55 protein-coding genes and 1 pseudogene are annotated in these 48,947 nt (G+C 67.6%); 29 read left to right on the top strand and 27 right to left on the bottom strand.

Annotated elements, in window-relative coordinates; genetic code table 11:
• From Q5Y72_RS16495 to Q5Y72_RS16525, 7 genes and pseudogenes are all read right to left on the bottom strand, one after another.
• Positions 1-524: IS110 family transposase (locus Q5Y72_RS16495; RefSeq protein ID WP_305964523.1), on the bottom strand; the 524-nt coding region annotated here is incomplete at its 3' end.
• Between the two features lie 191 nt (positions 525-715).
• Positions 716-963 (bottom strand): annotated as a pseudogene (locus Q5Y72_RS16500) (transposase); the annotation flags it as partial.
• Between the two features lie 61 nt (positions 964-1,024).
• Positions 1,025-1,546 (bottom strand): gluconokinase, encoded by a 522-nt coding sequence (locus tag Q5Y72_RS16505; RefSeq protein WP_305964524.1) that lies wholly within the window; start codon positions 1,544-1,546, stop codon positions 1,025-1,027.
• 72 nt (positions 1,547-1,618) lie between these two features.
• Positions 1,619-2,935 carry a TRAP transporter large permease gene (locus Q5Y72_RS16510; RefSeq protein ID WP_305964575.1) on the bottom strand — a complete coding sequence of 439 codons (1,317 nt, stop codon included), beginning with the start codon at positions 2,933-2,935 and terminating at the stop codon, positions 1,619-1,621.
• A gap of 9 nt (positions 2,936-2,944) precedes the next feature.
• The gene (locus tag Q5Y72_RS16515; RefSeq protein WP_305964525.1) at positions 2,945-3,517 is read right to left on the bottom strand and encodes a TRAP transporter small permease subunit; all 573 of its coding nucleotides are present in this window, start codon (positions 3,515-3,517) and stop codon (positions 2,945-2,947) included.
• Positions 3,518-3,581: 64 nt separating this feature from the next.
• Positions 3,582-4,589: a TRAP transporter substrate-binding protein gene (locus Q5Y72_RS16520; protein WP_305964526.1), complete on the bottom strand. Its 1,008-nt coding sequence runs from the start codon at positions 4,587-4,589 to the stop codon at positions 3,582-3,584.
• Between the two features lie 86 nt (positions 4,590-4,675).
• Positions 4,676-5,470: a GntR family transcriptional regulator gene (locus Q5Y72_RS16525; RefSeq protein WP_305964527.1), complete on the bottom strand. Its 795-nt coding sequence runs from the start codon at positions 5,468-5,470 to the stop codon at positions 4,676-4,678.
• A gap of 92 nt (positions 5,471-5,562) precedes the next feature.
• Here Q5Y72_RS16525 and Q5Y72_RS16530 point away from each other — a divergent pair, with 92 nt between their 5' ends.
• Together Q5Y72_RS16530 and Q5Y72_RS16535 are read left to right on the top strand one after the other, a co-directional pair.
• On the top strand, positions 5,563-6,768 hold the full coding sequence (locus Q5Y72_RS16530) for a mandelate racemase/muconate lactonizing enzyme family protein (protein WP_305964528.1): 1,206 nt from the start codon (positions 5,563-5,565) through the stop codon (positions 6,766-6,768).
• Positions 6,765-7,535, top strand: coding sequence for an SDR family oxidoreductase (locus Q5Y72_RS16535; protein WP_305964529.1), 771 nt, complete (start codon positions 6,765-6,767; stop codon positions 7,533-7,535). Before Q5Y72_RS16530 ends, Q5Y72_RS16535 begins: the two co-directional genes overlap by 4 nt.
• Before the next feature lie 18 nt (positions 7,536-7,553).
• Here Q5Y72_RS16535 and Q5Y72_RS16540 read toward each other — a convergent pair whose 3' ends face one another.
• The 8 genes from Q5Y72_RS16540 to Q5Y72_RS16575 form a co-directional block, all read right to left on the bottom strand.
• Positions 7,554-8,462 carry a sugar kinase gene (locus tag Q5Y72_RS16540; RefSeq protein ID WP_305964530.1) on the bottom strand — a complete coding sequence of 303 codons (909 nt, stop codon included), beginning with the start codon at positions 8,460-8,462 and terminating at the stop codon, positions 7,554-7,556.
• Positions 8,459-9,679, bottom strand: a complete 1,221-nt coding sequence (uxuA, locus tag Q5Y72_RS16545; protein ID WP_305964531.1) for a mannonate dehydratase — start codon at positions 9,677-9,679, stop codon at positions 8,459-8,461. Before uxuA ends, Q5Y72_RS16540 begins: the two co-directional genes overlap by 4 nt.
• 21 nt (positions 9,680-9,700) lie before the next feature.
• Positions 9,701-10,741: an L-idonate 5-dehydrogenase gene (locus Q5Y72_RS16550; RefSeq protein WP_305964532.1), complete on the bottom strand. Its 1,041-nt coding sequence runs from the start codon at positions 10,739-10,741 to the stop codon at positions 9,701-9,703.
• A 1-nt stretch (position 10,742) separates the two neighbouring features.
• Positions 10,743-12,020, bottom strand: a complete 1,278-nt coding sequence (locus Q5Y72_RS16555; RefSeq protein WP_305964533.1) for a TRAP transporter large permease — start codon at positions 12,018-12,020, stop codon at positions 10,743-10,745.
• Entirely contained in the window at positions 12,017-12,520 is a 504-nt protein-coding gene (locus Q5Y72_RS16560) for a TRAP transporter small permease (protein ID WP_305964534.1), read from the bottom strand. Before Q5Y72_RS16560 ends, Q5Y72_RS16555 begins: the two co-directional genes overlap by 4 nt.
• A gap of 77 nt (positions 12,521-12,597) precedes the next feature.
• Complete coding sequence (locus Q5Y72_RS16565) at positions 12,598-13,584, bottom strand: TRAP transporter substrate-binding protein (protein WP_305964535.1); 987 nt, start codon at positions 13,582-13,584, stop codon at positions 12,598-12,600.
• 23 nt (positions 13,585-13,607) lie between these two features.
• Entirely contained in the window at positions 13,608-14,288 is a 681-nt protein-coding gene (locus tag Q5Y72_RS16570) for a GntR family transcriptional regulator (protein ID WP_305964536.1), read from the bottom strand.
• Between the two features lie 340 nt (positions 14,289-14,628).
• On the bottom strand, positions 14,629-15,642 hold the full coding sequence (locus Q5Y72_RS16575; RefSeq protein WP_305964537.1) for a TerC family protein: 1,014 nt from the start codon (positions 15,640-15,642) through the stop codon (positions 14,629-14,631).
• Between the two features lie 335 nt (positions 15,643-15,977).
• Here Q5Y72_RS16575 and Q5Y72_RS19955 point away from each other — a divergent pair, with 335 nt between their 5' ends.
• Positions 15,978-16,283, top strand: a complete 306-nt coding sequence (locus tag Q5Y72_RS19955; protein WP_371930856.1) for an integrase core domain-containing protein — start codon at positions 15,978-15,980, stop codon at positions 16,281-16,283.
• Between the two features lie 217 nt (positions 16,284-16,500).
• On the opposite strand, the gene Q5Y72_RS16580 is transcribed toward Q5Y72_RS19955, so the two are convergent.
• The 4 genes from Q5Y72_RS16580 to Q5Y72_RS16590 form a co-directional block, all read right to left on the bottom strand.
• A complete protein-coding gene (locus Q5Y72_RS16580; protein WP_305964538.1) occupies positions 16,501-16,728 on the bottom strand; it encodes a hypothetical protein in 228 nt (75 codons plus the stop codon).
• The gene (locus tag Q5Y72_RS19960) at positions 16,629-17,621 is read right to left on the bottom strand and encodes an FAD/NAD(P)-binding protein (RefSeq protein WP_371930855.1); all 993 of its coding nucleotides are present in this window, start codon (positions 17,619-17,621) and stop codon (positions 16,629-16,631) included. The genes Q5Y72_RS16580 and Q5Y72_RS19960 overlap by 100 nt, the downstream gene beginning before the upstream one ends.
• A 25-nt stretch (positions 17,622-17,646) precedes the next feature.
• Complete coding sequence (locus tag Q5Y72_RS16585; RefSeq protein WP_305964539.1) at positions 17,647-18,414, bottom strand: RBBP9/YdeN family alpha/beta hydrolase; 768 nt, start codon at positions 18,412-18,414, stop codon at positions 17,647-17,649.
• A gap of 81 nt (positions 18,415-18,495) precedes the next feature.
• Positions 18,496-18,978 (bottom strand): Lrp/AsnC family transcriptional regulator, encoded by a 483-nt coding sequence (locus Q5Y72_RS16590; protein ID WP_305964540.1) that lies wholly within the window; start codon positions 18,976-18,978, stop codon positions 18,496-18,498.
• A 191-nt stretch (positions 18,979-19,169) separates the two neighbouring features.
• Between Q5Y72_RS16590 and Q5Y72_RS16595 the strand changes: the two genes are divergently transcribed.
• The 13 genes from Q5Y72_RS16595 (at position 19,170) to Q5Y72_RS16655 (ending at position 31,345) form a co-directional block, all read left to right on the top strand.
• Positions 19,170-19,622 (top strand): RrF2 family transcriptional regulator, encoded by a 453-nt coding sequence (locus tag Q5Y72_RS16595; RefSeq protein WP_305964541.1) that lies wholly within the window; start codon positions 19,170-19,172, stop codon positions 19,620-19,622.
• 256 nt (positions 19,623-19,878) lie between these two features.
• Positions 19,879-20,097, top strand: coding sequence for a hypothetical protein (locus Q5Y72_RS16600; protein WP_305964542.1), 219 nt, complete (start codon positions 19,879-19,881; stop codon positions 20,095-20,097).
• Positions 20,098-20,134: 37 nt separating this feature from the next.
• Positions 20,135-20,281, top strand: coding sequence for a hypothetical protein (locus Q5Y72_RS16605; RefSeq protein ID WP_305964543.1), 147 nt, complete (start codon positions 20,135-20,137; stop codon positions 20,279-20,281).
• 39 nt (positions 20,282-20,320) lie between these two features.
• Positions 20,321-21,298, top strand: a complete 978-nt coding sequence (locus Q5Y72_RS16610) for a sulfate ABC transporter substrate-binding protein (RefSeq protein ID WP_305964544.1) — start codon at positions 20,321-20,323, stop codon at positions 21,296-21,298.
• A 3-nt stretch (positions 21,299-21,301) separates the two neighbouring features.
• Positions 21,302-22,138 (top strand): sulfate ABC transporter permease subunit CysT, encoded by an 837-nt coding sequence (cysT, locus tag Q5Y72_RS16615; RefSeq protein WP_305964545.1) that lies wholly within the window; start codon positions 21,302-21,304, stop codon positions 22,136-22,138.
• Positions 22,131-23,018, top strand: coding sequence for a sulfate ABC transporter permease subunit CysW (cysW, locus tag Q5Y72_RS16620; RefSeq protein WP_305964546.1), 888 nt, complete (start codon positions 22,131-22,133; stop codon positions 23,016-23,018). The genes cysT and cysW overlap by 8 nt, the downstream gene beginning before the upstream one ends.
• Before the next feature lie 13 nt (positions 23,019-23,031).
• Positions 23,032-23,751 carry a sulfate/molybdate ABC transporter ATP-binding protein gene (locus Q5Y72_RS16625; protein ID WP_305964547.1) on the top strand — a complete coding sequence of 240 codons (720 nt, stop codon included), beginning with the start codon at positions 23,032-23,034 and terminating at the stop codon, positions 23,749-23,751.
• A 599-nt stretch (positions 23,752-24,350) separates the two neighbouring features.
• Positions 24,351-25,655: an amidohydrolase family protein gene (locus Q5Y72_RS16630; RefSeq protein WP_305964548.1), complete on the top strand. Its 1,305-nt coding sequence runs from the start codon at positions 24,351-24,353 to the stop codon at positions 25,653-25,655.
• 62 nt (positions 25,656-25,717) lie between these two features.
• Positions 25,718-26,710 carry a BMP family protein gene (locus tag Q5Y72_RS16635; RefSeq protein ID WP_305964549.1) on the top strand — a complete coding sequence of 331 codons (993 nt, stop codon included), beginning with the start codon at positions 25,718-25,720 and terminating at the stop codon, positions 26,708-26,710.
• A 62-nt stretch (positions 26,711-26,772) separates the two neighbouring features.
• Positions 26,773-27,867, top strand: a complete 1,095-nt coding sequence (locus Q5Y72_RS16640) for an ABC transporter permease (RefSeq protein WP_305964550.1) — start codon at positions 26,773-26,775, stop codon at positions 27,865-27,867.
• Positions 27,868-27,876: 9 nt separating this feature from the next.
• The gene (locus Q5Y72_RS16645; protein ID WP_305964551.1) at positions 27,877-28,809 is read left to right on the top strand and encodes an ABC transporter permease; all 933 of its coding nucleotides are present in this window, start codon (positions 27,877-27,879) and stop codon (positions 28,807-28,809) included.
• Between the two features lie 6 nt (positions 28,810-28,815).
• The gene (locus Q5Y72_RS16650; protein ID WP_305964552.1) at positions 28,816-30,384 is read left to right on the top strand and encodes an ABC transporter ATP-binding protein; all 1,569 of its coding nucleotides are present in this window, start codon (positions 28,816-28,818) and stop codon (positions 30,382-30,384) included.
• Positions 30,385-30,400: 16 nt separating this feature from the next.
• Entirely contained in the window at positions 30,401-31,345 is a 945-nt protein-coding gene (locus Q5Y72_RS16655; RefSeq protein ID WP_305964553.1) for a LysR family transcriptional regulator, read from the top strand.
• A gap of 7 nt (positions 31,346-31,352) precedes the next feature.
• On the opposite strand, the gene Q5Y72_RS16660 is transcribed toward Q5Y72_RS16655, so the two are convergent.
• The 3 genes from Q5Y72_RS16660 to Q5Y72_RS16670 all read right to left on the bottom strand — a co-directional run bounded on the left by Q5Y72_RS16660 (position 31,353) and on the right by Q5Y72_RS16670 (position 34,741).
• Complete coding sequence (locus tag Q5Y72_RS16660; protein WP_305964554.1) at positions 31,353-32,267, bottom strand: VaFE repeat-containing surface-anchored protein; 915 nt, start codon at positions 32,265-32,267, stop codon at positions 31,353-31,355.
• A 421-nt stretch (positions 32,268-32,688) separates the two neighbouring features.
• Entirely contained in the window at positions 32,689-32,838 is a 150-nt protein-coding gene (locus Q5Y72_RS16665; protein WP_305964555.1) for a hypothetical protein, read from the bottom strand.
• Between the two features lie 1,705 nt (positions 32,839-34,543).
• The gene (locus Q5Y72_RS16670; protein ID WP_305964556.1) at positions 34,544-34,741 is read right to left on the bottom strand and encodes a hypothetical protein; all 198 of its coding nucleotides are present in this window, start codon (positions 34,739-34,741) and stop codon (positions 34,544-34,546) included.
• 30 nt (positions 34,742-34,771) lie between these two features.
• Between Q5Y72_RS16670 and Q5Y72_RS16675 the strand changes: the two genes are divergently transcribed.
• From Q5Y72_RS16675 to Q5Y72_RS16690, 4 genes are all read left to right on the top strand, one after another.
• Positions 34,772-35,176, top strand: coding sequence for a hypothetical protein (locus tag Q5Y72_RS16675; protein WP_305964557.1), 405 nt, complete (start codon positions 34,772-34,774; stop codon positions 35,174-35,176).
• Between the two features lie 719 nt (positions 35,177-35,895).
• Entirely contained in the window at positions 35,896-36,384 is a 489-nt protein-coding gene (locus tag Q5Y72_RS16680; protein WP_305964558.1) for a TRAP transporter small permease, read from the top strand.
• A gap of 1 nt (position 36,385) precedes the next feature.
• Positions 36,386-37,666 (top strand): TRAP transporter large permease subunit, encoded by a 1,281-nt coding sequence (locus Q5Y72_RS16685; protein WP_305964559.1) that lies wholly within the window; start codon positions 36,386-36,388, stop codon positions 37,664-37,666.
• A 24-nt stretch (positions 37,667-37,690) separates the two neighbouring features.
• The gene (locus Q5Y72_RS16690; protein ID WP_305964560.1) at positions 37,691-38,662 is read left to right on the top strand and encodes a DctP family TRAP transporter solute-binding subunit; all 972 of its coding nucleotides are present in this window, start codon (positions 37,691-37,693) and stop codon (positions 38,660-38,662) included.
• On the opposite strand, the gene Q5Y72_RS16695 is transcribed toward Q5Y72_RS16690, so the two are convergent.
• The 5 genes from Q5Y72_RS16695 to Q5Y72_RS16715 all read right to left on the bottom strand — a co-directional run bounded on the left by Q5Y72_RS16695 (position 38,649) and on the right by Q5Y72_RS16715 (position 42,227).
• Positions 38,649-39,671, bottom strand: coding sequence for a LacI family DNA-binding transcriptional regulator (locus Q5Y72_RS16695; RefSeq protein ID WP_305964561.1), 1,023 nt, complete (start codon positions 39,669-39,671; stop codon positions 38,649-38,651). The genes Q5Y72_RS16690 and Q5Y72_RS16695 overlap by 14 nt on opposite strands.
• 84 nt (positions 39,672-39,755) lie before the next feature.
• Positions 39,756-40,094, bottom strand: a complete 339-nt coding sequence (locus tag Q5Y72_RS16700; protein WP_305964562.1) for a hypothetical protein — start codon at positions 40,092-40,094, stop codon at positions 39,756-39,758.
• Entirely contained in the window at positions 40,091-40,981 is an 891-nt protein-coding gene (locus Q5Y72_RS16705) for an NAD(P)-dependent oxidoreductase (RefSeq protein ID WP_305964563.1), read from the bottom strand. Before Q5Y72_RS16705 ends, Q5Y72_RS16700 begins: the two co-directional genes overlap by 4 nt.
• The gene (locus Q5Y72_RS16710; protein WP_305964564.1) at positions 40,978-41,475 is read right to left on the bottom strand and encodes a gluconokinase; all 498 of its coding nucleotides are present in this window, start codon (positions 41,473-41,475) and stop codon (positions 40,978-40,980) included. The genes Q5Y72_RS16705 and Q5Y72_RS16710 overlap by 4 nt, the downstream gene beginning before the upstream one ends.
• Positions 41,472-42,227: an SDR family oxidoreductase gene (locus Q5Y72_RS16715; RefSeq protein ID WP_305964565.1), complete on the bottom strand. Its 756-nt coding sequence runs from the start codon at positions 42,225-42,227 to the stop codon at positions 41,472-41,474. Before Q5Y72_RS16715 ends, Q5Y72_RS16710 begins: the two co-directional genes overlap by 4 nt.
• Here Q5Y72_RS16715 and Q5Y72_RS16720 point away from each other — a divergent pair.
• The 9 genes from Q5Y72_RS16720 to Q5Y72_RS16760 all read left to right on the top strand — a co-directional run bounded on the left by Q5Y72_RS16720 (position 42,219) and on the right by Q5Y72_RS16760 (position 48,782).
• Entirely contained in the window at positions 42,219-43,283 is a 1,065-nt protein-coding gene (locus tag Q5Y72_RS16720; RefSeq protein ID WP_305964566.1) for a 2-hydroxyacid dehydrogenase, read from the top strand. The two genes, Q5Y72_RS16715 and Q5Y72_RS16720, sit on opposite strands and share 9 nt — an antisense overlap.
• A complete protein-coding gene (locus tag Q5Y72_RS16725) occupies positions 43,283-44,311 on the top strand; it encodes an L-idonate 5-dehydrogenase (protein ID WP_305964567.1) in 1,029 nt (342 codons plus the stop codon). The genes Q5Y72_RS16720 and Q5Y72_RS16725 overlap by 1 nt, the downstream gene beginning before the upstream one ends.
• A gap of 205 nt (positions 44,312-44,516) precedes the next feature.
• Positions 44,517-45,035: a hypothetical protein gene (locus Q5Y72_RS16730; protein WP_305964568.1), complete on the top strand. Its 519-nt coding sequence runs from the start codon at positions 44,517-44,519 to the stop codon at positions 45,033-45,035.
• A 247-nt stretch (positions 45,036-45,282) separates the two neighbouring features.
• Positions 45,283-45,861 (top strand): phage virion morphogenesis protein, encoded by a 579-nt coding sequence (locus Q5Y72_RS16735; RefSeq protein ID WP_305964569.1) that lies wholly within the window; start codon positions 45,283-45,285, stop codon positions 45,859-45,861.
• Between the two features lie 426 nt (positions 45,862-46,287).
• Positions 46,288-46,614 carry a hypothetical protein gene (locus tag Q5Y72_RS16740; protein WP_305964570.1) on the top strand — a complete coding sequence of 109 codons (327 nt, stop codon included), beginning with the start codon at positions 46,288-46,290 and terminating at the stop codon, positions 46,612-46,614.
• Positions 46,615-46,635: 21 nt separating this feature from the next.
• Positions 46,636-46,974 carry a hypothetical protein gene (locus Q5Y72_RS16745; protein WP_305964571.1) on the top strand — a complete coding sequence of 113 codons (339 nt, stop codon included), beginning with the start codon at positions 46,636-46,638 and terminating at the stop codon, positions 46,972-46,974.
• Positions 46,975-46,988: 14 nt separating this feature from the next.
• Complete coding sequence (locus Q5Y72_RS16750) at positions 46,989-47,198, top strand: hypothetical protein (RefSeq protein ID WP_305964572.1); 210 nt, start codon at positions 46,989-46,991, stop codon at positions 47,196-47,198.
• 11 nt (positions 47,199-47,209) lie between these two features.
• A complete protein-coding gene (locus Q5Y72_RS16755) occupies positions 47,210-47,548 on the top strand; it encodes a capsid cement protein (RefSeq protein WP_305964573.1) in 339 nt (112 codons plus the stop codon).
• A 313-nt stretch (positions 47,549-47,861) separates the two neighbouring features.
• Positions 47,862-48,782, top strand: a complete 921-nt coding sequence (locus Q5Y72_RS16760) for a hypothetical protein (RefSeq protein WP_305964574.1) — start codon at positions 47,862-47,864, stop codon at positions 48,780-48,782.
• Positions 48,783-48,947 lie beyond the last annotated feature (165 nt).

Consider the following 48,947-nt stretch of genomic DNA (forward strand, 5'->3'; position numbering starts at 1 on the left):
GGGTTGTCTACCGTCAGCTCTCGGATGCGGTGCTCGAACCTGCCGCGGGAGATCGCGCCGACCTTCAGCCCGAAGTTCCGCAGCAGTCCACGCAATGACAGCTCCAGAGTGATAAAGCCCTGCTGCACGGCTTTGCGGGCACTGAGCAGAGCCCGCACTTCCTGCGCCGAGACGGATTTGCAATGGACGGGCCGGAACCAGCCGAGATGAAGCAGGCGCGCAATGCCCTCGGCATCCCGTCGGTCCGTTTTGATCGGCATCGCCTTCAGGGCACCCTTCACCTGCCGGGTCTCCATCAGCACCACACTCAGGCCCGCCTCGGTCATGCCACGATGCAGCCATTGCGACAGGGGGCCGGCTTCGAGACCGACGACCGCGATGGTGCCCTCCAAGTCCCCAATCCAGCGCGCCAGCGCCTCCGGCTCGCTGGCCGCCTGCGCCTCCCTCACGATCTTCCCATGCTCGCTGATGACGCAGGTCGCGGTCTTCTCCAGCGACACGTCCAGTCCGACAAACAGCTTCATTCCGCAGTCCTCCAGATGGATCCAATACGGGAATGGCGCCAGATTGCCCTCGGTTTGACAACGGTAACGGGCAGGTCGCAGCGCAGGCCCCGTTACGGCATCTCATTCTTGCCTCACAGCCAGACCATGACGGAAGCGGCGAGTGCGACGGCGGAGAGGAACAGCCTCGGGCACCTGTCGGCGCAGCGGCCTTCGGAGACCATCCCATCCATCATCCGGGCGAAGGTGCCCATGTCGCCCCACCGCTTCCAGCGGTTCTGCAGGCGCCTTGATGGCCCCTAGTCCTTGGGCGCTTCGCACCAACGCAACCCGTTGCGATTGATGAAGATCATGCCATTCAGCACAGGCGATCATCGCCGCCCGGCTTGCCGTGGCTCTTCGGAAAGAAGCGTTCAAGCCCCGCCATCTGTGCGTCCGTCAGCCAGAACAGGGTGCTCATCAGTCAGTCTCGTTGCGCAGGCTGAATCACACCAGATGTCCGAGATCAACGGGGCCTGACCCTAGTGGCGCAGTTGCGCCACCGCCTCGTGCAGCACCTCGGCCAGGCTGCGCGACATGTCCAGCGTGATCGCCGCCTCGTCGGCCTCGGGCGGTTGCAGCGTCTCGATCTGCGAATCCAGCAGCGCGCTGGGCATGAAATGCCGGCGCTGGCCCATCCGCGTGCGGATCAGGCCGGCGGGCGCCGTCAGGCTGACGATGCGCAGGGGACCGATGCCCTCGCGCAGGCTGTCGCGATAGCTGCGCTTGAGCGCCGAGCAGGAAAACACCACCGCCCGCCGCGACCGGGCCGCGCGCACAGCGGCAGCAAGCGCCGCCAGCCAGGGCGCCCGCATCGCGTCGGTCAGCGGCGTGCCCGCGGCCATCGCGGCCCGGTTCGCCGGCGGGTGATGGTCGTCTCCCTCGATGAAATCGGCCTCCAGCGCCACCGCCAGCGCCTCGGCAAAGGTCGATTTTCCCACCCCACTGGGGCCCATCACCATCACGCAGGGCCGCAGGGGCGGCGGATCGCCGTGCTGTTCCATGACCGGACTCCTTCCTTGCCCAAGCGAACGTAAGCCCACCGCGCGGCATCCTGCGTGCGACGGGCGGCGGTCTCAGCGTCCGGTGATGCCCGGAAAGGCGATCAGCAGTGCCAGCGCGACGATCTGCAACCCGATGAACGGCAGAAGCGAGCGGAAGATGATCCCCAGCGTGATGTCGGGCGGCGCCACCGATTTCAGGTAGAAGGCGGCCGGGCCGAAGGGCGGCGACAGGAAGCTGACCTGCATGTTCATGCAGAACACCACCCCGAACCAGACCGGGTCCATGCCCAGATCGACGATGATCGGCACGAAGATCGGCATGGTCAGCAGCGCGATGCCCACCCAGTCGAGAAAGGCGCCAAGGAAGAACAGGATCGCCATCATCACCAGCACGATCACCGTCGGATTGTCCGAGATGCCGGTGATCATCTCGGACACGAAATCGACGCCGCCCATGAGGTTGTAGACGCCGACAATGGCGGTCGCGCCGATGCCGATCCAGACGATCATGCCCACCGTCGCCAGCGTCTGCATCGCCGCGCCGCGCAGCAGGGCATAGCTGAATTCGCCCCGCAGGATGGTGGACAGCACCACCCCGCCGACGCCGATGGCAGAGGCCTCGGTGACCGAGGCGATGCCGCCATAGATCGAACCCAGCACCGCCGCCACCACGAAGATCGGCAGCGCCAGTCCCTTCAGCAGGCGCATCTTTTCCGCCCGCGATACCGGCGTCGGATCGACATCGGGCACCGCGCCCGGCGTCAGATAGGCCCGCGCCAGGATATAGGCGCAATAGAACCCGGCCAGCATCAGGCCGGGCAGGAACGAGGCAGTAAACAGTTCGCCGATCGAGACGTTTGCGGTGAGGCCATAGATGATCAGCACGATCGAGGGCGGGATCATCGTCCCCAGCGCGCCCCCCGCGCAGACCACGCCGATCGCGAGGCCGCGATCATAGCCCAGCCGCAGCATCTGCGGCAGCGCCAGCAGGCCCAGCAGCACGATCTCGCCGCCGATGATGCCCGACATCGCCGCCAGGATGACCGCCACGAAGACGGTCTGGATGGCGACGCTGCCCCTGATGCGGCCGGCGAACAGCTTCATCGCGTCGAACAGGTCGCGGGCGATGCCCGAGCGGTCGAGGATCGCCGCCATCAGCACGAACATCGGCACCGAAACGAAGACGAAGTTCATCACGAAGGAATAGACGCGGCTGGTGATCAGCGGGATCGACATCGGGCCGAACCACCCCAGCGCGAAGATCAGCGCGACCAGCAGCGTCACGAAGGCCAGCGGCATCCCGGTCAAGAGCAGCGCGATCAGCATGCCGAACATGACCGCCGTGCCCCATTCGATGCCCAGGGCCTGAAGGTTGAAGCCAAGATCCATCATCGGGCGTTATCCTCTCGCCCGGCGGGCATAATTCACGGCGAAGATCAGGAACTGCACGACCAGCAGCACCATGATGACAAAGATGAAGATCTTGATCAGCGCGGGTGTCGGCGGGCTCCAGGCGCTGCCGGTGGTTTCCAGCCGGATCTCGCCCGAGGGGGTCCAGACCGCGCGGGTGACCATGTGCCAGGCGGCATAGGCGAAAAACCCCGAGGCGACGGCGCAGCTGATCGAGATGACAATGTCGAAGATGCGGCGCAGACCCGGCGACAGCCAGTCATAGATCAGCACCACCCGGATATGGCTGTTGCGGCAGGTGCAATAGAGGCCGCCAAACGTGAAGGCCAGCCCGCACAGGAACACGGTCAGCTCGTGCGCCCAGATGGTCGGGCGGTTGAGGACGTAGCGCAGGAACACCTCGGACAGCAGCACGGCGGCCGAGACGACGATGCCGGCGGCAAAGACATAGGCAACGCGATCCACGATTCGCCCCATCGTCCCCGCCTCGGCGGGAATGGGGCCGACGCCTTCGCTGGTGGCGGCCAGGTCGATCTCGTCTGGGTGACGGTCTGCGGTCATGTGGTGGCTCCCCCCAAGAAATGATGGCCGCCCCGACGGGGCGGGACGGCCCTGGTCACGCTGCTTACAGCATGCCCTTCTCGCGCAGATAGGCGGTCAGCGTGTCGAAGACCTTCTGCGACATGGGCGACTGGGTGGCCAGCTTTTCCCATTCGGCCACGCCAAGCGCGCGGAACTTGGCGCGTTCCTCGTCGGACCAGTTGTGGACCGTGATGGCGGGATCGGCCTCGGCCTCGGCCAGCGCGGCCTCGTCGGCGGCACGGTTGCCGGCCAGCTGGGTCTGCTGGAACTCCTTCACCGTCTCTTCCATCAGCACCTTCATGTCGTCGGGCAGCGCGTCCCATTTGGCGCTGTTCATCGACACCTCGACCAGCGGCAACGAATGGAAGCCGGGATAGACCGGATGCGGCGCGACGCCGTTCAGACCCTGCTGCTGGTTTACCGAAAACACCGAATAATCAGCTGCATCGACGACACCCTTGTCAATCGAGGTGAACACCTCGGACGACGGCAGGTTGACCGGCGAGGCCCCGGCGGCGGCAAAGACGTTGGCAATCGGGCCTTCCGGCGTGCGCACCTTGACGCCCTGCAGGTCGGCCACGCCTTCCAGCGGCACCCGCGACACGAAGGCTTCCAGCCCCGGCGTCGAGACGCCGATGAAATGCAGGCCATAGCTGCCCAGCAGTTCCTGCATCAGTTCCTTGCCTCCGCCATTCTCGACGAAATCGATCATCTGCTCGGGCGCGGACCAGGCGCCGACCGGGTTCGAGATCAGGCCGAAGGCCGGGTCCTTGCCCGCCCAGTACGAGCTGTCGCAGATCTGCCCGTCCAGGATGCCCGCCGCCACCGCGTCCAGCGTCTCGTTGTATTCGACGACCGAGCCGACCGGCAGCAGTTCGATCTTGATCTTGCCGCCGGATTTCTCGGCCACCAGATCGGTCCAGCCCTTCTGGAACTCGAAATTGGGGTTCCCTGCCGGGTCCGACGACTGGAACTTGAAGGTGAAGTCCTGCGCGACGGCCGCGCCGGCCGTCAGGATCAGGGCCATCGTGGCCGCGTGGATCAGTCTCATTGGGGTCCTCCCTTGGACGTTCAGATTGAGTGACGGTTCTGGGCATCGCGCCGCGGCTGATGCGGCGATCGCGTGCCGGTCGCGGGCTACATCGCCCGCCCTCCCTGGCCTCCGTCCAGGCCGAAGCTCACATCAAGCAAGGCCGGATCGATATTCTGTTCAAGCCGGTCCAGCATCGTCAGGCCGAATTCCACCAGCCGGTCCGACATCTCGCGGGCCCGCGCCACGTCACCGGCCAGCACCGCCTGCATGATGGCGAGGTGATGGCCCACGGTCTCGTCCAGCCCCTGCTGGCCGCTGACCCGGGTGATGTCCAGAAACCCCGCCCGCCGGCCCAGCGCCTTCAGCGGCCGCAGGCAGCGGTCGAGGAAGCGTTCGCCCGCCGACTGGATCATGAACTTGTCGAAGGCTTTGTCCAGCATGTTGAATCGGTCAAGCGTGATGGTGGCCCGTTCGTCCTCCAGACGGCGCGTGATGTGATGCAGCCGGGCGCGTTCGTTGCCGGCCATCCGCGCGATGACCGCGCCGACCACAAAGCGGTCCATGTCGCGGCGCAGGTCGGCTAGCCGGCGTTCGCGCGCCAGATCGATCGGCGAGACCCGCAGCCCGTTGCGCGGCTGCACATCCAGCAGCGTCTCGGCCGCCAGCCGGCGCACCGCCTGATGCACGGGGGTGCGGCCAAGCCCGGTCAGTTCCTGAAGATCCTGCGTGCGCAGGGTCGCGCCCGGCTGCAGCCGCATCGAGATGAACAACTCCTCGATCCGCTCATAGGCGGCGCTGGTCAGGTCGCCCGAGACGGCCGCTGCCGCCGGATCGTCGGCCGACGCCGCGCCGGCCTCGGCGCCCCCTGTCGGCTGAGATGGTCCGGCCTCGGCCCGCATCGTGGTTCCCCCTCTTGATGTTTTCTGATATTTCACAGCATATCTCAAAAGTCAACGCGATTCGCGGGGGCTCGCCACAGGGAGGGTAGCACTTGAAGATCACCGCGATAGAGACCTTGCGCACCGAGGAATTCTCGAATGTGCTGTGGGTGCGGCTGCATACCGACGAAGGCAGCATCGGCCTGGGCGAGACCTTCTATGGCGCCGAGGCGGTCGAGGCGCATATCCACAACACCCTGGCCGTGCGGCTGCTGGGCAAGGATCCCACCCGCATCGAGGCGCTGAACCGCGCGATGGTCGATCTGCCGATGGCACAAAGCTCGACGGGCGTGGAATACCGCGCGGCCTCGGCGATCGATATCGCGCTGTGGGACCTGTTCGGCAAGATCACCGGCCAGCCGGTCCACAACCTGCTGGGCGGGCTGAACTGCGACCGGCTGCGCATCTACAACACCTGCGCGGGCTACGGCTATGTGCGCAGCAACAATATCCGCCCGGTGGACACCTGGAACATCGGCAGCGCCGAGGGTCCCTATGAGGACCTGAACGCCTTCATGTCGGACGCCGGCGCACTGGCCGAGAACCTGCTGGAAAGCGGCATCACGGCGATGAAGATCTGGCCCTTCGATCCGCCCGCGCAGGAAAACCGCGGCATGTCGATCTCGGCCGACCAGATGCGCAAGGCGCTGGACCCGTTCGAGAAGATCCGCAAGCGCGTGGGCGACGCGATGGACATCATGGTGGAATTCCATTCGCTGTGGAACCTGCCGACCGCCAAGCAGATCGCCCGCGCGGTCGAGCCCTACGCGCCTTTCTGGTATGAAGACCCGATCCGCATGAACAGCCCGCAGGCGCTGGAGGAATATGCCGCCGCGACCGATGTCTGGGTCTGCGCCAGCGAAACGCTGGGATCGCGTTTCCCCTACAAGGACATGCTGGACCGGGGCGCGCTGCATGTCGCAATGGTCGATCTGTGCTGGACCGGCGGGCTGACCGAGGGGCGCAAGATCGCGGCGCTGGCCGACACCTATCACCGCCCCTTCGCGCCGCATGACTGCACCGGACCGGTGGGCTTCGTGGCCGCCATCCACGCCTCGTTCAGCCAGCCGAACACGCTGATCCAGGAATCGGTGCGCGCCTTCTATGACGGCTGGTATCGCGAACTGGTCACCGAGATGCCTGTGATCCGCGACGGCCACGCGCTGCCGATGGAGGGTCCGGGCCTCGGCACCGACCTGCTGCCGGCGGTCTACGATCGCAGCGACCTGACCCTGCGCAGATCGGAGTGGACGGCATGACCGCCAGCAACCTGTTCGACCTGACCGGCCGCACGGCGCTGATCACCGGATCGACCCGCGGGCTTGGCCGGGCCATCGCCGAGGGCTTCGGCGCGGCCGGCGCGGCGCTGGTGATCAACGGCCGCGACCCCGACAAGACCGAAGCCGCCGCGGCCGAGATGCGCGAGGCCGGGCTGACCGTGCGCGCCGCATCCTTCGACGTGACAGACGAACAGGCGGTCGAGGCGGTGTTCCGCGACCTGGATGCCGAAGGGGTCCAGATCGACATTCTGGTGAACAATGCCGGCATCCAGCATCGCCAGCCGATGGTCGACCTGGCGCTGGCCGACTGGCAGCGGGTGATCGACACCAACCTGACCAGCGCCTTCCTGCTGGGGCGCGAGGCGGCGAAACGGATGATCCCGCGCGGGCGCGGCAAGATCGTGAACATCGGCTCGCTGACCAGCGAACTGGCCCGCGCGACGGTCATTCCCTACACCGTTGCCAAGGGCGGCATCCGGCTGCTGACCAAGGGCATGGCCGCCGAATGGACGCCGCACGGCATCCAGGCCAACGCCATCGGGCCGGGCTACATGCTGACCGAGATGAACGAGGCGCTGACCGCGAACCCCGACTTCGACGCCTGGGTCAAGGGCCGCACGCCGGCAGGCCGCTGGGGCCGCCCGGACGAGTTGGTGGGCACCGCGATCTACCTGGCCTCGGACGCCTCGAACTATGTCAGCGGGCAGTTGATCTTTGTCGATGGCGGGATGATCTCGGTGCTGTGACGCCGCCGGGCGGGGCGGTCAGACCGCCTCGCGCACCAGCGCGCCGCGATGGCGGATCACCTTGCGGCTGAGGTCATGGGCGCGGCGGATCGCATCCTCGATGCCCGCGCCCTGCACCCGGGCGGCAAGATAGCCGGCGTTGAAGCTGTCGCCGGCCGAGGTCGTGTCTACCGGCACCTCGCGCGGCAGGTCCTCGACGATTCCCTGCCCCTCGGCCCCGGCGAACCGCACCGCCGCGCCGCCGGCCTTCAGCACCACCTGCCCCGCGCCGCAGCGCAGATAGCGGTCCAGCGTCGCCTGGGGGTCGCGATCGCCGAAGAAGTCGCATTCGTCGTCGAAACTGGGCAGCACCAGATCGGCCTGCGCGGCGGCGTCCTCGACGCCCTGGCGCATGGTCGCCACATCGGGCCACAGCCGCGGCCGCAGGTTGGTGTCGAAGACGATCCGGGTGCCGCCCGCGCGCGCCTCGGCCAGCGCTGCCAGCAGCCGCGCGCGGCCATCTGGCGGCAGGATCGCCAGCGTGATCCCCGACAGATAGGCGATGCGCGCGCCCGACAGCGCCCCCGACAGCGCCGCCGGATCGTCGGCCAGCCGCCGCGCCGCTGACCGGTCGCGCCAATAGGCAAAGCTGCGCTCGCCATCCTTCAGCGAAATCGCGTAAAGCCCGATCTCGCGATCCGGGTCGCGGCCCACGAAACCGGTCTCGATCCCCTCGGCATCGAGGAAATCGACCATCTTCTGCGAGAACTCGCCGGTTCCCACGCGGCTGAGATAGCCGACGCGCCACGCATCTGGCAGCAGCCGGCGCAGATACCAGGCGGTGTTCAGCGTGTCGCCCGCCACGCCCACCTGCCACAGCCCCGGTTGCGCGGCCTGCGACAACTCGACCATCGCCTCGCCGATCGACAGGATCAGACCGCCGGTCATGCGACGCCCCCGGCGACGACCGGATGGCTCAGCGCGGCTTCGACCCCGCGCAACTCGGCCAGCCCCTTGAGGCGCCCGATGGCCGGATAGCCCGGCTGACCGCCGCGGCCGATGTCGTCAAGGATGTCCTGCCCGTGATCGGGGCGCATCGGGATCTGGTGATCGACGCGCCCGGCCGCACGGCGCCGCGCCTCCTCCTGCAACACGGCGGCGATCAGCGCGACCATGTCGGTCTGCCCGCCCAGATGTTCGTCCTCGAAGAACGATCCGCGCAGCGCATCGCTGTCGCGGCGGACATTGCGCAGATGCAGGAAATGCACCCGGTCGCCCAGACGGCGCATCATCCCCGGCAGGTCGTTGTCGGGCCGCGCCCCCAGCGAGCCCGAACACAGCGTGATGCCGTTCGCGGGCAGATCGACGGCGGCCATGCGTTCGGCGTAATCGGCCTCGGTCGACATGACGCGCGGCAGGCCCAGCAGGCCGAAGGGCGGATCGTCGGGGTGACAGCAGAGCCGCATCCCGATCTCTTGGGCGACCGGGGCGACCTGTTCGAGGAAGTCGTGAAAATGCCGGCGCAGCACCGCGTCGGTGACGGGCGCGTAGCTCTCCAGCAGGTCGCGCACGTCGTCCAGGCTGAAGCTTTCGGCCGCGCCCGGCAGACCGAACACCACATTGCCGGCCAGTTCCTCGCGCCGCGCATCGTCCATCGCGGCAAAGCGGCGGGCGGCCTCGTCGCGGATCTCGTCGGGGAAATCCTCTGCGGCGCCCTTGCGGGCCAGGATGTGGATGTCGAAGGCCGCGAAATCGGTGAAATCGAACCGCATGCAGGTGGCGCCGGTGGGCCGCCGCCAGGCCAGATCGGTGCGCGTCCAGTCAAGCACGGGCATGAAGTTGTAGCACAGCACGTCGATGCCTGCCGCCTTCAGGTTGCGCATCGAGGCGATCCAGTTCGCCACATGCGCCCGCCAGTCGCCGGTCTGGGTCTTGATCGCCTCGCTGACCGGCAGGCTTTCGACCACCTCCCATGCCAGTCCCGAGGCCGATCCGTCGCGCATCCGCGACAGGCCGTCCTGTCGCCGGGCGATCTCATCGGCGGTCCAGACCTCGCCGGTCGGGACATGATGCAGCGCCGTGACGACGCCCTGCACGCCCGCCTGCCGCATATCGTCAATCGAGACCCGATCCTTCGGGCCGAACCAGCGCCATGTCTGTCGCATCCTGTCCTCCTGTGGCGCGGCTCAGACCGCGAAATCCAGTTGCACCTTGACCGCCTGCGTGCGGTCGCCGGCCAGATCGAAGGCGCGCACGGCCTCGCGCGCCGGCAGGACCTGCGTGACCATCGGCGCAAGATCGATCTGGCCCGCGCCGATCATCCGCACCGCCTCGGCATATTCGGCGTCAAAACGATGTGTGCCGACGAGCCGCAATTCCTTGGACACGATCAGGTTCAGCGGCAGCGGCGTCGCGCCGCCGACGCCGATCTGCACCACCGTTCCCTGCGGCCGGGTGATCGCTATGGCCTGCGCGATGGCATGGGGATTGGCCGAACATTCCAGCACCACGTCGATGCACCCCTTGCCGGTGGCATAGGCGGCCAGCCCGTCGGGGTCGCTTGCGACATTCACCACCCGGTCGGCGCCAAGCCGTTCGGCGATGCCGAGGGTGAAGTCCTGCACATCGGTCACCACGATCTCGGCCGCGCCGCGCAGCCGGGCCAGCGCCGTGCAGATCGCGCCGATCGGCCCGGCGCCGGTGATCAGCACCCTCTGCCCCGCCAGCGACGGTGCCATCGACAGGGCATGCAGGCAGACGGCCAGCGGCTCTGCTCCGGCGGCCGCCTCGGCGCCGATGCCCTCGGGCAGAGGCAGGCATTGTGCGACGGGATGGGCAATGCGGCTGCGGAACAGCCCCTGCTCATGCGGCATCCGCATGGCCGAGCCGTTGAACCGCATGTTCAGGCAATGCCGTTCGCGGCCGGACACGCAGAATTCGCAGGTCCCGCAAGGCCGCGAGGGGCACAGCGCGACCAGTTGGCCCACACGCAGCCCCGAGCCCTCGGGTGCGGCCTCGACGATGCCGGCCGCCTCGTGGCCAAGGATGATCGGTTCGCGCACTCGGATCGGCCCGAAGCCCCCGGCATGGTAGTAATGCAGGTCCGACCCGCAGATGCCGCCCCGCTGGACCCGGATCAACGCGGTCTCGGGCGCGGGGTCGGGCGTGGTCAGTTCCTCGATGCGCAGATCGTGGGCGGCGTGCAGGCGGCAGGCGATGTCGGTCATGTCACTTGTCCATCAGCGAGGGAAGCCAGGTGCTGATCGCCGGGATATAGGACACCAGCAGCAGCACGAAGATGTTTGTCAGCAGATAGGGCACCAGCGCCCGGATCACCGGCGCCAAGGGCAGTCGCGCGATATTGGCGCAGACGAACATGCACACGCCCACCGGCGGCGTGGTCAGCCCGATCATCAGGTTCAGCACCGCGAAGACGGCGAAATGCAGCGGCTCGATCCCCACCCCCTGCGCCAGCGTCATCAGCGGCACGAACAGGATGATCAAGGCGGCGATGGTCTCCATGAACATGCCGACGACCAGCAGGATCACGTTGATCAGCAGGATGACCAGGATGCGGTTGTCGGTCACCGACAGGACCGCATCGGCGATCATCTGCGGGATGCGCTCGCTGACGAGGATCCAGCCGAAGACATTGGCGGTGCCGACCAGGGCAAGGATGCCCGCCGACGACACCGCGCTGTCGATCAGGATCGAGGGCACCCGCGACAGCGGCAGTTCGCGATAGACGAAGGCGCCCACGATGACGGCATAGATCGAGGCGACGACGGCGGTCTCGGTCGGCGTGACAAAGCCCGACAGCATCCCCCCGACGATCAGCCCGGTCATCGCCAGCGCCCAGAAGGCACCGAGGAAGGCCGATCCCAGCTCGCCCCAGCCCTGCCAGGCCTGACGTGGAAAATCGCGGCGCACGGCGATGATGTAGGTCGTGACCATCATCGCAAGGCCCAGCAGGATGCCGGGAATGGCACCGGCAATGAACATCTTGCCGACCGAGATCCCGGCCAGCGAGCCGACGATGATCATCGGCACGGAAGGCGGGATGATCGGCCCGACGGTCGATGATGCGGCCGTGACGGCGGCCGAGAAATCCGCAGGATAGCCCGCCTTCTTCATGCCGGGGATCATCATGCCGCCGATCGAGGCCGCATCCGCGACCGCCGTCCCGGAAATGCCGCCGAACAGCATCGAGGAGGCCACGTTGGTCTGCGCCAGCCCGCCCCTGATCCAGCCGACCATGGCCTGCGCGAAGCGGATGATCCGGCCGGTGATGCCGCCGCCATTCATCAGGTTGCCGGCCAGGATGAACCCCGGAATGCACAGCAGCACAAAGCTGTCCATGCCCGCATACATCTTCTGCGGAATCACCACCAGCGGCATGCCCATGTAAAGCAGGTAGGCCATCGACGACAGCCCCAGCGTGATCGCCACCGGCATGCCGATCACCAGTCCGGCGAGGAAGGTCAGTCCCAGGATCGCAAGGCTCATTTCGTCTCTCCCAGCAGGTTCTCGGGGCGGCCATCCGAGGCGCCGGTCAGCATCGCGATCAGCCGCGCCAGCGCGGCCAGGGCCAGCATGGCCAGCAAAAGAAGGACGCTGCCATGAACGTAATTCATCGGCACGGCCATCGCGGGCGAGGTCTGCATCGCCCCGATCGCGGTGAACCGCCACGCCGCGCCGATCAGCAGGGCGCAAAAGCCCAGCACCAGCGCCGCCGACAGCAGGCGCAGCCGCCAGGGCCAGGCACCGGGCATGCCCTCGCTGACCAGATCGACATTGACCAGATCGCCCGACAGCAGCGCCAGTCCGGTGCCGAAACCGGCCAGATACAGCAGCGCAAAACGGGTCAGTTCCTCGGTCCAGACGGGCGAGCTGCCGACAAAGCTGCGCCCGACGACCTGGATGGTGACGGCGCCGATCAGCACGGCAAAGGCGATGCCGGTGCCGGCACGAAGGAATGCGCGCAAGATGCGGATCGTGAAGGTCATGCGTCCTCCTCGGCACGAAGCCGGCGATGCGGGGGTCAGGTCCGGCCGCGCCAGCGCACGGCCGGAGATCCGGGCGATCAGCCCTGCGCGGCGAACAGCTGTTCGACCACCGGCCTGATCTCGGCGCTGACATTGGCCAGCACGGCATCGCGCGCCTTGGCCGCGAAGGCCGCCACATCGCTGTCCACGAAGGTCATGCCCTTGTCTTCAAGCGCCTTTGCCAGCCGATCCTCATCGGCCAGGAACAGCTCGCGCTCATGCGCCTGGGCGGCGGCGGCGGCCTCCATCACCGCCTGCTGGTCCTCGGCCGACAGCTTGCCCCAGCTCATCTCCGAGATGGTCAGGTAGATCCAGGACCGGACATGCTCGGTCTTGTTGACGAATTTCTGCACCTCGTTGAAATTCGCCGACTCGATCAGCGCCAGCGGATTTTCCTGCGCGTCGATGGTGCCGTTCTGCAGCGAGGTGAACACCTCGCTGAAGGCCATCGGCGTCGGCGCGGCGCCAAGCGCCTCCCAGGTCTTGACGAACAGCGGCACGTTCGGCACCCGCAGCTTCAGCCCGTTCAGGTCGTCGGGCGTGACGATCTCGCGGTTCGAGGTCAGGTTGCGCGGGCCGCGCGCGAAATAGGCGATCGGGCGGATCTGCGCCTTGGCGATGATCTCGGCCTCGACCTGCTTGCCGATCTCGCCCGAGGCGACCGCGTCCATCCCCTCCAGCGTCTGGTAGGCATAGGGAACGGCCAGCAGCGCGGCCATCGGCGCCCAGTTCTGCAGGCTTTCGCCGGTGATCGTCATGTCGGCGGTGCCCAGTTGCATGCCGTTGATCAGGTCGATTTCCTTGCCCAGGGATTCGTTCGGGAACACCTGCACCTCGACACGGCCATCGGTGCGCGCCGCGACCTCTTCGGCGAATTTCAGCGCGGCCTTGTGCCAGCTGTTCTGTTCATTGGCCAGATGGCCCAGCTTCAGGGTCACCTCGGCGGCGCGGGCGCGCAGCGCGGGCGTGGCCAGAACGGCGGCACCGGCAAGGACGCCAAAGTGGCGGCGGGTCAGGTTCATCATCTCTCTCCTCCTGATGAAACGGGTCATGTCGTGAAGAATTCGGGGTGACTGCGCGCGATCTCGGGCAGGTCGTTCAGCAATTCGCGCAGATGCCGCCGCATCGCCTGTTCGGCGGCGTCGGGGTTGCCCGCGCAGACCGCCTCGACGATTGCGCGATGCTGCTCGATCAGCTTCTGTTGGTCAAAAACCCTGACGGTGATATGGCGCAGGCGGTTCATCTGCGATTTCAACTCGTCGAGGACGGTCCAGACATGTTCCTGCCCCGCGGCCACGGCCAGCGCGCGGTGGAACAGGTCGTCCAGCTCGTCAAAGGCTTCGACATCCTGCCGGGCGCTGGCCTCGCGCTGTGCATCCAGCTGGCGGCGCAGCGTGGTGCACAGCGCCTCCGAGGGCGCAGCCGCGACCATGCGGATCAGGTCGCTTTCGACCGCCTCGCGGATCAACCGGGCCGACAGCACCGCCGAAAGCGAGATCGCGGCGATGTAGGTGCCGCGCTGAGGCCGGACCTCGGCAAGGCCATTCGCCGCCAGCCTGATGAAGGCTTCGCGCACGGGCTGCCGGCTGACACCGATCTGGGTCGAGACCTCGGATTCGCTGACCCGGGTGCCAGGCGCAAGTTCGCCTCGCAGGACGCGCATCCGCAGCCAGTCATAGACCTGCTGCGCGGTCGATGCCGCCATGATGATCTGCGGATTGCTGCGCATCGCCAGTCTCCTCCCGGTCGGTCAATACACCATTCTTCCATACTAGTAAATCGCAAACTGCCCAGAAGCGGGTGCCGAGGCCGCATGGGCCGGACATGGGTCGTGGCAGGTGCCTGTAGATCAGCATGTCAGGCCCGCTTGCTGCAAGCGCAGCCCGGGCCCTGAAGACCCCGATGCGGCGCGGCTTGTGGCCGGGCCGAGCGGCACCGTCTCGTGCCGGGACGGCCGGGCACGGGCGTCATGACGACCTTGCAGGATGGCAGCGACAAGCCTCTCGGCCACCTGCGTCATGCGCTGTGCCCGCTGGCCGACACCGTGGGGCACGCAGTTCGGGCGGCCCTCAGGGCCGGGCGCGGGTCGTCTTCACCCTCGGCTGTCCGCCATGCGAACGGGGTCCTGCGGTCTTCCACAGCGAGAACGCCACGCCCGCGCCAAGGATGGCAAAGGTGATGCCAAGCGACCATGCCGGCGGGAATTTCTCCCAACCCATTGCATCGGCGATGAATATCTTCGAGCCGATGAACACGAGCAGCACCGACAGCGCATATTTGAGATAGGCAAAGCGGTGCAGGATCGCGGCAAGCGCGAAATACAGCGCGCGCAGCCCGAGGATCGCGAAGATGTTCGAGGTGTAGACGATGTAGGGGTCGGTGGTGATGGTGAAGACCGCAGGCACCGAGTCGACCGCGAAGACGAGGTCCGCGATCTCGATCATGACCAGCGCGAGAAACAGCGGCGTGGCATGGCGCGTGATCCGCCCCGTCGCCGCACTGGGCTGCCTCACGAAGAAGGCGTGGCCGTGGATCCGCTCGGTCACATGCATCCGGCGCTTCAGGAACCGGACGAGGCCGTTCTCCTCGATCTTGTGTTCCTTGTCGGCCGTGAACAGCATCTTGATGCCGGTGAGGATCAGGAACACCGCGAAGATGTAGAGCACCCAGTGATACCGGTCCACGATCGTCGCACCCAGCCCGATCATGATGCCGCGCAGGAGGATCACCCCCAGGATGCCCCAGAACAGCACCCTGTGCTGGTATTCGCGCGGGATCGCGAAGAATCCGAAGATCAGCGCGATGACGAAGATGTTGTCCATCGCGAGGGTCTTTTCGACCACGAAGGCCGTGAGGTACTGGGCCGTGGCGGTCGCGTCCATCTGCCACCAGATGAAGCCCGCAAAGGACAGGCCCAGAAGGATGTACATGGCCGACATTCGCAGGCTTTCGGCGACGCCGATCTCGTGGTCGTCCTTGTGCAGGACGCCCAGGTCGAACGCCAGAAGCGCAAGCACGACCATGATGAACAGCAGCCACATCCAGAGCGGCTTGCCGAGAAAGAGCAGAAACAGGATTTCCAAGGTCGCGACCTCTCTCGCATGAATGGATCGGGTCGGGCCGGAAGGATGGCGGGAAGATCCGGGCGGGCACCGACATTGTCGATGCGGTCCGACATCACGCGGGGATTCGCGTCAGAGGGGCCCGGGCCGCGCTCGGCACGTTGTGCCGGGTCGGTGAACTTTCAAGCCCGGCGACGACAGAAAATCGGGTCTCGACGCCCCGTGGGCGACGGGGTGTGTCACCGCTGCCGCACGCGCCGTGACCGGGCGTCGCGGCGGTCGCTTCCCGCCTTTCGCACGGGCCGGCTCCTCGGGGACTGGCTTTTTTTCGTCATCTCAATTGCCTGACTTATGATATCGAGAGCTTCAACAGCCGCCTGCGGGACGATCTTTCGAACGGGACCGTGTTCCCGTCCCTGCGCCATCCCCGCGCCACGCTCGGCGCGTGGCGCACGGACGACAGAACCGAACGGCCTTACGCCCGGCGCGGCTGGCAGACGCCTGTCGCAGACCCCCAGACCTTCCCCCCGCAACGGGCCCGAGGCTGGGCATTCCGCAAAGTTCCGCGCCTGCCGCCGCCGCACAACATGCCGAAACCGGGACAAATCAGACCCGGAGCCTTGCTCAGGCTGGACAAGAGACGGGGCAACCTCCGCCACTGATCCGCCGCATGCCGGGACAGGCGCGCGGCATCGGTCGTTCACCCTTCGTATCGGGGCATTTCGAAGCGACAGGCGGGTTCGCGGGTCAGCTTTTTCGCCCGGTCCCGGGAATCGGGGATCGCGGTGATCTCCCAGAACGCGGCAGGGGACGCGGGCGCCATGGCGCGGATGCGCGGGTCTGGGCGACCTTGCGCGTCGATGACTGCGCAGTCGGGCGCTACGGAGGCCAAGGCGCAGCGGGGTCGATGCGCCCGCGCCCGCTGAAGATCGAGTCGGCAACCAGCGGCGTGGCATGGCTCTCGCAGTCGCGCCGAATGCCCCGACCGTCGATGATCCGCGATGTGGTCAGAGACAAGAGCCGGTCGGTGCCGCGCAGGCGCAAACGGGCACTGAGGATTGCGCCGTCGCGGGGGACGCCGGCACAGCTGCCGGCCTGCTGGCGCATTCGGCCTGTCTTCGGGGCCATGTCGATCCGGGCTGCGCTTTTTTTGGGGGGGCAGGCGGTGACGATGCGCCTCCCCCGCGGGGGCTGCGCGGCGCAGAAAGCGGGCGCGATCGGCTGGGGGCATGGCGCTGCAGAGGGCGGAAAGATGCGCCCGGATGCCGTCCCGGGCGTCGCGCCAGGTGCCCGCCTCCGCCACGGCGCAAGCAGCCAGCGCATCCACTACCGGATGGAGCTGAGCGGTGCGCCCGGAGGGACCTCGGCGCGACTGACCTGCAGCGGTGCTGCAGGCGCGTGGACGCGCGGAAGCTGGGCGCGGCGCGAGATGGCCACGATCTCGCCCCGATGACCCGGCGACAGGAGGCTGATGCGTTGATCGAGAATCGACGGGCCTGAGCCGATGATGACCACGCGTCAGGCCGGCGGGGGCGGAGGCAAATCGTCCCGGGCTCCATGGACCATACCTTCCGGGTCGGCTTCGGGCAGAGCGGGGCCATTGGCCAGAACCGCGACGGGCGCGGGGACGACGTGGCGTCGCCGAGATGCTCGGCGACCTCGCCGCGGGTTGTGGCCAGCCGCGTGCCGGTGGCGCACAGACAGCGCAGGCGGCCATCCGCGGACAGGGGTGTCAGCCGGTCGGTCATGCAGGCCGCGCAAGTCATGCGGCCGACAAAGCAGTCGCCGGTCGCATGATCACCGCGCGCCTCCAGCCAGCGCCGCAAATGGTCGGGATCTCCGGGAAGGGCGCGCATGTCGGCGAGCCGCCTGTTCGGCAGATGGCCGAAACCGCGGGTGGAGCAGGCCACGCCGCAGCCCGCCATGTGCCGCCCCTCGGGCACGGAAACGCGCAGGGCCGCGTGGGGCGCGGGCACCCCGGCGAGGATATCGATCTTCATGGCGGACTCGGTGAGCGGCTGAGGATCACCGCGCGCCGACCAACCCCGCGCCCCAGAGGATCAGATTGCCGGCGATTGCGACGAGAACCACGGGCGACAGGCTCCGGTCATCGTCGCAGGCGTGCGCGCGGCGCAGAGGCGTCTCGGCTTGATTATCGGACCGGGGAACCTCCACTCGGGATGTCTGAGGGTCAGGCCGGCCTCTGGCCGGGCAGCAGGGAAGGCCTGGGAGCCGCACCGAACGGGCGGCGCAGGACCGATCGGCGCGCGGTTTGCGACTGCAGGCAGTCGCGCAGTTCCTTGCCCCCGCCCGCCGGCCATAGCCCGAGGCGGCGGCGATGTGCCCGTCGTGGACGATGTCATGCAACCCCGCGCCCCACATCTGCGCGTCCTGACGGGCCCGGTCGAAAGGCATCCACGGGTCGTTGCGGCTGGCCACGACGATGGCGCGCATGTCGACACGCTGGCGGCGCAGCGTGCCAAAGCGGGGTGTCCGCTCGGCTGTCGTCGGATCCGCCGGCGCGACCGGCAGGGGGGCACGCATCCGCAGCCACGGCCGGCGGGCCAGCAGATGCGCGATGGTGACGCGGCCAGGTGAATGGCCCAGCAGGATCGTGTCGGGGTGCGCCATGATGTGAACAGCCAGAGCGGCCTTCCACACCGCGGGGAGCGGACGGGCGGTGTCGGCGATGGCCAGCAGCATTGCATTCGGGTCGGTGCGCGCCCACCAGTCCTGCCGGCGGGGCGCAGGCGAGCCGTCTAGGCCGGGGACGATCGGGCTCCTGGTCGTCACGCTCTCTTTCGATCCTCCAGAACACGACAGTCTTGTCGTGCATCGCGGTTCCAAAGCGGGCGCCCGAAGGAGAACCGAGTACTACCGGTCGCGTGTGTTCACAGGGTAGGCGGTCGTGTGGCGCAGCCGTTCCATCGCGAAATGCGAGGTGAGGTTCTTGATCGCCACGGCGTCGGTCAGCGCCTTGTAGAAGCGGTCATAGGCGGCCATGTCGGGCACCGCGACCCGCAGGAGATAATCGATGTCTCCGGCCATGCGCCAAGCCTCCATGACCTCGGGAAGGATGTCGATGGCCCGGGCAAAGTCCATGCGCCAATCTGCGCCATGATCGGGCGCCTCGATCCCGACGAAGACCGTCAGCCCGAAACCCAACATCGCCGGATCGGCCAGCGCCACCCGGCCGGTCAGAACGCCGTTGGCCTCCAGCTTCTGGATGCGCTTCCAGCAGGGGGTCTGAGACAGGCCGACCCTGTCTGCGATCTGCGTGATCGGAGTGGTGGCGTCAGCCATCAGCGCCGCGACGATCTTGCGGTCGATCAGGTCCAGGGGTGGATTCCGGCTCATCTGGCGATTCCTTTCGGGGCCAGCATGCCGCAATATTACATAAAATCTAGTGTTATTATCGTTATTACGGCGCGCGACTGCGTGCGGACAACAAAGCCGGGCAAAACCCCCGCCGCGTGGTCGTCTTTTCTTTTCGCAGCGTCTCAATCCCCTTATATCCGACGAACACCAGCGAGTCCGAGGGCACGGCCATGATCACGCAAAAGATGAAATACGCGCTGAAGGCCTTGCTGGTTTTGGGTGACGAGGCGCGCCGCGACCGCCCCGAGGCACTGACCATAGAGGTGATCGCCCGGCGGTCCGGCACCCCAAAGCGGTTCCTCGAGCAGATCCTGCTGGAGGTGCGCAATGCCGGCGTTGTGGCCTCGATCCGGGGGCGCTCGGGGGGGTATACCCTGATCAAGCGCCCCGAGGACGTGTCGATCTCCGAGTTGTTGCGGCTGATCGACGGGCCGATCGCGCCCTTGCCCTGCCTGTCCCGCCGTGCCTATCAGCGCTGCGAGGATTGCACCGACGAGGCCAGCTGCCGGTTGCGGCGCGTATTCTCGGAGGTGTTCTGGTCGTATCTGATCCTGATCGAATCGCTGAGCCTGGCTGACATGCTCGGGTCGAAGGCGGTCGCGTCCCAGGTCACCGGCACCTGATCGTGGCCGTGTCTCAAGACGTCTGACGGCCACGAATCCCTGATCTTGCAGGACCCGGCAGCTCTGGCCCGGACGGCGCCGCGCCTGTGCCTGCCGGACCCTGATGGACCCGTGCCTGCCGGGGCGATGGCGACAAGGAGAATGATCTTCTCTTCGGGCGACTAAATCAGCCGGTTCATTTCTCTTGCTAAACACGACTTTCCCTGTCGATATTAAGTTATTGAGACCCTCCATCGGCATCAGGGAAGGACGACCGATGAGCCCCAACCACAGCGGCACGATCTCTCCGCGGACCCGCCCACCACTCTGCGCCATCACCCTGATCGACCGGCGAACCGGCCGCCCGCACCGGGTAAACGGCGCGGCGCTCGTCCTGCTCAGCCGCGACCCCGACATGGCCGCCCTTGAATTGCTGGCCGGACGCGACACCCGGATCTGGGATGCCCGCATCCAGCCGCTGCCCCCCACCGACTGACCATCCCAGCCCACACCCCACCCGACAGGAGACCGCCATGTTCGCCACCATCAAGACCGGCTCTCACAGTAGCGCCCAGGGACTTCGCATCCTCCAGCATGCCGACGGGCGCGTCACCATCTCGACCGGGCGCGGCACGCTGACCGGCTTTCCGGTCGGCCACATGCTGCCCATGGGCGTCTGAAGGCCCGCTTTCCCTGATCGAACCGCTACGAGGCCCGCAATGTTTCTTCGTACCACCGCGCTTGCCCTGCTGACGCTGGCCCCCGCCGCACATGCGGAAAGCCTGCTGAATGTCAGCTACGACCCCACCCGCGAGTTGTATCGCGAGTTCAATGAGGCCTTTGCCGCCCATTGGCAGGCCCAAGGCAATGATGCTCCGACCATCGAGACCAGCCATGGCGGGTCGGGCGCGCAAGCGCGGTCGGTGATCGACGGGCTGAACGCGCAGGTGGTGACGCTGGCGCTGGCCTCCGACATCGACCAGATCGCGGCCAGCAGCGGCAAGTTGCCCGAGAACTGGCAGACCCTGCTGCCGCACAATTCCAGCCCCTACACGTCGACCATCGTGTTCCTGGTCCGCGACGGCAACCCCAAGGGTATCAGGGACTGGGGCGATCTGGTCGCCGCCGGGGTCGAGGTCATCACGCCCAACCCCAAGACATCGGGTGGGGCGCGCTGGAACTATCTGGCCGCCTGGGCCTGGGCCGAGGCAAATGATCGTGACCCGGCCGAGTTCGTCGGCCAGATTTTCGCCAACGTTCCGGTCCTGGACACCGGCGCGCGCGGCGCAACGACAACCTTTGCGCAGCGCGGCATCGGCGACGTGCTGCTGGCCTGGGAGAACGAGGCCTATCTGGCGCTGGCCGAACTCGGCGAGGATCAGTTCGACATCGTCGCCCCCAGCCTGTCGATCCTGGCCGAGCCGCCGGTCGCCCTGGTCGAGGGCAATATCGCCAACGAGGGCCAGCGCGCGCTGGCCAGCGCCTATCTGGACTTTCTCTACAGTCCGGAGGGTCAGGCCCTGGCCTTCAAGCACTATTATCGCGCATGGGACGCCAGCGCCGCCGACCCCGAGGACGTCGAACGCTTCCCTGAACTGGATCTGGTCAGCATCGACGATCTGGGCGGATGGGCGCAGCTGCAGCCGAAGCATTTCGGCGATGGCGGGATCTTTGACCAGATCTATGTCCCCCGCTGATCCATGCGCGCTCCCCTGATCCAGCGAACCCCCATGCCCGGTCTCGGCCTTTCGGCCGGGATCACCTTCGCCATGCTGACGCTGGTTGTTGCGCTGCCCATCGGCGCACTTCTGTGGCAGGGCGCCGAATTTGGCGCCTTCGGCATCTGGGCCACGATCAACCGCGACCGGGTCCGGGCGGCGCTGTGGCTGTCATTCCGGCTGTCCTTTCTGGCTGCCTGCTTCAATCTGGTGTTCGGGGTGATCCTGGCCTGGGTGCTGGTACGCTATCGCTTTCCGGGACGGCGCATCTTGGATGCGGCGGTCGACCTGCCCTTCGCGCTGCCCACCGCCGTCGCAGGAATCGCGCTGACCGCGCTTTATGCCCCGAACGGGGTGCTGGGCGGCCTGACCAGCCAGATCGGCTGGCAGGTGGCCTACACGCCATGGGGCATCTGGCTGGCCCTCGTCTTCGTGGGCCTGCCCTTCGTGACCCGCACCGTCCAGCCGGTGATCGATGAGATCGAGCCCGAGGTCGAAGAGGCTTCCGCCACCCTGGGTGCCTCGCGTTGGCACGCCCTGCGTCACGTGATCGCGCCGATGCTCATGCCCGCAGCCCTGACCGGCTTCGCGCTGTCGCTGGCTCGTGCCGTCGGCGAATACGGGTCGGTGATCTTCATCGCCGGCAACATCCCGTTGCGCACCGAAATCGCCCCCCTGCTGATCGTCATCCAACTGGAGGAATACAACTATGGCGCCGCCGGGGCCATTGGCCTCGCGATGCTGGCCATCAGTTTCACGATGCTGCTGACGATCAACCTCATCCAGATCTGGTCACGCCGGAGGATCGGTCATGTCTGACGTCACGCTGCCGACAGGCCCTGCCCGCAGGCCCGCGCGCTACCGGTCCGCCACCGCGGAACCGCCCGCCGCCCGGCTGACTCTGATCGCGGTCGCGGTTGGCGGGCTGGGGCTGCTGGTGGGCGCGCCTCTGCTCATCGTCTTCGCCGAGGCACTGGTCGGCGGATGGGCCGCAGCCGTCACCAGCCTGGCCAGCCGGGATGCGCAGTCGGCCATCCGGCTGACGCTGCTGATCACCGCCATCGCGGTTCCGATGAACGCGGTCTTCGGGATCGCGGCGGCCTGGTTCATCACCAAGTTCGACTTTCGCGGCAAGGCCTTCCTGATCACGCTGATCGACCTGCCCTTCAGCATCAGCCCGGTAGTGGCGGGCCTGTGCATCGTCTTGCTGTTCGGGGCCAATTCCGCCCTGGGCAGCTGGCTGGGGGGCAACGGCTACTCCATCGTCTTTGCAGTGCCCGGCATCGTGCTGGCCACCGTCTTCGTGACATTCCCGTTCGTGGCGCGCGAACTGATCCCCGTCATGATCGAACAGGGCCACGCCGAGGAAGAGGCCGCGCTGACCCTTGGGGCGTCCGGATGGCGAACCTTCCGCACCGTGACGCTGCCCAACATCCGGTGGGCGCTGCTTTACGGCACGCTGCTGTGCACTGCCCGCGCGATGGGCGAATTCGGCGCGGTCGCGGTCGTGTCTGGCAAGATCCGCGGCCAGACCGCGACCATGCCGATCACCATCGAGATGTTCTACAACGAGTACCTGTCGGTCGCCGCCTTTTCGATGGCGGCGTTGCTGACGGGGTTCGCACTTCTGACGCTGATGCTGAAGACCGCGCTGGAACTGCGCCATGCAGACGCGCTGTCGGCCACCCGCCGCCATTAGAGAGGGACACCCCATGCACATCCAGATCGACGAGATCGCCAAGGACTTCGGGACCACCACCGCGCTGCATCCGGTATCGCTGTCCATCCCCTCGGGGGCGCTGGTGGCGCTGCTGGGGCCATCCGGCTCGGGCAAGACCACGTTGCTGCGCATTCTCGGGGGGCTCGAGCTTCGGACCTCGGGGCGCGTGATGTTCAACGGCCAGGATGCGACCGGCCTGCTGGTGCAGGAACGTCGCGCGGGATTTGTCTTCCAATCCTATGCCCTGTTCCGCCACATGACCGTGTTCGAGAACATCGCCTATGGTCTTCGCGCCCGCCCGCGCGCCAACCGCCCGCCCAAGGCCGAGATCGAGCGCCGTGTCCTCAGGCTCCTCGACCTGATCCAGTTGCCCCAGATCGCCGCCCGTTACCCGACCCAGCTGTCGGGGGGCCAGCGTCAGCGGGTCGCCCTGGCCCGCGCGCTGGCGATCGAGCCGCGGATGCTGCTTCTGGACGAGCCCTTCGGCGCGCTGGACGCGAAAGTCCGAAAGGAGCTGTGTCAGGGCCTGCGGAACATCCACGACGAGACCGGCCTGACCACCGTCTTCGTGACCCACGATCAGGAGGAGGGGGTGGAACTGGCCGACCTGGTCGTCGTCATGTCGATGGGCCGAATCGAGCAGATCGGCAAACCCGCCGACATCCGTGCCCGGCCTGCAACGGCATTCGTCCGCGATTTCATCAGGGCGTAAGCGCGGGCGAGAGGCGGCCGCGCTGTCCGGGACCGGGTTCGGAACCGGCATCGACTGGCGATCATGTGCGGCCGGGCGCTTCGACACCTCAGCCGGTCCGAAAACCGCATGGACCCGGTCAGGTTCATGGCGGGTCAGACAGCCTCCTGCGGCCCGCCACAGCAGAGGCCCAGAGGCAGGATCTGCTGTCGGCCCGCCATGGCCCGGCCCATGGCACGCATGTTCCGGGGGCGTCGTCGGCCCAGAATCCGGAAGCCGACAGCGACCGCTGAGGCTCGGGGTCCGATAGAATTGGGCGAACGCGAGACCGACATCGCGCACGGCCATCCTCGCGACGCTGCAAGAGCGCGTACCATGCAACGCTCTGTCGGTCCCCAAGACCCGAGGAGGACGTCATGGCACGAGACCGGGGGGTGCGGACTGCGATTTGCGCCCCCCGGGAAGGGACAGGCGCGCGACACGGCCCAGCGGCGACCCAGCCGCAGGTCGGCGCTTCATTCATGAGCCATGCTTATGAATACTTTCGAATAATGAATTTGTGAAAACAAAGCTTCCGTTTCTATCCTCGTCAAGGACGGAGGCGCAGAGGAGGGATCGGGATGCTGCATGACGGGACGAAGGCGGGCCTGCATGGCAAGATCGAAGGGCGCGCAACGCTGCTGACGGGCGGCCGGGTGATCCGCGATCAGGGCGACGTCGCAGCTGCGGCCATCCTGATCGGTCCGGATGGCCGCATCCGCGACATCGGGCCGGATCTGTCGGGCGGACCGGCTGCGGATCGGGTCGACCTGAAGGGCCGGCTGATCTCGCCCGGCTTCGTTGACATGCACCAGCATCTCGACAAGACCAGCGTGCTGCGGTTCGCGCCGAACCCGTCGGGCACGCTGCAGGGCGCGCGCGAGGCGTTCGCCAGATACGCGCGGCAATCGGGGCCCGCGGACATTTCGCGGCGGGCTGGCCGGACGATGCGGCGCTGCCTGTCGCGGGGCACCACGGCGATCCGCAGCCACGTGAATGTCGACAAGGACGCGGGCTTCAACGGTATCGAGGCGCTGGCGCAACTGCGCGAGGACTGGCGCGACCGGATGACGCTGCAACTTGTGGCCTTCATGATGGCCCATCCGGGACAGGACTTCGACTGGCTCGACGCCAATGTCGACGCGGCGGTGGCGCTGGCCGATGTCGTCGGCGGGACCCCGGCGGTCAGCCACGATCCCGCCCGCTACATCGACACGCTTTTTGGCGCCGCCGCCCGCGCCGGCAAGGCGGTCGATCTGCACCTGGACGAGCACCTGAATCCGGCAGCGACGCATTTCGATACCGCGCTGGACTGCGTCGAACGCTACGGGATGCAGGGGCGCACGGTCTTCAGCCACGTGTCGGCCCTCAGTGCGATGCCCGGCGAGGACTTCCGGCGCATCATGGACCGGATGATCCGGCTGGAGGTCGGGGCCGTGACCCTGCCGGCCGCCAACCTGTATCTGCAGGGCCGCGATCACCCGATCCTGCCGCCGCGGGGACTGACCCGGGTGGCCGAGATGATGCGGGGCGGCGTGGCCATCGCCACCGCGTCGGACAACATCCAGGACCCCTTCGTGCCGACCGGCAGCGGCGACATGACCGAGATTGCACGCTGGACCTTGCTGGCCGGGCATCTGCTGGCCAACGAACTTCCGGCGACCCATGCGATGATAACCTCGGTCCCGGCGCGGCTGATGGGCCTGGGGCCGGATCACGGCCTGAAGGCCGGCGCCTGGGCCGATCTGGTCGTCACCGACTGCGCGGCCGTGGACACGCTGATCGCGGGCGGCGCGGACGACATGCAGGTTTGGTCGAGGGGCCGGCCGGTATCGCGGCTGTCCGTCGAACCGGCCGAGACGGAAATCACGGCGGCAGACGCCTGAGCGACGCCGGGCTCGATCCGGCCCCCATGACCGAGAACTGACACAATGGAAGGAGTTGCAGGATGGGACTTTGTGTAGGGGCGCGCGCCGTGCGCATCGGGGTCATGCCCCTGGCCATCGCGGGGCTGCTGGGCAGTGGGGCCGTAGCTTGGGCGGATCAGCTGAAGATGGGGCTGCTGGTCCCGGGCAGCGTGTCCGAAGAGGGGTGGAATCGCATTGGCTACAACGCGCTGAAGGGCGTCGAGGAACAGCTTGGCGCGGAGGTCAGCTATGTCGAGCTGCAACAGAACCCGGCCTCGTTCGCCAAGGCGTTCTACGATTATGCCAGCCAGGGCTATCAGGTGATCCTGGGCCACGGCTTCGAGTTCCAGGACGCGGCGCTGGAGGTGGCCGAGCAATACCCCGACACCTATTTCCTCATCTCGTCCAGCGACATCCATGAAGGCAACGTGATCGGGCTGAATACCGACACCAGCCAGCCCTTTTACCTGATGGGCGTCGTCGCCGCGAAGATGGGTCAGAAGGCCGGGCTGGTCGGCGGCATGGAGATCCCGCCGATCCAGCAGGCCTTCGAGGGCTTCAAGGCCGGCGCGCGCAGCGTCAACCCTGATTTTCCGATCAGCGAAGCCTATATCGGCAATTTCACCGACACAGCGGCCGCGAAGGAGGCCGCGCTGAGCATGATCGCACAGGGTGCCGACTTCGTGCAGCCGAACGCCTCTGGCGCGACTGTCGGGGGCTTTCAGGGCATCGCCGAATCGGGAAAGAATGTCGGCACGTTCAGCATCTTCAGTGACTTCACCGAAGTGGCCCCGGACAACATCCTCGGCCTCTACAAGGCCGACTATGCGCAGGGGGTGGTCGAGGTCGTGCGTTCGATCATGGACGGAAACCCGCCGCAGTCGAATGTGGCCTTCGGCTTGAAGGACGAAAAGGTGATGCAGTTCACCTTCCGCGACGACGGCCCGTCTTCGGTGCCCGAGGAGATCCGCACCGAAATCGCCCGGATCGCTGCCGAGATCGCGGCCGGCAATATCCGGACCATGTCGAACTGACGGGACGGCCGCCGCGGCCCCCGCTGCGGGCGATGCGGTGGCCGCAACAGGGGTTTACGCTTATGACACAGATCGATCAGCAGGGGCGCGGCGGGGCCGCGACCCCGCCGCCCCTGCGCATCCTCCGCAAGGCGGCGTCTGCCGGGCTCGCGATGATGCGCCCCGCCGCAGCCCTCGCTGTCGCGCTGTTCTGCGGCACCGTCCTGCTGGGCCTGAACGGCTTTGACGGCATCAGCGTGATGATCGGCATGGTCTTCGGCGTCTTCCAGGACATGCGGTCGGTGTCCGAGGTGCTGCTGAAGGCGGTGCCGCTGATCCTGATCGGCGCCGGGCTGTGCGTGGCGTTCCGCTGTCGGATGTGGAACATCGGAGCCGAAGGGCAGTTCTACGCGGGCGCAGTCGCGGCGACATTTGCGGGCGTCAGCGTCGAGGGCCTGACCGCCTGGCTCTATGTGCCCCTGATCACGCTCGCCGGGGCGTTGGGCGGCGCCTTCTGGGGCGGCATCGCGGGCTATCTGAAGGTCCGCTTCCAGGCCAGCGAGATCGTGACGACGATCATGCTGAACTACATCGCCCTTATTGCCACCAGCTATCTGGTGACCGGGCCCATGAAGGACGCCCAGGCCGCCTATCCGCAATCGGCGCGGCTGTTCCGCGAGGCGTGGATCCCGAACCTGATCCCCGGCACGCGCCTGCATGTCGGCATCCTTGTCGCGCTGGTCCTCGCGCTGGCGCTGTATGTGTTCCTGTATCGCTCCAGCGCCGGCTATGCGATGCGGGTGGTGGGCATCAACCCCTTCGCCGCCGCCTATGCCGGCATCAGGACGCGCGGCAACATGGTGGCAGCCATGTGCATCAGCGGCGGCATGGCGGGGCTTGCCGGCGCCTTCGAGGTCGCCGGCGTCACCCGTCGCCTCTATCAGAGCATCTCGCCCGGCTACGGCTTCGAGGGCATCGCCGTGGCGCTGCTGGCCGGCAACAACCCTCTGGGCGCGATCCTGTCGGGCGGCCTTTTCGCCGTGCTGCGGTCGGGGGCCGAGCTGATGCAGATCACCTCGCAGGTGCCGCAGGTCCTGGTGCTGGTGATCCAGGGCATCGTCATCCTGTCGGTCGTGGCCTTCGCCGCCATCCGCTGGCAGCCCTGGCGCAAGGGGTAGGAGGACATCATGCAGGACATCCTGACCCTGGGCTTTCTGGCCACGCTGCTGGCGACGGCCTGGCGGCTGGCCACGCCGCTGATCTTCGCGTCGATCGGCGAGGTCATCTCGGAACGCGCCGGCATCCTGAACATCGGCATCGAGGGCACGATGCTGATGGGGGCCTTCTGCGGCTTTGCCGCGACCTTCGCCAGCGGCAGCCTGATGCTGGGCCTTCTGGCCGGCATCGCGGCCGGCGTGGCGTCAGGACTGCTGTTCGCGCTGCTGACCGTCACGGTCAAGGCAAACCAGATCGTGGTCGGCGCCGCGATCAACCTTCTGGGGCTGGGGCTGACCTCGTTCCTGTTCCGCACCTACTACGTCTCGACCGGCCGCGGGGTCGAGATCGCGCCGCCCATCGACATCCCCTGGCTCAGCGACCTGCCGTTTTTCGGCGAGGCGCTGTTCCGCCAGAACCTGATCGTCTACAGCACCGTCATCGTCACGATCCTGGCGGCCCTTCTGCTGTATCGCACATCGTTCGGGCTGACCCTGCGGGCGGTGGGCGATCATCCCAAGGCGGTCGATGTCGCCGGCCGCAGCGTCGCCGCCTATCGCTATGCCGCGGTGCTGATGGGCAGCGGTCTTGCAGGGCTGGGCGGCGCGTTCCTCACTCTGGGACATTCGAACCAGTTCGTCGAGGGGATGACCTCGGGGCGGGGCTTCATCGCGCTGGCCGTGGTCGTCTTTGCGCGCTGGTCGCCGGTCGGGGCGTTCTTCGTCTCGATCCTCTTCGGGCTGTTCTACGCGCTGCAGTTGCAGCTGCAGGCCCAGCCCCTTCTGAACATCTCGTATCAGGTCTTTCAGGCCCTGCCCTACCTGATGACAATCATCGCCGTCTGCCTCGTCGGCGGCAAAAGCGCCGAGCCGCGCAGGCTGGGCGTCCCCTATGGCGAAAGGTAGCGCGGGATGACACGCCAGACCCTGCTGAGAATGGAGAACATCCACAAATCCTTCGGTCCCCTCATCGTCAGCGCCGGCGTCGACCTGACGATCGAGGAGGGCGAAATCCACGCGCTTCTGGGCGAAAACGGCGCCGGCAAGAGCGTCCTGATGAGCATCCTGTGCGGGATCCTCAGCCCGAATTCGGGACAGATCGTCTACAAGGGCAGGCCGCTGGCCCTGAAATCGCCGCGCGAGGCGATGCAACAGCGGATCGGCATGGTCCATCAGCACTTCATGCTGGTCCCCAACCTCACGGTGGCCGAGAACTATGTGCTGGGCCAGGGCTGGCCGCTGCGGGTGATCCGCGACATGGCGCAGGTTCACGCCCGGATCCGCGAACTCAGCGCGCGCTACGGGCTCGACGTGCGCCCCGACGCGGTAATCGAGGACCTGTCGGTGGGCGAGCAGCAGCGGGTCGAAATCCTCAAGGCGCTGTATCACGGCGTCGACCTGCTGATCCTGGACGAGCCGACCGCCGTGCTGACCCCGCAGGAGACCGGGCGCCTTCTGGATCTGATGCGCGGCCTGGTCCGCGACGGCAAGACGGTGATCTTCATCTCGCACAAGCTGGACGAGGTGATGCGGGCCAGCGACCGCATCAGCGTGATGCGCGATTGCCGGGTCGTGCATACGACGCGGGTCGAGGACACCTCGCCGCGCGAACTGGCGCGGCTGATGGTCGGGCGCGAGGTCCTGATGGACCTGCCCCGCACCCCGGCCGTCCCGGGACCCGTGGCGCTGGATGTCGAGGGGCTGTCCTGCAACAACGATCTGGGACTCCCTGCCCTGCGCAATGTCAGCCTTCAGGTCCGCAAAGGCGAGATCGTCGGGATCGCCGGGGTCTCGGGCAACGGCCAGACCGAACTGGCGCTGGCGCTGGCGGGGCTGCTGCCGGTCGCGTCGGGCCGGGTGCGGCTGGCGGGCGATGACATCACCGGGGCCAGCCCCGCCAGCATCAACGCGCGGTCCTTCGCGCATATTCCCGAGGATCGCCACAAGATGGGCATCCTGCTGCCAATGTCTCTGGCCGAGAACGCGATCCTGCACGGCTTTGGCAGACCGCCCTTCGCGCGCCGCGGGATGCTGAGCCGGGACGCCATCGCCACCCATGCCCGCCACCTGATCCGGCGCTTTCGTGTCAAGACACCGGACGAGGCCGAGCCGATCGGGAACCTGTCGGGCGGAAATCAGCAAAAGCTGGTGGTAGCGCGGGAACTGGCCCGCAACCCCGACTTCATCCTGGTCAGTCAGCTGACGCGCGGCATTGACATCGGCGCCATCGAGTTCATCCTTCAGGAAATGCTGAGCCAGCGCGATGCCGGCCGCGCCATCCTGCTGATCTCGACCGAACTTGAGGAGCTGTTTGCGATATGCGACCGCATCCTGGTCATGTTCCATGGCGAAATCCTGGGCGAACTGCCTCCCGACCGTTCCCGCATCGAGGAACTGGGCCTGATGATGGCCGGGCAGCGTCCCGTTTCGGACCCGCTGCGCCGGGATCCCGCGCCGGCGGGCCTGTCGGCCCCCGCCTGACGGGCAGCCCGGGCGCGTGAACATCACCCTTCGACAGATCCGCGCCTTTCTGGCCATCGCCGAGCTTGGCCGCTTCAATCTCGCGGCAAACAGGATGGGGTTGACCCAGTCGGCGGTCAGCATCCTGATCCGCGAACTGGAGGCCGAGTTGGGCGTGCGTCTGTTCGATCGCCACACGCGCATGGTCAGCCTGTCGGGCTTTGGCGAGGAGTTCCTGCCACAGGCCCGCAAGATCATCGAGGATCTGGACATCGCCGCACGCGGCATCCGCGACAGCGCCACACTGAAGCGCGGCCAGGTCACGGTGGCGGCCGCCATCGTTCTGGCGGCGACGAGCGTTCCACCACTGCTTGCGCGGTTCTCGGCACTGCACCCCGGAATCGCGGTTCACCTGCGCGACATGCCCGAGGAGCGCATCCGCGCGGCGCTGAAGCGCAATGAGGTCGATATCGCCATCGGCACGCTGCTGGACGAGGACCCCGAGATCCTGACGACGCCCGTGGCGCGCGACCGGCTGATGCTGATCTGCCGGACCGATCACCGCCTTGCCGCGAAGAAGCAGGTCCGCTGGATCGACCTCGCAGGCGAAAGGCTGATCGTTCTCGCGCCCGAAAATCCGCTGCGCGACATCGTCGAGCGGACGATGACAGGCGTGATACCCGGATTTCGTCCGGTTCACGAGGTTCGCTTCTCGACCACCGCGATCAGCATGATCTCGGCGGGGATGGGTATCGCGGTTCTGCCCGAGAACGCCCGGCAACTGGCGCCCGATGTCCGGGTCTGCGCCCTTGACCTGATCGGCCCGCAGGTCACGCGCCAGATCTCGATCATGCAGCACCGACGCCGCAGCCTGTCGCCGGCGGCCGAGCAGTTGCGGCGGATGATCCTGGCAGACGGTTATGCGCCGGCCTCAGCCGAGGCACCCGTCGCGACCGGGCAGGGGCCCCCGGGCCGGGGCTGAGGCAGCACTAGTGTTGATCGTCCATGCGGAACGGTTCTCCGACATCCACCCGCTTGTCCTCCACGTCGAGATTCGGGTCCGAAGCGATCATCACCGGGTTCGGCGCGTCGGGCAGGACGGTCAGCCGGCCGTCGGCCAGCAATTCGACCCGCGACTGGTGATACAGCCCGACCGACGGTATAAGCTGCTGGCCCTCAAGGCCCTCCGGCACACTGAAGGACATCGTGACGCTGCCGTTCTTGCTGTCGGGGACATGGTCGGGGATGCTGGCGAAGATCGCGGTGGACTGGCCGCTGGCGGTCAGCAATTCGCCCCACAGCGTGTAGTCATAGCCTTCGACGAGGTTCTCGTAGGCGACGGTCGCCTTGATCGTGCCGCCCTCGGCAGGCAGCGAATGGTCGCCATCCGCGCCGTCGACGGCGGTCACCGCGATGCGCTGCACGGCATGGACCTGCACCACCCGCTCGGGGCTTTCTGCGTCGGTCAAGGCGGCCAGCAAGATCGCACCGCGCCCGCGGGCCTCATCCACATCACCCGCATACAGCGTCAGCTGGCTGGCATAGTCGATGTTGAAGCGGGTGCGATTGGCCGGCACCGGCAATTCGAGCGACATCGTGCCCTCGGCCGCCTCGGCCGTGAAACCGGTGAACAGCGGCTCGCCGACCGCCTGCCCGGTCTGCACGTCGACAAGCTGCGCCCGCAGCGTATAGTGCTGCCCCGGAACCAGCCCGTCAAAGGTCACGTCGTCGCGCGCCACTCCGCCCGAGCGCGTGAAGAAGCGGTTGCCGTCCGCAGCATCGACCACCACGCCGGCAAGTCCGGCCCGCGCATCCGGCACCTGTGCCGAGGCAACCGGTGCGGTGACCACGGTGACCAGCGCCAGAAGAACGGCAGCCCTCGCCCGCGATGTAAGATGAGGCATATCCGCGTCCCTGCAATGTCGCGCGTCATCCTTCTGATATGAGACTCGCCGGCGCGGGGATCAACCCTGCGCGGCGCGATGCGCCAGAACCGGCCGGGATGGCACGGCGCTGCACGGAACCGAGGCATCGGCCGCGCCGGGATCAAAGGGTCCGGCCCCCCGGGCCCGGTCTTTCGCGCCCCCGGCGGCCGATTGGTGGCCGGATCGCTTCGCGGACTCTCGCCTATGCCGCAGCGACTCCACGCACGGCTACAAGCAACGCCTGTAGCGGCCGTCCGGCGCTGCGATGGGACCTACCCGAACCACCGGTTCGATCCTCTCGAGACAGCCTCGGGCATCGCCGCTTCCGACCGCGGTTCCTGCCACGGCGGGCGGGGCACCGCCATCAGAATGACGCTGGCACCGCGGGCAGGATCAGGGTTCACGCCCGACCCCTGATCGCGGACGGCAAGCGCAAGACGCCGACGACAGCGACAATGTTGCTGGACACCGGGACGGCGCAGCCCGCGGTCAGCGCCAACCAGGGCAGATCAGGGATCAGCCGCGCCGGGACCCGGATGGTGGAAAACATGCTCACGGCCAGACCGATGGTGACGGTCGAGGTCCAGCAGGCGTCGGCAATCGGCAGGTCGCCCCGCGACAGGATGCGGAGGCTTTTCAATGATCACCATGTCAGAAAATCGCCATGCCCCTTGTTGCGAGCCACAGGGGTCCTGTCCGTCAGGCAAGGCGATCGAGTGGTCACGTTTCGGACCCCACAGGCGCGCATCCGGCCGGGCGCCTCATGGACCCCCATCGCGGGGCAAACGACATGCGCAGGGCGGGCATTCGCCCTGACGGGGCCTGGCCTCTGACCGCATCAGCGGATCGCGCATGTCAACCATGACTGGAACGTCATTGCCATCCTTCATCAGAACTCGCCTGTGGCCCCAGGCGGGACCGGCCGCGCTGAGCTCGGCAACGATCCCCGCACGGCCGACCCATGCGGGCGCAGCTTCCGCGATGATCGGCGAGGCCACCGGGATCGTCGCAGGATCGATCAGGCCGGACAGCTGACGCTGCATGCTGGGCTCAATCGTGCCGGGCTTGGCAGAGGGGTCGCCCAGCTGGCGGATCGTGGCAGCATGGCATCCGCCGACGGCGGCCTTCCGGACCGGATTGACGCCGCTGGCGCGGACCGACCGGTTGGCGAAGTCGTCGACCGATGAGAGCCGCGCGCGCACGGGCCATGTGCGGGCACGCGAGACCACGCCCCGGGGGCCAGCGCCGACCTTTCCCGATAGGTAATGTCCCAAGGATTTCGCAGCCATCGGACCCTCAGCCAGGTGCAGGACGGTCAGCGGAAACATCGACAGCACAAGGGCCGTCCCGCCAGCGATCCACACGGTCAGCCCCATGAAGATGAGAACCGGTCCCAGCCACGAATCCGGGGCGGGGTTGGTGATTGCACCCAGGGCAACGGCGCCGAAGGTGATGCCAGGTTACGCAAGGGCCAGCTTGTGGGGCAGATGTTTCATGCCGCGCAACCCGGCCCGCGGTCCGTTTCGTCGGCGCCGGCTCCTCCGGTCGGTGGCGACGTGTGCCCAGCAGGGGAACCGCGATGGCGACAGCAGGCGCGCTGGGCGCGATCGTCGTCACCTTGGCAGCGGTGACGGTCGGGGCGGTCATGCCAGGTCCTTCGCGGAAAGGGTGGACGCGGTCAGGTGCACGCGCAGCAGGGTCGGAACATGCCGTTCGGGGCGCAGGACATCCGCCTGCAACAGCCGACGGGCCGGATCGCGGCCGATCAGTTCGGCCGGCTGGACGGGGTCGCTGCTGCCGTTCGACCTGATCCAGGCAAGGGATGGCGCGGTTCACGACCGCGCGGAAGTGGCCCACGTCGAACGACCCGTCTGCCCGAAACCGCAGCGGCGTGCAGAATATCAATACGTCGAGTGCGGCGACCGAAGCCACCGGCACTGCCGGCAGTTCCGCGAAAAGGAGGCGAAGCCCCACTCACTTGGTTGTCGATGCGCGGCAGACGCGCCCGCGGGCCGTGGTGATGGGCGTTGGCGGGTGGGGGCAGGTCGGAGATTGCGGCCGGTCTTGCGGAGCGATTGCATGACGATCTTCACAGGGCCTGGGGGCTGGCAAAGCCTGCGCAAAAAAGCTGACCAAATCGGCCAGCAGCGGGTCGGCATGATCGTCCTCGGGCACGAGATCCTGGGGCCCTCCTGCCGATCGGGAACCTGGCGATGCCATGGTCGGGTGTCTCTTTCAGGCGCCGCCGGGTGACGTCAAACCCCGGCACGCACCGCGAAATGACTGGCCCGCCCCGGATCGGGAGCGTCGAACAGCATCTCGATCCCCGGCCCCTCCGGCAAGGGAACGCGCTGCACCCCGCACACCGCCCAGTCACCGCGACAGCCGGCCGTCGCGATCCCGGTGGCGGCGCGCAACTCGGCCGGGTCCGGATCGCTGACCTCGTTGTGCAAGGGCATGGCAAGGTGCAGCAGGCTGCCCTGATGCGCCTGGAAGCCCCCGTGATGCAGCTTGGCGCAGGCTCGGCAGCCGTGCCCTCGCTGATCGGCAGCGGGCCCAGACCTGCACAGGCCAGCCAGCACGGACAGGTCAGCAGCGCGGCCGACACGATCTTCAGCGCCCGATGCAGTTGGGCATCGGGCCTGCGCGCCACGGCCAGCCAGCCCGCGGGCCGCAACAGCTGGCGGGCGGTTGCCGAGGGGGCCAGAGCCCGGCGCAGATCGCGCCGCAGCGCAGGGTCGCGCATCACGCGGGGCGGTGACCTGCGAATGCCGGGCCAGCTGCGCCTTGATCCCCGCGCGCGGCCCCTCGCTCAGCGGGTCATCGGCACAGGCGGGCGGATCCAGCTCGGAGATGTGCGGATCCTCCCTCAGCACCGCGTCCTCTGACAGGCTCAGGCGGCGGGGACGAGGCCGACGCCGCATCATCGGAACCGCGCAGCCGGCCCCGTCCCCCTCGCCGCGCGACATGCCCGGTTCCGGCCGCCCCCTTGGAATGGTTCCCGTTCCGGCATGGGACAGCCTCTCCACTGAGACCAGAGAACGGGCTTTGCGCTGGCCAAGATGCTCATGCCGCCATCCTGCGCGAGGGGGCAGATCTGGTCTTCCGCCCTGTCGCAGCGGTCGCGTCGGTCAGCCAGGTGCCGTTGCGGACGGTGACCGCGCGCCTGCGTGCCGAGGCCCCTGCCCTGACACGGCATCGCTATCTGGCCCCCGATCCGGCCGAAGTCCCGCGTCCGGGCCGCGGGGGCGGCCTCAGCGCGGCCGTGGTGCCCTCAGGGCCGGCCGCGCTGGACAGGTGGTTCGGCGCACGCCGCCCCGGCTTGGCCTCCGGCCGGCCCCAGAGCCTTGGCCCCCAGTCCGACCGATCATTCCGGCGGAACCGTCGTCGGGCGGCGCTCCGACCGCTAGGGCGGACATCGCCCGCATGTCGGCTGCGGGTGGCTCGCCCCCGGAACCTCGCCCGACGAGTTCTGGCCCCCTTCAATTTCGAAACGTTTTCCACCGCGACACCCGATGCACGCAAACGCGCCGCTTGACACAGGGTATGGTAACGTTATCATCCGGGCATCAAGAGGGCAATTTGCCCGAGGGGGAGGGAAGCATCGATGCGGAGAGCCATCGAAGTCCTGTGGCGTGCGATCGACGTCGTCATGGCAATCCTGCTGATCGGGATGATCGCGCTGGTGTTTCTGAACGTCGTGTTGCGCTACGGTTTCGCCAGCGGCTTGCGGACCACGATCGAGCTGTCGCGGCTGTGGTTCGTCTGGGTGGTCATGCTGGGCGCGGCGGTGGTGCTGCGGAGGGGCGAGCACCTGCAACTGTCCGAGTTTTCCGAGGCGCTGATGCCGCGCTTCGTGCCCGTCCTGCGCCGCATCTGTTGGGCAATCGTCCTCGTCGCCGTGCTGATGCTGTTCGTCGGCGCCTGGCGTCAGACGCTGGCGAACTGGAACAACATCTCGCAACTGACCGGGCTTCCGACCGGGCTGCTCTACCTGTCCGGCGTCGTCTCGGCCGCATTGATGGCTGCGGTAGCAGTCTTCCGGATCTTCGGCCCGGATCCCGGCCCGGCGAGCACCCATCACGAGGCGCACTGACATGACGCTTGTCATCTTCCTGGGGGTGCTGTTCGTCGGCATCCTCGCGGGCCTGCCCGTGGCCTTCGCGCTGCTGCTGTCGTCCATGGCCCTGATGGTTCACCTGAACCTCTTCAGCGCCGACATCCTGGCCCAATCCCTGATCAACGGTGTCGACAGCTTCCCGCTGCTGGCCGTGCCGTTCTTCCTGGTGGCCGGAGAGGTCATGTCGCGGGGCGGCCTGTCGACCCGGATCGTCGCGCTGGCCATGGCGCTGGTCGGCCATCGCCGCGGCGGCCTGGGCTATGTGGCGGTCCTGACGGCCGTGGTGCTCGCGGGTCTGTCGGGGTCGGCGGTGGCCGATGCCGCGGCGCTGGTGTCGATCCTTTATCCGATGATGCGCAAGGCCGGCTATCCCGAGGGGCGCAGCCTTGGCCTCCTGGCATCGGGCGGGATCATCGCGCCGATCATTCCGCCGTCGCTGCCGCTGATCCTTGTCGGCGTTGCCGGAAACATCTCGATCGCCAAGCTGTTTCTGGCGGGCATCGCCCCCGGCCTGATGATGGCGCTGGTCCTGATTACCATCTGGACCGTGATCATGCGCGGGGAAGAGATCGACGTTCTGCCCAGGGCAAGCGCGGCGGTGCGCTGGAAGGCGCTGCGCGAAGGGATCTGGGCGCTGCTGCTGCCCATCATCATCATCGGTGGCATCCGCTCGGGCGCCTTTACACCCACCGAGGCCGCCGTCGTCGCGGCCGTCTATGCCATCTTCATCTCGACCTTCATCTACCGCGAACTGACCTTCCGCATCTTCGTGGACATCCTGATCCAGGCCGGGCGGTCCACGGCGATGGTGATGTTCCTGGTCGGCGCCGCGATGGTCGCGGCCTGGCTCATCACGGTGGCGCAGCTGCCCCAGCAACTGGCCGCGATGTTGCAGCCGCTGATCGATAGCCCGCGCCTGCTGATGCTGGTCATCATGCTGCTGGTGCTATGCGTTGGCATGGTGATGGACCTGTCGCCGACGGTCCTGATCCTCGTGCCGCTGTTGATCCCGGTGGTGCGCATGGCCGGCATCGACGAGGTGTATTTCGGCCTGATGTTCATCCTGAACTGCTCGATCGGGCTGATAACGCCGCCGGTGGGCACGGTGCTGAACGTCGTGTGCGGGGTCGGCCGCGTGCCGATGAGCCAGGCGGTCCGCGGCGTCGGCCCCTTCATCGTCGGCTACATCGTCCTGCTGGTACTTTTCATCCTGTTTCCGCAACTGATCACCGCGCCGGCCCGGTTCATGGCCGGCTGACAAACGTCCAAGAGGGAGAACCAGATGACCACCTTTTTCCGTACCACCTGCCTTGCCGCGATCCTGTCCGTCACGGCACTGTCGGCCCAGGCCCAGACCGCGCTGCGGCTGGCGCACGCCGCGCCCGATACCGACCTGCAGCAGACGCTGGCGACCTTCTTCAAGGAACAGCTTGAAGAGCGCAGCGGCGGCGAGATCACCGTGACCATCTTCCCGCAGGGCCAGTTGGGCAACGACGCGGCGATGGTCGACGGGACGCGATCGGGCATCATCGACGTCGTCATGACCGGCCTGAACAACCTGACGGGTCTGGTGCCCGATGCAGGCGCGTTCGAGTTGCCCTTCATCTTCCCGACCCGCGCGGACGCCTATGCGGCGCTGGACGGCGAGGTGGGCCAGCAGATCGCCACGCAGTTCGAGGCGCACGGCCTGAAGATGCTGGGCTATCCCGAGAATGGCTATCGCAACATGACCAACAACCGCGGACCCATTGTCGAGCCCGCCGATGTCGCCGGACTCCAGATGCGGGTCAACAACTCCAAGGCACTCGGCGACATGTTCCAGCTCCTGGGAGCGACACCCCAGCAGATCCCGGTGGCCGAGCTTTACACGGCCCTGGAAACAGGCGTGGTGGATGCGCAGGATCACCCGATCGGCATCGTGCAATCCTTCAAGTTCGACGAGGTGCAGGAGTATCTGTCGCTGACCCAGCACGCCTATTCGGCCCTGGCGCTCGGGATGAACCTGAACAAGTTCAACGGACTGACCGAATACCAGCAGAAGATGATCACCGAGGTCGCGGCCGAGGCCGTCGCCATGCAGCGCGACCTGTCGCAAGAGCGCGAGGAGGAGATGCTGACCGATCTCGAGGGCAAGGGCATGAAGATCAACCGCGATGTGAATGCCAAGGCGTTCCAGGAAGCCGTTCGCCCGGTGTGGGACAGCTTCGTCCAGGAGAACGGCGATGCGGTGGTGAAGGCGATCACCGGCGAATGAGCCGCCCGTCCTGCCCGACCCCCAAGCTGCTGGCGCGTGCCTGCAGCTCGGGGGCGACCCGCAGGATTGTGGGCCCGGGCAACTCGTCGTCCAGCGCCTTGAGGATCAGATCGGCGGCCTCGTGCCCGATGCGAAGCGGGAAGGGATTGACCGTCGTCAGCGGCGGCACGCAGACCGCCGCGATCTCGTAGTCGCCGAACCCCGCGACGGCCACCTGGTCGGGAACCGCGATCCCCCGTCGCTGACATTCCGTCAGCGCCCCGAACGCCGACAGGTCGGACACGCAGACCACCGCATCCGTGTCGGGCATGCGTTCGAGCAGGTCGGCCATCGCCGCCGCCCCTTCGGCCATCGAGATCGGCGGCGGCCCGGCATCGATCAGGCGGGTGGCATCCAGGCCGTGCCGCCTGACCGCAGCGACGAAGCCCCGGCGCCGGTCGGTTCCGCGCGTGTCGCGCGCCGCGTCGCCGCCGATGAAGGCCATGCGGCGCCGGCCTATGGCGGCGAGGTGATCGACAAGCGTGCCCATCGCCGCGGCGTTGGAAAAGCCCACGACATGCCCGATGGGATGGGCGGGCAAATCCCACATCTCGATGACCGGGATCGCCGCCTTGTCCAGCATGACCCGCGCGCGGTCGGTGTGTGTCCCGCCTGTCACCACCATGGCCTCGGGCCGCCGCCGCAGCAGCTGCGCGATCAGCACCTCCTCGGCCTCGACGTCGTAATCGGTATAGCCCAGAAGGATCTGAAGCCCGCGCGCGCGCAGCCCGTCGGACAGGCCCCGCACGGTATCCGCGAAGTTGGCGTTGTTGATCGAGGGGATGATGACCGCGACGAAATCGGAGCGCTGCGAGCGCAGGGCCGATGCGGCGCTGTCGAAGACATAGCCCAGGTCGTCGGCTGCCTGCATGACCGCGGCCCGCGCCGTGGGGCTGACGAGACCGGCATTCTTGAACGCGCGGCTTACGGTCATCGGCGACACCCCGGCGGCGCGGGCAATGTCGATCATCGTGGGCGGGCGGCGGGTCACTGGACGGGCTTTCGCAGGGGCGTCATCGGTCCCGTCCACTTGGACAGGATCAAACGGGCCAGTTCAAGCCGTCAGATCGTGGTCATGGGCCGTGGTGACGTGGTGATGGATTCGCCCGTCGAAGAACTGCGCCAGCACCGCCTCGGTCGCGGCCTTTGCCCGGGCGCGGACCGGGCTGGCCAGCGCGGTCTCGACCGATGCCAGATCGGGATAGCTGATTGCCAGGATCATCGGGATCTCGGGCGCGCCCTCGTCGCGGACTTCGGCGAAGTTGACCCGAACGGCCAGTGCGCCGGGAAACGCCTGCCACTCGGGCAGGACCTGCGACAGGATCGCGGCACGGAAGGCCTCCTGCTGTCCGTCCCGGATGCGGCCCTCGAACAGGGCAAATCGGGTGATCATCGGCTGGCCTCCTTGGCAAGCGGGTTGGGGAAGAACTCCATCAGCGCCGCCTGATCCTGATCGCCCAGCCCACGGGCCGTCAGCAGCCGGTGGACCTCGGCGCAGACGACAGTCAGCGGCATCGGCGTGTGCGACAGGCGGGCCAGATCGCGCGCGCCGTCGAGGTCCTTGACCATGTTGTCGATGCGCCCGGTCGGGCGATAGTCCCGCCCGGCAAAGCGCGGCATGTATTCCTGCAGGATGGCACTGTCGGCCCGCCCCCCCGCCAGGGCCGCCGGAATGCGCTCGGCGGCGACACCGGCCGCCTCGGCCAGCGCCGTCGCCTCGGCCACCGCGAGGAAGTTCAGCCCGCACAGCACCTGATTGATCAGCTTCGTCGTCTGACCCGCACCCGCAGCGCCCATCCGCGTCTGATTGGCCGCGACCTGCGCAAGCACCCTTTGCGCCTCGGCCACATCGTCCTCGGCGCCGCCCTGCATCAGGGTCAGCTGACCGATCGCGGCCTTGGGCGCGCCACCCGACAGGGGGCTGTCCACCCAGCGCAGCCCGCGCTCGTGCGCCTCGCGTGCCAGTTCCTGCGTCGAGGCCGGATCGATCGAGGACATGTCGATGATCAGGGTGCCCGGCGCCGCGCCCGCGGCCACGCCATCCTCGCCGAACACGGCGGCACGCACGATGCGGGCAGAGTTCAGCGACAGGATCACGGCCGGCGCACCGGCTGCGGCCTCGGCCGCGCTGCCAGTGGCGGTCGCGCCGAGAGCCACCAGAGGCTGCATCTGCGCGGCGTTCCGGTCAAAGACGCGCAGGGCGGTGCCGGTCCGGGCCAGACGGGCGCCGATGGCGCCGCCCATGGCGCCCGCCCCGATCAGGGCAATGCTGTGGCTCATCTGTGATGTCCCTCTATGGTTGCGGCCGCGGCTCTCGCCAGCGCATCCAGCGGTTGCGTGATGTCGAGCGACACCGCTTCGTCGGCGGTCGGAGGCTCCAGCGTTGCAAGCTGGCTGTCCAGCAGGGCAGGCGGCATGTAATGCCCGGCGCGCGCGGCCATTCGCGCGGCTATGATGTCGCGCGGCCCGGTCAGGTGAAGGAATGTCACCGGCCCCCCGGCCCCCGCACGGAGCCGGTCGCGATAGGCGCGGCGCAGCGCCGAGCAGCCGACGATGACGGGCGCCCTCTGGGACAGCGTGGCCGCCACGCGGTCCAGCCATGGCCAGCGGTCGTCGTCCGTCAGCGGAATGCCCGCGGCCATCTTCGCCACGTTCGCTGTCGGATGCAGGTCGTCGCCGTCCAGATAAGGCACATGAAGCCGGTCGGACAGCGCCATGCCGAGGCTGGTCTTGCCGGTCCCGCATACCCCCATGATGACGACGCGAAGGGTCACAGCGATGCCGTGATCCCGCCGTCGACATAAAGCACATGTCCGTTGACAAAGCTCGATGCGTCCGAGGCGAGGAACACGCAGGCCCCGACCAGTTCCTCGACACGTCCCCAGCGCCCGGCCGGCGTGCGCCTTTCCAGCCATGCGGTGAAGTCCGGATCGGCCACGAGGGCCGCATTCAGCGGCGTGTCGAAATAGCCCGGTGCGATGGCGTTGCAGTTCAGGCCATGGCGCGCCCAGTCCGTCGCCATGCCCTTGGTGAGGTTGCCCACCGCCCCCTTCGTGGCCGTGTAGGGCGCGATCGAAGGCCGGGCGAGGGCGGTCTGCACGCTGGCGATGTTTATGATGCGCCCGGCCCCCCGGGCGATCATGTGCCGCGCCACCGCCTGGCCCACGTTGAAGACCGAGGCGATGTTCGTCTGCAACAGCCTCTGGAAGGCGTCTGCCGGAAAATCCTCCAGGGGCGACCGGAACTGCATCCCGGCGTTGTTGACGAGGATGTCGATAGCGCCCTGGGCCTGCTCGAACTCGTCGATCGCCCGCCGGGCCGCGGCATGATCGGTGACATCGAAGGGCAGCGTTGATGCGCCCTCGATCTCGCGCGCCGCCAGCGCCAGCCGATCCGCGTCCCGCCCGTTCAGCACGACCGCGGCACCGGCCTCCGCCAGACCCCGAGCCAGCGCCAGCCCGATGCCCTGGGACGAGCCGGTGACAAGGGCACGGTGCCCGCTCAGGTCGAAAAGGGCGTGGCTCATCTGATCCTCACTGCAACTGACGTCCATTGCCTCTCGACAGGGGCAGGTCATCCTGTTTATGGTATCGTTACCAAGCGGCTGTCAAGCCCAACCGTCGGAGGAATGATGACGCGCCCGCAGATCTTGCAGACTGGCCCTTATCCCGCGTGGGACCAGGAGCCGCTGGATGAACGGTTCACCATGCACCGCCTGTTCGAGGCACCCGACCGCGCCGCCTTTTTGGCGCAGCACGGTCCCGCCGTCCGTGGCATCGCCACGCGCGGCGAACTGGGCGCCGACGCGGCCATGATCGCGGCCTGCCCGCGGCTGGAGATCGTCAGTGTCTATGGCGTCGGCTTCGACGCGGTCGATCTCGAGGCCTGCCGGGCGCGAGGCATCCGCGTGACGAACACGCCCGACGTGCTGACGGGGGATGTCGCCGATCTGGGTGTCGCCATGATGCTGGCACAATCGCGCGGCATGATCGGGGCGGACCGCTGGGTTCGCGACGGATCCTGGGCCAGCAAGGGCCTTTACCCGTTGCAGCGCCGCGTCTGGGGCAAGCGGGTGGGCATCCTCGGCCTCGGCCGCATCGGCTACGAGGTGGCAAGGCGCCTCGAGGGCTTCGACATTCAGATCAGCTACGGCGCGCGGGCGCCGCACGACAAAGCCCACCCTGGCTGGCAGTTCGTGGCTGACCCAGTCAGCCTTGCCGCGCAGTCGGACATCCTCTTCGTAACGCTCGCAGCGTCCGCCGCAACCCGCCACATCATCAATCGCGAGGTCATCGAGAGCCTCGGACCCGAGGGTCTGCTGATCAACATCTCGCGCGCCTCGAACATCGACGAGGAGGCCCTGCTCGATGCGCTGAAGACCCGGCGCCTCGGCGCTGCGGCGCTGGACGTGTTCGAAGGCGAACCGGCGCTTGATCCGCGGTTTCTGGATCTCGACAACGTCCTGCTTCAGCCGCATCACGCCTCGGGCACCATGGAAACACGGCGGGCCATGGGCCAACTGCTGCGCGACAACCTGGCGGCGCATTTCGCCGGACAGCCCCTGCCGGCGGCGGTGCTGTGATGAAGGCGCTGGTCATCCACGCGGCGCAGGACCTTCGTCTGGAGGATCGACCCGATCCGCAACCCGGCCCGGGGCAGCTGTTGCTGCGGCTTGCGACCGGCGGGATCTGCGGGTCGGACCTGCACTACATGAACCACGGTGGGTTCGGTGCGGTCCGGCTGAAAGAGCCCATGATCCTCGGCCATGAGGTGTCGGCCCATGTCGAGGCCGTTGGCCCGGGCGTCACCGGCTTCACGCCCGGCCAGCTGGTCGCGGTTTCCCCGTCGCGGCCCTGTCGCACCTGCCGTTATTGCCATGCGGGCCTGCCGAACCACTGTCTGACAATGCGCTTCTACGGGTCGGCCATGCCGTTCCCGCATGTGCAGGGGGCCTTTCGCCAGCTGCTGGTTGCCGATGTCGGGCAATGCGTGGATGCCACCGGACTTGAACCCGGTCAGGCGGCCATGGCCGAGCCACTGGCAGTCGCGCTGCATGCGACCCTGCGCGCCGGCACCATGATGGGCGCGCGCGTGCTGGTGACCGGCTGCGGGCCGATCGGCCTTCTGTCGATCCTCGCCGCGCGCCGGGCCGGCGCGGTGCAGGTCGTGGCGGCGGATCTGTTCGACTACACCCTGAACCTTGCGCGGCGCATCGGTGCCGACACAACCGTGAACCTGAAGGACGATCCCGAGGGTCTTGCGGCCTACGGCGCCGACAAGGGGCATTTCGACGTGCTCTATGAATGCTCGGGGGCACAGCCCGCGCTTGTCGCCGGCATCGCCGCGATGCGTCCGCGCGGCACCGTCCTGCAACTTGGCCTCGGCGGCGACATGAGCCTGCCGATGATGATGCTGACGGCAAGGGAACTCGACCTGCGGGGCAGCTTCCGGTTTCACGCCGAATTTGCAACGGCGGTGTCCCTGATGCAGCAGGAGTTGATCAATGTCGCGCCCCTCATCAGCCATACCGTCGAACTTGAAGACGCGGTCTCGGGCTTCAAACTGGCATCGAACCGCAGCAATGCGATGAAGGTGCAGATCAGGTTCTAGCACCTGATGCGATCGAGCCCGGGGTCGCGCCGCGCCTCGCGTCGTTCGGCACGACCGTCCATTCCACAAAGGATGGGGTCGACGCAGGGATTGGTAGCGCGGCTCATGCCCGCCCAGGCCGCATGTCACGCGCCGGATCGCGGCCAGTCGCACAGTCATCGACGCGGCCGCCGACGCGGGAACCGCGGCGCGCGGCATCCTCCGGTTGGCGGCGCGCCGGACGCCCGATGCGCTCGCCGCGCTGATCGGCCCGGCCTCGGAACTTGCTCGCCTTCAGGGTCGCGAGGCGGCGTTCGGCGATCGCGACGACGTGCCGGCCTTTGCCAAACCGGACTTCACCTGTCTGGAGTTCCGCAGGCCGATCGATTTCCTGCTCCAGCAGCCCGGCAATCTCTGGGAGAAGCGCCTCGTCCCCTCGGCCCCGATCGAGGAGGCGGGCGGGCTGGTCCAGGAGGGCCGGCACGCGGTCGTCATCGACGAGCCCTCGCCGCTGGAGGATCTGGTCGCGGCCAAGCCAGATCCGGTCCGTCCGGATGTCGAGGAGCTGCTGATCGATCGCCGCTATGTCCGGATCGATCCGGATCTTGGCATTTATGCCGTGATGCAGATCGGGCGACGTTGGTGGGAGCCCGTGACGCTGTTCGTTCCAGATCGAGGCGGAAAACCAAACCTGGCGGCGTTGAACGCACGGCGAGGCGGCAAGCTGCTCTGGAAACGAAAATGACGGCCGGGGTGATCCGACCATCGCGCTGTCGACTTGTCAGGCTTCCATCACCGGGCCACGCCTTCCAGCAACATGAATATAGCATCGCAGCTCGCTTCTTTCAACGAACCTTGATGGCAAGCTGCTCTGGAAACGAAAATGACGGCCGGGGTGATCCGACCGCCATCACCGACGTGCCTACCAGGGCCATCACCACCACAGCACTTCGACGTGCATCAACATAAGCCGACGCAGAGGAATTTTCAACATGACCGGCATCAGCCTTCAGTTCGAGCTTCGCGACGAGGAGGCGCGCCGTCGCCTCCAGGAGATGCTGGACCGGATGGACAACCGCCGGCCGTTCCTCGAGGCCGTGGGCGACCGCCTGGTCCGGGCCGCCAGCGACAGCTTTCGCAACGAGCGCGCGCCTGACGGCACGCCCTGGACGCCGCTGGCGGCGCGCACCATCCAGAACCGCATCCGCAAGGGACAGGTGCCGCTGACGATCCTGCGCAGCAACACCCGCATCGGCTCGTCCCTGGCGGGCTCGATCAACCGCGTTGCCACCAATGACGAGGTGCGTGTCGGCTCTCCTGTCGCCTATGCCGCGATCCACCAGCTGGGCGGCACGATCCGGAAACCGGCCCGCCAGGCGAAGATCTATCGCCTGAAGGATGCGAACGGCACCGTCGGCCTGCGCTTCGTGAAGCGCGAGACGGCCAATCACGTCACGGATGTCACCATCCCGGCCCACAGCATCACCATCCCGGCACGACCCTTCCTGGGTGTTTCCGCCACCGACCGGGCCGCCATCATCGAGGACGCGGAGGACTGGCTGACCCGCTGAAATCCGACACCCCCGTTTTTTGCCCGCTGAGGCCCGTTTGGCCTCCGGCGGGCTCATCGCCACCTGCGAGCAGCCAGAGGCCTGTTAGCCCCCTGTCAGGATCGCTCTCCGGGCACATTCCGCCCCGCGCGAGGGTCGCCGCAATCAAATCCGTTGATCGGAGATGAAATCGGCTCCAAGATGGCCGCCGGGGAGACCCGCGCCCGGCCCGGACCTGTGTCCGGGCTTTTTCCGTTTTCCCGCCCGCCATGGCGGCCCGGACATCAACCCGGACCGACCATGACCGCCAAGCCCCTGACCGCACGCATCGAGGTTTTCCGCCCCGGCACCTTCAAGCCGATGCAGGGCGACCCGATCACCTAACCGGCGGCCGGCCTGCGCGCCATCGCCGACGCCTATGATCCCGACACCGCGCCGGCCCCGTTCGTGATCGGCCATCCCGACACCGACGCCCCGGCCTTCGGCTGGGTCGAGCCCTTCGACGACAACGCCAAGGCCGGACGCTTTTTCGCGGAGCTGGGCGACATCGAGCCGGCCTTCGCCGACCTGGTGAAGGCCGGGCGCTTCAAGAAGGTCTCGATGGCGTATTTCGCGCCGGGCCAGAGCCACAACCCGGTGCCCGGCACCTGCTACCCCAAGCACCTGGGCTTCCTCGGCGCCGCGGCGCCGGCTGTCAGCGGCCTGAAGAACGCCCGGTTCAGCGCCCCGGCCGACGCGGTCTTCACGGCCGCCTTCGGCGAACGCGGCTTCTAGGAAGCCGCCCCACTGCTGCGCATGCTGCGCGAGGTCTTCAGCGACAAGTTCGGCGCGGACGATGCCGACCGCTCGCTGCCCGCCTACAGCCTGGAATGGCTCGGCGAGACCGAACTCCAGCCGCAGGGCGGCCATCTCATCGGCCCGGCCTGCGCCGCGCGAGAGGCCGACCTGACCGCGCGCGAGCAGCAGATCGCTGATCGCGAGGCCCGGCTCGCCCATGACGCCAATGTCTCCTTCGCCGAGAGGCTGGCCTCCGAGGGCCGGCTCTTCCGGCGTCCAGGGAAAAGGTCGTCGCCATCCTGGACGCGCTGCCCGGCGAGGCTGCCGTCAGCTTTGCCGAAGGCGGCGACACGCTGACCGCCGCCGCCGCCTTGCGCGAGGTTCTCGAGGCGCAGCCCAAGGTCGTCGCGTTCGGCGAGCTGGCCCTGCCCGGGGAAGACACCGAGGGCCGCACCGCCGCCTTCTCCTCGGACGGCAAGGCCGTCGACGCAGCCGGCCTCGCCATCCACAGCAAGGCGCTGGCCTTTCAGCGCGCCCACCCCGGCACCGGCCACCTCGATGCCGTTCGCGCCGTGTCCTGAAGGAGGGCCAGATGCAGTATTTCCAGGACGTCCTGACGCTCACCGTCACGACCACCGGGCTTTTCGAGGCCTATGACCTGATCACGCCGGCCAGCGCGAAGGTCGCCGGGGCCGACGCGCCGGTCCTTGGCGTTGCCAAGCACCCGAACACCGTGATCGGCGATCTGGCGGGTGTCATGGCGCTCGGGGTGGCGCGGCTCCGCGCCGTCGGCGCGATCACCGTCGGCGCGAAGCTGGTCTCGGCCGCCGCAGGCGGTGTCCAGGTCGCGGGCGGCACCAACGCCAACGTCTTCGCGATCGCCCTGACCGATGCCGCCGATGGCGGCTTCGTCGACATCCTCATCCGCTAAGGAGGCCCATTCATGGCCCCCGTCAACACCCGCACCGCCGCCGTGATCGACCCGATCCTGTCGACCCGCGCCCGCGGCTATCGCAACAGCGAATTCATCGCCCACCTGCTGTTCCCGGGCGTCAACATCCCGAACCGCTCGATGCGGGTGCTGCGCTTCGGCAAGGAGGCGTTCCGGATGATGAACACCCGCCGCGCGCCCGGCGCCGACAAGAAGCGCGTCCATCCTCGACGACCTGCGCACAGGGACGATCCACTATACATTCCTGCCCGGTTCGACCGAAATGGCGCGCTGGAACGCGCAGGGACCGGATGTGACGACGACCGGGGACCGGCGCCTCATCATCGCACTGTTCGGGGATCAGGCCACCGGCTTGTGGAGCCCGGCTTCGACCGAGGGGCAGGAGCAATACCAGGCCATCTACTACTACATCAAGGATGCCTGGAACAAAGGCCGGACCGAGGTCGCGCTTTGGGCGCCCTGGGCCGGGGCCGCCTATGACTTCGACGCGGCCACCTCGGCCGGAGCGGAGCGCATCCGGTTGAAGATGCAGGAATGGGTTGCGGGCATGACCGTCAGCATTCTTCCGGCGCATCTGCTGGTTCGCGACATCATCACCTTCATGGCAGCCAACAGCCTCGGGACGCCCTATTCCGGCAACGGACTCCACCTTGACGAAACAGGAGAGGCGCCAAGCGGCCTTTCTCATCTCGTCCGGTCCTGGTTGAGCAGGACACCGCCGGCCCCTGACGCCGGGGATAGCCCGCTCATGGCCTACATGAAGGAGCGGGTCTGGTATTGGCTGACGAGATGGGCACCCTGCGGCATGGGCGGCGCGATCACGGTCACGCCCTGGGCCGACACCACGCCCATCGTCACCCCGAGGGAGCCGCCATCCAGCGGCGGCGGCACTGGCCCGTCCTTCGTGACGCCGCCCAGCATCACCCCGGCGACCGGGACCACCGGGCAGGTCTATAGGCTGGATCTCGGCACCTATTCCGGCGACGCCCCGATCACGCCGACCTGGAGCCTGACGCACAGCGTGGATGGGGACGTGACCGGCGCGGTGGTGGCCGGCGAGTACGACAGCACCGCGGCGGCGGCGGGCACCCTGACGCTGTCTGTCAGCCTGTCCAACGACGCTGGCGCGGTCGGCCCGGAAACCGAGACCGCGACGGTCGCCGCCGCCCCGACGGGGCCGGCACGGGTGTTCGAGATCACCTCCGCCCCCTAGACCGGCCCGACGCTGACCGGCACCCTGCCGGCAGTCACGGACGCGGCCCGCCTTGCCGGCGGCTATCGGACTTTCACGACCGGCCCGGCGCCCGCGCTGGGTGCGGCGCTCAGCCTTGCCGGCCAGGCGCAAGTCGTGGCGGCGGTCCGCATCGTGAACCGCCCC

The sequence above is a fragment of the Paracoccus spongiarum genome, from assembly GCF_030732095.1.
Classification (GTDB): domain Bacteria; phylum Pseudomonadota; class Alphaproteobacteria; order Rhodobacterales; family Rhodobacteraceae; genus Paracoccus; species Paracoccus spongiarum.

What these genes read in the sequence shown, in the direction of transcription:
- Q5Y72_RS16505 (WP_305964524.1), bottom strand. Translation starts at nt 1,546, where the DNA reads ATGGAACAGCACGGCGATCCGCCGCCCCTGCGGCCCTGCGTGATGGTG.
- Q5Y72_RS16510 (WP_305964575.1), bottom strand. Translation starts at nt 2,935, where the DNA reads ATGGATCTTGGCTTCAACCTTCAGGCCCTGGGCATCGAATGGGGCACG.
- Q5Y72_RS16515 (WP_305964525.1), bottom strand. Translation starts at nt 3,517, where the DNA reads ATGACCGCAGACCGTCACCCAGACGAGATCGACCTGGCCGCCACCAGC.
- Q5Y72_RS16520 (WP_305964526.1), bottom strand. Translation starts at nt 4,589, where the DNA reads ATGAGACTGATCCACGCGGCCACGATGGCCCTGATCCTGACGGCCGGC.
- Q5Y72_RS16525 (WP_305964527.1), bottom strand. Translation starts at nt 5,470, where the DNA reads ATGCGGGCCGAGGCCGGACCATCTCAGCCGACAGGGGGCGCCGAGGCC.
- Q5Y72_RS16535 (WP_305964529.1), top strand. Translation starts at nt 6,765, where the DNA reads ATGACCGCCAGCAACCTGTTCGACCTGACCGGCCGCACGGCGCTGATC.
- Q5Y72_RS16540 (WP_305964530.1), bottom strand. Translation starts at nt 8,462, where the DNA reads ATGACCGGCGGTCTGATCCTGTCGATCGGCGAGGCGATGGTCGAGTTG.
- uxuA (WP_305964531.1), bottom strand. Translation starts at nt 9,679, where the DNA reads ATGCGACAGACATGGCGCTGGTTCGGCCCGAAGGATCGGGTCTCGATT.
- Q5Y72_RS16550 (WP_305964532.1), bottom strand. Translation starts at nt 10,741, where the DNA reads ATGACCGACATCGCCTGCCGCCTGCACGCCGCCCACGATCTGCGCATC.
- Q5Y72_RS16555 (WP_305964533.1), bottom strand. Translation starts at nt 12,020, where the DNA reads ATGAGCCTTGCGATCCTGGGACTGACCTTCCTCGCCGGACTGGTGATC.
- Q5Y72_RS16560 (WP_305964534.1), bottom strand. Translation starts at nt 12,520, where the DNA reads ATGACCTTCACGATCCGCATCTTGCGCGCATTCCTTCGTGCCGGCACC.
- Q5Y72_RS16565 (WP_305964535.1), bottom strand. Translation starts at nt 13,584, where the DNA reads ATGATGAACCTGACCCGCCGCCACTTTGGCGTCCTTGCCGGTGCCGCC.
- Q5Y72_RS16570 (WP_305964536.1), bottom strand. Translation starts at nt 14,288, where the DNA reads ATGCGCAGCAATCCGCAGATCATCATGGCGGCATCGACCGCGCAGCAG.
- Q5Y72_RS16580 (WP_305964538.1), bottom strand. Translation starts at nt 16,728, where the DNA reads ATGCGCCAGCAGGCCGGCAGCTGTGCCGGCGTCCCCCGCGACGGCGCA.
- Q5Y72_RS19960 (WP_371930855.1), bottom strand. Translation starts at nt 17,621, where the DNA reads ATGAAGATCGATATCCTCGCCGGGGTGCCCGCGCCCCACGCGGCCCTG.
- Q5Y72_RS16590 (WP_305964540.1), bottom strand. Translation starts at nt 18,978, where the DNA reads ATGAGCCGGAATCCACCCCTGGACCTGATCGACCGCAAGATCGTCGCG.
- Q5Y72_RS16595 (WP_305964541.1), top strand. Translation starts at nt 19,170, where the DNA reads ATGATCACGCAAAAGATGAAATACGCGCTGAAGGCCTTGCTGGTTTTG.
- Q5Y72_RS16600 (WP_305964542.1), top strand. Translation starts at nt 19,879, where the DNA reads ATGAGCCCCAACCACAGCGGCACGATCTCTCCGCGGACCCGCCCACCA.
- Q5Y72_RS16605 (WP_305964543.1), top strand. Translation starts at nt 20,135, where the DNA reads ATGTTCGCCACCATCAAGACCGGCTCTCACAGTAGCGCCCAGGGACTT.
- Q5Y72_RS16610 (WP_305964544.1), top strand. Translation starts at nt 20,321, where the DNA reads ATGTTTCTTCGTACCACCGCGCTTGCCCTGCTGACGCTGGCCCCCGCC.
- cysT (WP_305964545.1), top strand. Translation starts at nt 21,302, where the DNA reads ATGCGCGCTCCCCTGATCCAGCGAACCCCCATGCCCGGTCTCGGCCTT.
- cysW (WP_305964546.1), top strand. Translation starts at nt 22,131, where the DNA reads ATGTCTGACGTCACGCTGCCGACAGGCCCTGCCCGCAGGCCCGCGCGC.
- Q5Y72_RS16625 (WP_305964547.1), top strand. Translation starts at nt 23,032, where the DNA reads ATGCACATCCAGATCGACGAGATCGCCAAGGACTTCGGGACCACCACC.
- Q5Y72_RS16630 (WP_305964548.1), top strand. Translation starts at nt 24,351, where the DNA reads ATGCTGCATGACGGGACGAAGGCGGGCCTGCATGGCAAGATCGAAGGG.
- Q5Y72_RS16635 (WP_305964549.1), top strand. Translation starts at nt 25,718, where the DNA reads ATGGGACTTTGTGTAGGGGCGCGCGCCGTGCGCATCGGGGTCATGCCC.
- Q5Y72_RS16640 (WP_305964550.1), top strand. Translation starts at nt 26,773, where the DNA reads ATGACACAGATCGATCAGCAGGGGCGCGGCGGGGCCGCGACCCCGCCG.
- Q5Y72_RS16645 (WP_305964551.1), top strand. Translation starts at nt 27,877, where the DNA reads ATGCAGGACATCCTGACCCTGGGCTTTCTGGCCACGCTGCTGGCGACG.
- Q5Y72_RS16650 (WP_305964552.1), top strand. Translation starts at nt 28,816, where the DNA reads ATGACACGCCAGACCCTGCTGAGAATGGAGAACATCCACAAATCCTTC.
- Q5Y72_RS16660 (WP_305964554.1), bottom strand. Translation starts at nt 32,267, where the DNA reads ATGCCTCATCTTACATCGCGGGCGAGGGCTGCCGTTCTTCTGGCGCTG.
- Q5Y72_RS16665 (WP_305964555.1), bottom strand. Translation starts at nt 32,838, where the DNA reads ATGTTTTCCACCATCCGGGTCCCGGCGCGGCTGATCCCTGATCTGCCC.
- Q5Y72_RS16675 (WP_305964557.1), top strand. Translation starts at nt 34,772, where the DNA reads ATGCGCCTGGAAGCCCCCGTGATGCAGCTTGGCGCAGGCTCGGCAGCC.
- Q5Y72_RS16680 (WP_305964558.1), top strand. Translation starts at nt 35,896, where the DNA reads ATGCGGAGAGCCATCGAAGTCCTGTGGCGTGCGATCGACGTCGTCATG.
- Q5Y72_RS16685 (WP_305964559.1), top strand. Translation starts at nt 36,386, where the DNA reads ATGACGCTTGTCATCTTCCTGGGGGTGCTGTTCGTCGGCATCCTCGCG.
- Q5Y72_RS16690 (WP_305964560.1), top strand. Translation starts at nt 37,691, where the DNA reads ATGACCACCTTTTTCCGTACCACCTGCCTTGCCGCGATCCTGTCCGTC.
- Q5Y72_RS16695 (WP_305964561.1), bottom strand. Translation starts at nt 39,671, where the DNA reads ATGATCGACATTGCCCGCGCCGCCGGGGTGTCGCCGATGACCGTAAGC.
- Q5Y72_RS16700 (WP_305964562.1), bottom strand. Translation starts at nt 40,094, where the DNA reads ATGATCACCCGATTTGCCCTGTTCGAGGGCCGCATCCGGGACGGACAG.
- Q5Y72_RS16705 (WP_305964563.1), bottom strand. Translation starts at nt 40,981, where the DNA reads ATGAGCCACAGCATTGCCCTGATCGGGGCGGGCGCCATGGGCGGCGCC.
- Q5Y72_RS16715 (WP_305964565.1), bottom strand. Translation starts at nt 42,227, where the DNA reads ATGAGCCACGCCCTTTTCGACCTGAGCGGGCACCGTGCCCTTGTCACC.
- Q5Y72_RS16725 (WP_305964567.1), top strand. Translation starts at nt 43,283, where the DNA reads ATGAAGGCGCTGGTCATCCACGCGGCGCAGGACCTTCGTCTGGAGGAT.
- Q5Y72_RS16735 (WP_305964569.1), top strand. Translation starts at nt 45,283, where the DNA reads ATGACCGGCATCAGCCTTCAGTTCGAGCTTCGCGACGAGGAGGCGCGC.
- Q5Y72_RS16745 (WP_305964571.1), top strand. Translation starts at nt 46,636, where the DNA reads ATGCTGCGCGAGGTCTTCAGCGACAAGTTCGGCGCGGACGATGCCGAC.
- Q5Y72_RS16755 (WP_305964573.1), top strand. Translation starts at nt 47,210, where the DNA reads ATGCAGTATTTCCAGGACGTCCTGACGCTCACCGTCACGACCACCGGG.